64 protein-coding genes, 1 tRNA gene, 1 pseudogene and 1 other annotated feature (1 of these 67 running past the window's edge) are annotated in these 55,586 nt (G+C 52.2%); of the genes and pseudogenes, 55 read left to right on the forward strand and 11 right to left on the reverse strand.

Features of this window, described 5'->3' with window-relative positions:
* The 15 genes from lysA to ACE99V_RS02545 form a co-directional block, all read left to right on the forward strand.
* Positions 1–987: diaminopimelate decarboxylase (gene lysA, locus ACE99V_RS02475; protein ID WP_400489563.1), on the forward strand; the 987-nt coding region annotated here is incomplete at its 5' end.
* Positions 988–1,118: 131 nt separating this feature from the next.
* Positions 1,119–1,553: a peptidylprolyl isomerase gene (locus ACE99V_RS02480; protein WP_400489564.1), complete on the forward strand. Its 435-nt coding sequence runs from the start codon at positions 1,119–1,121 to the stop codon at positions 1,551–1,553.
* A 153-nt stretch (positions 1,554–1,706) separates the two neighbouring features.
* Entirely contained in the window at positions 1,707–2,375 is a 669-nt protein-coding gene (locus ACE99V_RS02485) for a site-2 protease family protein (RefSeq protein ID WP_400489565.1), read from the forward strand.
* A 21-nt stretch (positions 2,376–2,396) separates the two neighbouring features.
* Entirely contained in the window at positions 2,397–3,164 is a 768-nt protein-coding gene (locus ACE99V_RS02490; RefSeq protein ID WP_400489566.1) for a segregation/condensation protein A, read from the forward strand.
* Entirely contained in the window at positions 3,154–3,738 is a 585-nt protein-coding gene (gene scpB, locus ACE99V_RS02495) for an SMC-Scp complex subunit ScpB (protein ID WP_400489567.1), read from the forward strand. Before ACE99V_RS02490 ends, scpB begins: the two co-directional genes overlap by 11 nt.
* 90 nt (positions 3,739–3,828) lie before the next feature.
* Entirely contained in the window at positions 3,829–5,007 is a 1,179-nt protein-coding gene (locus ACE99V_RS02500; RefSeq protein WP_400489568.1) for a D-alanyl-D-alanine carboxypeptidase family protein, read from the forward strand.
* On the forward strand, positions 5,000–5,587 hold the full coding sequence (locus tag ACE99V_RS02505) for a nucleoside recognition domain-containing protein (RefSeq protein ID WP_400489569.1): 588 nt from the start codon (positions 5,000–5,002) through the stop codon (positions 5,585–5,587). Before ACE99V_RS02500 ends, ACE99V_RS02505 begins: the two co-directional genes overlap by 8 nt.
* Before the next feature lie 16 nt (positions 5,588–5,603).
* Positions 5,604–6,137, forward strand: coding sequence for a spore maturation protein (locus ACE99V_RS02510; RefSeq protein ID WP_400489570.1), 534 nt, complete (start codon positions 5,604–5,606; stop codon positions 6,135–6,137).
* An 89-nt stretch (positions 6,138–6,226) separates the two neighbouring features.
* Positions 6,227–6,976, forward strand: a complete 750-nt coding sequence (locus ACE99V_RS02515) for a pseudouridine synthase (RefSeq protein ID WP_400489571.1) — start codon at positions 6,227–6,229, stop codon at positions 6,974–6,976.
* 93 nt (positions 6,977–7,069) lie between these two features.
* Positions 7,070–7,597, forward strand: coding sequence for a thiol-disulfide oxidoreductase ResA (resA, locus tag ACE99V_RS02520; RefSeq protein ID WP_400489572.1), 528 nt, complete (start codon positions 7,070–7,072; stop codon positions 7,595–7,597).
* Positions 7,598–7,617: 20 nt separating this feature from the next.
* Positions 7,618–9,249, forward strand: a complete 1,632-nt coding sequence (gene resB / locus ACE99V_RS02525; RefSeq protein WP_400489673.1) for a cytochrome c biogenesis protein ResB — start codon at positions 7,618–7,620, stop codon at positions 9,247–9,249.
* A 21-nt stretch (positions 9,250–9,270) separates the two neighbouring features.
* Positions 9,271–10,497, forward strand: a complete 1,227-nt coding sequence (gene ccsB / locus ACE99V_RS02530; protein ID WP_400489573.1) for a c-type cytochrome biogenesis protein CcsB — start codon at positions 9,271–9,273, stop codon at positions 10,495–10,497.
* A gap of 89 nt (positions 10,498–10,586) precedes the next feature.
* The gene (locus tag ACE99V_RS02535) at positions 10,587–11,303 is read left to right on the forward strand and encodes a response regulator transcription factor (protein WP_400489574.1); all 717 of its coding nucleotides are present in this window, start codon (positions 10,587–10,589) and stop codon (positions 11,301–11,303) included.
* A gap of 1 nt (position 11,304) precedes the next feature.
* Positions 11,305–13,083 carry an ATP-binding protein gene (locus ACE99V_RS02540; protein ID WP_400489575.1) on the forward strand — a complete coding sequence of 593 codons (1,779 nt, stop codon included), beginning with the start codon at positions 11,305–11,307 and terminating at the stop codon, positions 13,081–13,083.
* An 18-nt stretch (positions 13,084–13,101) separates the two neighbouring features.
* On the forward strand, positions 13,102–14,238 hold the full coding sequence (locus ACE99V_RS02545) for an HAD family hydrolase (protein ID WP_400489576.1): 1,137 nt from the start codon (positions 13,102–13,104) through the stop codon (positions 14,236–14,238).
* 55 nt (positions 14,239–14,293) lie between these two features.
* On the opposite strand, the gene ACE99V_RS02550 is transcribed toward ACE99V_RS02545, so the two are convergent.
* The 7 genes from ACE99V_RS02550 to ACE99V_RS02580 form a co-directional block, all read right to left on the reverse strand.
* Complete coding sequence (locus ACE99V_RS02550; protein ID WP_400489577.1) at positions 14,294–14,569, reverse strand: hypothetical protein; 276 nt, start codon at positions 14,567–14,569, stop codon at positions 14,294–14,296.
* Positions 14,570–14,585: 16 nt separating this feature from the next.
* On the reverse strand, positions 14,586–15,866 hold the full coding sequence (locus ACE99V_RS02555; protein WP_400489578.1) for an ArsB/NhaD family transporter: 1,281 nt from the start codon (positions 15,864–15,866) through the stop codon (positions 14,586–14,588).
* A gap of 100 nt (positions 15,867–15,966) precedes the next feature.
* A complete protein-coding gene (gene serA / locus ACE99V_RS02560; RefSeq protein ID WP_400489579.1) occupies positions 15,967–17,550 on the reverse strand; it encodes a phosphoglycerate dehydrogenase in 1,584 nt (527 codons plus the stop codon).
* Positions 17,543–18,697, reverse strand: a complete 1,155-nt coding sequence (locus ACE99V_RS02565) for a pyridoxal-phosphate-dependent aminotransferase family protein (RefSeq protein WP_400489580.1) — start codon at positions 18,695–18,697, stop codon at positions 17,543–17,545. The genes serA and ACE99V_RS02565 overlap by 8 nt, the downstream gene beginning before the upstream one ends.
* 62 nt (positions 18,698–18,759) lie before the next feature.
* Positions 18,760–19,004 (reverse strand) — a binding site (T-box leader).
* A gap of 200 nt (positions 19,005–19,204) precedes the next feature.
* Positions 19,205–20,137, reverse strand: coding sequence for a manganese-dependent inorganic pyrophosphatase (locus ACE99V_RS02570; RefSeq protein WP_400489581.1), 933 nt, complete (start codon positions 20,135–20,137; stop codon positions 19,205–19,207).
* A gap of 115 nt (positions 20,138–20,252) precedes the next feature.
* Positions 20,253–20,462, reverse strand: coding sequence for a ferredoxin (locus ACE99V_RS02575; RefSeq protein WP_400489582.1), 210 nt, complete (start codon positions 20,460–20,462; stop codon positions 20,253–20,255).
* A gap of 101 nt (positions 20,463–20,563) precedes the next feature.
* The gene (locus ACE99V_RS02580) at positions 20,564–21,385 is read right to left on the reverse strand and encodes a hypothetical protein (protein ID WP_400489583.1); all 822 of its coding nucleotides are present in this window, start codon (positions 21,383–21,385) and stop codon (positions 20,564–20,566) included.
* A gap of 185 nt (positions 21,386–21,570) precedes the next feature.
* On the opposite strand from ACE99V_RS02580, the gene ACE99V_RS02585 reads away from it, so the two are divergent.
* The 6 genes from ACE99V_RS02585 to ACE99V_RS02610 all read left to right on the forward strand — a co-directional run bounded on the left by ACE99V_RS02585 (position 21,571) and on the right by ACE99V_RS02610 (position 26,926).
* Positions 21,571–22,692 (forward strand): YpbB family protein, encoded by a 1,122-nt coding sequence (locus ACE99V_RS02585; RefSeq protein WP_400489584.1) that lies wholly within the window; start codon positions 21,571–21,573, stop codon positions 22,690–22,692.
* Positions 22,682–24,244, forward strand: a complete 1,563-nt coding sequence (locus ACE99V_RS02590; protein WP_400489585.1) for a RecQ family ATP-dependent DNA helicase — start codon at positions 22,682–22,684, stop codon at positions 24,242–24,244. The genes ACE99V_RS02585 and ACE99V_RS02590 overlap by 11 nt, the downstream gene beginning before the upstream one ends.
* A 3-nt stretch (positions 24,245–24,247) precedes the next feature.
* Positions 24,248–24,820 (forward strand): CPBP family intramembrane glutamic endopeptidase, encoded by a 573-nt coding sequence (locus tag ACE99V_RS02595; protein ID WP_400489586.1) that lies wholly within the window; start codon positions 24,248–24,250, stop codon positions 24,818–24,820.
* Positions 24,821–24,824: 4 nt separating this feature from the next.
* On the forward strand, positions 24,825–25,421 hold the full coding sequence (locus ACE99V_RS02600; protein WP_400489587.1) for a LysM peptidoglycan-binding domain-containing protein: 597 nt from the start codon (positions 24,825–24,827) through the stop codon (positions 25,419–25,421).
* Positions 25,422–25,478: 57 nt separating this feature from the next.
* The gene (locus ACE99V_RS02605; RefSeq protein ID WP_400489588.1) at positions 25,479–26,387 is read left to right on the forward strand and encodes an NAD(P)/FAD-dependent oxidoreductase; all 909 of its coding nucleotides are present in this window, start codon (positions 25,479–25,481) and stop codon (positions 26,385–26,387) included.
* A gap of 107 nt (positions 26,388–26,494) precedes the next feature.
* Positions 26,495–26,926 carry a hypothetical protein gene (locus ACE99V_RS02610; protein ID WP_400489589.1) on the forward strand — a complete coding sequence of 144 codons (432 nt, stop codon included), beginning with the start codon at positions 26,495–26,497 and terminating at the stop codon, positions 26,924–26,926.
* Positions 26,927–26,934: 8 nt separating this feature from the next.
* Here ACE99V_RS02610 and ACE99V_RS02615 read toward each other — a convergent pair whose 3' ends face one another.
* The gene (locus tag ACE99V_RS02615) at positions 26,935–27,747 is read right to left on the reverse strand and encodes a polysaccharide deacetylase family protein (RefSeq protein ID WP_420998066.1); all 813 of its coding nucleotides are present in this window, start codon (positions 27,745–27,747) and stop codon (positions 26,935–26,937) included.
* Between the two features lie 366 nt (positions 27,748–28,113).
* Here ACE99V_RS02615 and ACE99V_RS02620 point away from each other — a divergent pair, with 366 nt between their 5' ends.
* Positions 28,114–28,710, forward strand: a complete 597-nt coding sequence (locus ACE99V_RS02620; protein ID WP_400489591.1) for a genetic competence negative regulator — start codon at positions 28,114–28,116, stop codon at positions 28,708–28,710.
* A gap of 23 nt (positions 28,711–28,733) precedes the next feature.
* On the opposite strand, the gene ACE99V_RS02625 is transcribed toward ACE99V_RS02620, so the two are convergent.
* On the reverse strand, positions 28,734–29,492 hold the full coding sequence (locus tag ACE99V_RS02625; protein ID WP_400489592.1) for a PIG-L deacetylase family protein: 759 nt from the start codon (positions 29,490–29,492) through the stop codon (positions 28,734–28,736).
* Between the two features lie 363 nt (positions 29,493–29,855).
* Here ACE99V_RS02625 and ACE99V_RS02630 point away from each other — a divergent pair, with 363 nt between their 5' ends.
* Positions 29,856–31,088 (forward strand): Glu/Leu/Phe/Val family dehydrogenase, encoded by a 1,233-nt coding sequence (locus tag ACE99V_RS02630; protein WP_400489674.1) that lies wholly within the window; start codon positions 29,856–29,858, stop codon positions 31,086–31,088.
* A 91-nt stretch (positions 31,089–31,179) separates the two neighbouring features.
* On the opposite strand, the gene ACE99V_RS02635 is transcribed toward ACE99V_RS02630, so the two are convergent.
* Complete coding sequence (locus ACE99V_RS02635) at positions 31,180–32,148, reverse strand: asparaginase (protein ID WP_400489593.1); 969 nt, start codon at positions 32,146–32,148, stop codon at positions 31,180–31,182.
* A gap of 87 nt (positions 32,149–32,235) precedes the next feature.
* On the opposite strand from ACE99V_RS02635, the gene prsW reads away from it, so the two are divergent.
* From prsW to ACE99V_RS02715, 16 genes and pseudogenes are all read left to right on the forward strand, one after another.
* Complete coding sequence (prsW, locus tag ACE99V_RS02640; protein ID WP_400489594.1) at positions 32,236–32,910, forward strand: glutamic-type intramembrane protease PrsW; 675 nt, start codon at positions 32,236–32,238, stop codon at positions 32,908–32,910.
* A gap of 351 nt (positions 32,911–33,261) precedes the next feature.
* Positions 33,262–33,330: pseudogene (locus tag ACE99V_RS02645) on the forward strand (cell wall hydrolase); the annotation flags it as partial.
* 42 nt (positions 33,331–33,372) lie between these two features.
* Complete coding sequence (ypeB, locus tag ACE99V_RS02650; protein ID WP_400489595.1) at positions 33,373–34,725, forward strand: germination protein YpeB; 1,353 nt, start codon at positions 33,373–33,375, stop codon at positions 34,723–34,725.
* Positions 34,726–34,848: 123 nt separating this feature from the next.
* On the forward strand, positions 34,849–35,532 hold the full coding sequence (locus ACE99V_RS02655; RefSeq protein WP_400489596.1) for a flagellar brake protein: 684 nt from the start codon (positions 34,849–34,851) through the stop codon (positions 35,530–35,532).
* 22 nt (positions 35,533–35,554) lie between these two features.
* Positions 35,555–35,743: a hypothetical protein gene (locus tag ACE99V_RS02660; RefSeq protein ID WP_400489597.1), complete on the forward strand. Its 189-nt coding sequence runs from the start codon at positions 35,555–35,557 to the stop codon at positions 35,741–35,743.
* 135 nt (positions 35,744–35,878) lie between these two features.
* On the forward strand, positions 35,879–36,538 hold the full coding sequence (gene cmk / locus ACE99V_RS02665; protein WP_400489598.1) for a (d)CMP kinase: 660 nt from the start codon (positions 35,879–35,881) through the stop codon (positions 36,536–36,538).
* A gap of 9 nt (positions 36,539–36,547) precedes the next feature.
* The gene (locus ACE99V_RS02670; protein ID WP_400489599.1) at positions 36,548–37,141 is read left to right on the forward strand and encodes a lysophospholipid acyltransferase family protein; all 594 of its coding nucleotides are present in this window, start codon (positions 36,548–36,550) and stop codon (positions 37,139–37,141) included.
* Positions 37,142–37,294: 153 nt separating this feature from the next.
* Positions 37,295–38,470 carry a 30S ribosomal protein S1 gene (gene rpsA, locus ACE99V_RS02675; protein ID WP_400489600.1) on the forward strand — a complete coding sequence of 392 codons (1,176 nt, stop codon included), beginning with the start codon at positions 37,295–37,297 and terminating at the stop codon, positions 38,468–38,470.
* A 173-nt stretch (positions 38,471–38,643) separates the two neighbouring features.
* Positions 38,644–39,699 carry a type 2 isopentenyl-diphosphate Delta-isomerase gene (gene fni, locus ACE99V_RS02680; RefSeq protein ID WP_400489601.1) on the forward strand — a complete coding sequence of 352 codons (1,056 nt, stop codon included), beginning with the start codon at positions 38,644–38,646 and terminating at the stop codon, positions 39,697–39,699.
* 74 nt (positions 39,700–39,773) lie between these two features.
* Positions 39,774–40,409, forward strand: a complete 636-nt coding sequence (locus tag ACE99V_RS02685) for a YphA family membrane protein (protein ID WP_400489602.1) — start codon at positions 39,774–39,776, stop codon at positions 40,407–40,409.
* 7 nt (positions 40,410–40,416) lie between these two features.
* The gene (locus ACE99V_RS02690) at positions 40,417–41,322 is read left to right on the forward strand and encodes a YIEGIA family protein (protein WP_400489603.1); all 906 of its coding nucleotides are present in this window, start codon (positions 40,417–40,419) and stop codon (positions 41,320–41,322) included.
* A gap of 3 nt (positions 41,323–41,325) precedes the next feature.
* Positions 41,326–41,505 carry a capping complex subunit for YIEGIA gene (locus ACE99V_RS02695; protein ID WP_400489604.1) on the forward strand — a complete coding sequence of 60 codons (180 nt, stop codon included), beginning with the start codon at positions 41,326–41,328 and terminating at the stop codon, positions 41,503–41,505.
* 55 nt (positions 41,506–41,560) lie between these two features.
* On the forward strand, positions 41,561–42,874 hold the full coding sequence (gene der, locus ACE99V_RS02700) for a ribosome biogenesis GTPase Der (RefSeq protein WP_400489675.1): 1,314 nt from the start codon (positions 41,561–41,563) through the stop codon (positions 42,872–42,874).
* A gap of 14 nt (positions 42,875–42,888) precedes the next feature.
* Positions 42,889–43,494 (forward strand): glycerol-3-phosphate 1-O-acyltransferase PlsY, encoded by a 606-nt coding sequence (plsY, locus tag ACE99V_RS02705; RefSeq protein ID WP_400489605.1) that lies wholly within the window; start codon positions 42,889–42,891, stop codon positions 43,492–43,494.
* Positions 43,495–43,504: 10 nt separating this feature from the next.
* Positions 43,505–44,575 carry an NAD(P)H-dependent glycerol-3-phosphate dehydrogenase gene (locus tag ACE99V_RS02710; protein ID WP_400489606.1) on the forward strand — a complete coding sequence of 357 codons (1,071 nt, stop codon included), beginning with the start codon at positions 43,505–43,507 and terminating at the stop codon, positions 44,573–44,575.
* 75 nt (positions 44,576–44,650) lie between these two features.
* Entirely contained in the window at positions 44,651–44,920 is a 270-nt protein-coding gene (locus tag ACE99V_RS02715) for a stage VI sporulation protein F (RefSeq protein ID WP_400489607.1), read from the forward strand.
* A 120-nt stretch (positions 44,921–45,040) separates the two neighbouring features.
* On the opposite strand, the gene ACE99V_RS02720 is transcribed toward ACE99V_RS02715, so the two are convergent.
* Positions 45,041–45,487: a hypothetical protein gene (locus tag ACE99V_RS02720; RefSeq protein ID WP_400489608.1), complete on the reverse strand. Its 447-nt coding sequence runs from the start codon at positions 45,485–45,487 to the stop codon at positions 45,041–45,043.
* A gap of 133 nt (positions 45,488–45,620) precedes the next feature.
* Here ACE99V_RS02720 and ACE99V_RS02725 point away from each other — a divergent pair, with 133 nt between their 5' ends.
* From ACE99V_RS02725 to ACE99V_RS02800, 16 genes are all read left to right on the forward strand, one after another.
* The gene (locus ACE99V_RS02725; RefSeq protein ID WP_400489609.1) at positions 45,621–45,809 is read left to right on the forward strand and encodes a DUF2768 family protein; all 189 of its coding nucleotides are present in this window, start codon (positions 45,621–45,623) and stop codon (positions 45,807–45,809) included.
* A gap of 16 nt (positions 45,810–45,825) precedes the next feature.
* The gene (locus tag ACE99V_RS02730) at positions 45,826–46,122 is read left to right on the forward strand and encodes a 2Fe-2S iron-sulfur cluster-binding protein (protein WP_400489610.1); all 297 of its coding nucleotides are present in this window, start codon (positions 45,826–45,828) and stop codon (positions 46,120–46,122) included.
* Positions 46,123–46,140: 18 nt separating this feature from the next.
* On the forward strand, positions 46,141–46,482 hold the full coding sequence (locus ACE99V_RS02735) for a 2Fe-2S iron-sulfur cluster-binding protein (RefSeq protein ID WP_400489611.1): 342 nt from the start codon (positions 46,141–46,143) through the stop codon (positions 46,480–46,482).
* A 22-nt stretch (positions 46,483–46,504) separates the two neighbouring features.
* Positions 46,505–47,233 (forward strand): YphF family lipoprotein, encoded by a 729-nt coding sequence (locus ACE99V_RS02740; protein WP_400489612.1) that lies wholly within the window; start codon positions 46,505–46,507, stop codon positions 47,231–47,233.
* A 187-nt stretch (positions 47,234–47,420) separates the two neighbouring features.
* Entirely contained in the window at positions 47,421–48,899 is a 1,479-nt protein-coding gene (gene spoIVA, locus ACE99V_RS02745; RefSeq protein ID WP_400489613.1) for a stage IV sporulation protein A, read from the forward strand.
* A 243-nt stretch (positions 48,900–49,142) separates the two neighbouring features.
* The gene (locus ACE99V_RS02750) at positions 49,143–49,415 is read left to right on the forward strand and encodes an HU family DNA-binding protein (protein ID WP_400489614.1); all 273 of its coding nucleotides are present in this window, start codon (positions 49,143–49,145) and stop codon (positions 49,413–49,415) included.
* 195 nt (positions 49,416–49,610) lie between these two features.
* Positions 49,611–50,174: a GTP cyclohydrolase I FolE gene (gene folE, locus ACE99V_RS02755; protein WP_400489615.1), complete on the forward strand. Its 564-nt coding sequence runs from the start codon at positions 49,611–49,613 to the stop codon at positions 50,172–50,174.
* 67 nt (positions 50,175–50,241) lie between these two features.
* Positions 50,242–50,318: transfer RNA gene (locus ACE99V_RS02760), tRNA-Pro, on the forward strand.
* A 121-nt stretch (positions 50,319–50,439) separates the two neighbouring features.
* Positions 50,440–51,087 carry a lytic transglycosylase domain-containing protein gene (locus ACE99V_RS02765; RefSeq protein WP_400489616.1) on the forward strand — a complete coding sequence of 216 codons (648 nt, stop codon included), beginning with the start codon at positions 50,440–50,442 and terminating at the stop codon, positions 51,085–51,087.
* Between the two features lie 77 nt (positions 51,088–51,164).
* Positions 51,165–51,377: a trp RNA-binding attenuation protein MtrB gene (gene mtrB / locus ACE99V_RS02770; protein ID WP_400489676.1), complete on the forward strand. Its 213-nt coding sequence runs from the start codon at positions 51,165–51,167 to the stop codon at positions 51,375–51,377.
* Between the two features lie 69 nt (positions 51,378–51,446).
* Positions 51,447–51,959, forward strand: a complete 513-nt coding sequence (locus ACE99V_RS02775) for a hypothetical protein (protein WP_400489617.1) — start codon at positions 51,447–51,449, stop codon at positions 51,957–51,959.
* Positions 51,960–52,073: 114 nt separating this feature from the next.
* The gene (locus tag ACE99V_RS02780; protein WP_400489618.1) at positions 52,074–52,907 is read left to right on the forward strand and encodes a heptaprenyl diphosphate synthase component 1; all 834 of its coding nucleotides are present in this window, start codon (positions 52,074–52,076) and stop codon (positions 52,905–52,907) included.
* A gap of 4 nt (positions 52,908–52,911) precedes the next feature.
* Positions 52,912–53,631 carry a demethylmenaquinone methyltransferase gene (locus ACE99V_RS02785; RefSeq protein ID WP_400489619.1) on the forward strand — a complete coding sequence of 240 codons (720 nt, stop codon included), beginning with the start codon at positions 52,912–52,914 and terminating at the stop codon, positions 53,629–53,631.
* Between the two features lie 41 nt (positions 53,632–53,672).
* Positions 53,673–54,542, forward strand: coding sequence for a UbiA-like polyprenyltransferase (locus ACE99V_RS02790; protein WP_400489620.1), 870 nt, complete (start codon positions 53,673–53,675; stop codon positions 54,540–54,542).
* Positions 54,539–55,135, forward strand: coding sequence for a UbiX family flavin prenyltransferase (locus tag ACE99V_RS02795; RefSeq protein WP_400489621.1), 597 nt, complete (start codon positions 54,539–54,541; stop codon positions 55,133–55,135). Before ACE99V_RS02790 ends, ACE99V_RS02795 begins: the two co-directional genes overlap by 4 nt.
* 3 nt (positions 55,136–55,138) lie before the next feature.
* Positions 55,139–55,586 carry the 5' portion of a menaquinone biosynthetic enzyme MqnA/MqnD family protein gene (locus ACE99V_RS02800; RefSeq protein WP_400489622.1) on the forward strand. Its footprint extends 419 nt past the window's final position, so 448 of the gene's 867 nt are visible here — the first part of the coding sequence; it begins with the start codon at positions 55,139–55,141; its stop codon lies off the right edge, out of view.

Here is a 55,586-nt window from a genome sequence, read left to right on the forward strand (position 1 = left end):
TCGGTGGAGGAAATCACCATGGCGTTGGATGCGCACATTGGCTGCTTCGTCGTCGACAACTTCTATGAACTTGCCCTGCTGGAGCAGTTGGGGGAAGAGCGGGGCCAGACCGTTGCAGTTCTGCTGCGTGTGACACCTGGAGTGGAAGCGCATACCCATGAATACATCTCAACAGGTCAACAGGACTCCAAGTTCGGATTTGATGTGATGAGCGGACAGGCGCTCCAGGCGATCACGCTTGCGCATAAAAGCAGCTCTCTTCACCTTCTTGGGGTGCACAGCCATATCGGATCGCAAATTTTTGAGACAGACGGCTTTTTGATTGCAGTCAAGCGGCTGGCTGAGCTGCTGGAAGAAGCGAAAAAAGAGACGGGTTTCGTCCCGGAGGTGCTAAACGTCGGCGGCGGTTTCGGCATTCGCTACGTGGAGGGCGATACTCCGTTGCCGCCTGAGGCGTATGTGCGGACGATCACGTCAGCCGTGCGGGATGAATGGACTGCCCGCAACCTCCCGCTGCCGGAACTGTGGATTGAACCGGGCCGAAGTATCGTGGGAGATGCAGGCACGACCTTGTATCGGGTTGGATCGACCAAGGAGATTCCCAACGTGCGCAAGTATCTGGCTGTGGACGGAGGCATGACGGACAATCTGCGTCCCGCTCTTTATCAAGCCCGGTATGAGGCCGCCATCGCCAACAAGATGAATGAACCTGCTGACGATGTGGTGTCAATCGCCGGCAAGTGCTGTGAGTCTGGAGACATGCTGATCTGGGATGTCGCGCTTCCGCAGACCAGCCCGGGTGATATTCTCGCCGTATCTTGCACAGGTGCCTACGGTTATGCGATGTCCAACAATTACAACCGAATTGCGCGCCCAGCTGTTGTTTTTGTAAAAAATGGGGAGGCAGAGCTGGTGGTCAAGCGGGAGAGTCTGGCTGATGTGATCAGACAGGATCTGCTGCCTGCACGGACTCAATCATTGCGGTAACTTCATCAGGCATCGGGAATCAGACATACATCTTTCAACCGGTTCTCTCGTATAGAAAGGTGTAATGGACGCACCCGTTTTGAAATGGTAAAATGGGAAGGTTCAATTGTAAAGGTATGGAGGTAACGAACATGAAAAAAGCACGCATTACCATGGAAAACGGGAATCAAATCGAGCTGGAACTGTTTGAAAACGAAGCTCCTGGAACCGTAGCCAACTTTGAAAAACTGGCGAATGAAGGCTTTTACAACGGCTTGACGTTCCACCGCGTGATTCCTGGCTTTGTGGCGCAGGGAGGCTGCCCGTACGGCACCGGCACTGGCGGTCCGGGCTACACGATCAAATGTGAAACAGCAGGCAACCCGCACAAGCATCTGCGCGGTTCCCTCTCCATGGCGCACGCAGGCAAGGACACAGGCGGCAGCCAGTTTTTCATTTGCTATGACGCGTTCCCTCATCTCGACGGCGTGCATACCGTGTTCGGCCGCGTAACACAAGGCATGGAGCACGTCGACGCCATCAAGCAAGGTGACAAAATGGCAAAAGTGGAAGTCGTGAACGAATAGACAAGCTGCAACCAAGCACTGGCGTCAACGCCGGTGTTTTTTCTTGCACAGATCCAACGAGGGTTTTAAGGCATTGGGCGTAGGCGAGTCTTGTAACCCCCTGCCTCTCTTGGTATGCTAATAGATAGCAATTTTTTCACTCAGGAGGACGGAATGGAGAACTTTTTTCACTTTGACTGGGCGACGGTGCCGTTTCGCGTCATTGCGTTCGTCATCGCCTTTTCCCTGCACGAATGGGCACACGCATACGCCGCGTGGAAGCTGGGGGACGACACGGCAAAACAGGAAGGACGCCTCACGATTAACCCAATTCCCCACATTGACCCGTTTGGATTGATCTTGATTTTGTTCGGGCCGTTTGGTTGGGCCAAACCGGTGCCGGTCAACCCGCTGCGCTTTCGCGGCAACAAACGACTTGGAATGGTCTACGTGTCTGCAGCGGGCCCTTTCGTGAATCTGATTTTGGCCATTGTTTTTGCCGTTATGTTCTACGCAGTCGCACATTCCGGGATTCTTGCCGGTATGAACGAAAAAGCGGCGGAAGCGATCATCCTGACTCTTCGCTTCAGCGTGCTGATCAACTGCGCTTTGTTCATTTTCAATCTGCTCCCCATTCATCCGTTGGACGGCTCAAAAATCTTTCGTTTCCTTTCGCCCCGACGGTGGGACGGTTTTTTCTACAAGCTTGAGATCTATGGCCCGTGGCTTTTGCTTCTGCTGATCTTTATCCCGGGAATCAGCGGGGTTTTGCTTGGTTTCCCGCTCGCACTGCTGCTGACAAGCATTCAAGAGTTGGCTCTGTTCATTCTATCGCTGTTTTAATAGGGAAACGAGGGAGAACTTGTGTCATACAGCATTAAACTGGATTCGTTTGAGGGCCCTCTTGACCTGTTGCTGCATTTGATTGACAAGGCGGAGGTGGACATCTACGACATCCCCGTGGCCGAAATTACCGAGCAGTATCTGGCTACCATCGACACCATGCAGCAGCTGCAGCTCGATGTGGCAAGCGAGTTCGTGGTGATGGCGGCAACGCTTCTGTCCATCAAAAGCAAGATGCTTCTGCCAAAAAAGGAAGAGCAGGTCTTTCAACCGCTGTTTGATATGGATGTGGAGGAAGTGGACCCGCGCGAAGAGCTGGTTCAGCGGCTGCTTGAGTACAAACGGTACAAGCTGCTTGCGGAACAACTGCGGGAGATGGAAGTCGGCCGCAACCAGGTGTTTACCCGGCCGGCTGAGGACCTGACCCCATACGTGCGTGAAGAGGAGCAAACGATCAAAGACGTCACCGTTTATGATCTCATTACGGCACTGGAAAAGCTGGTGACGCGGATCAAGGAGAAGGAGCCGCTGGCCAAGGTGTCCCGCGACGAAGTGTCCATCAAGGACAGGATGCAGGAAATCCGGCAGCTGCTGAAGGTAGGCGGCGGCATGATCCGCTTTTTTCAGCTGTTTTCCGCCAACGCGTCACGGACGGAGATCGTCACCACTTTTCTGGCGCTGCTGGAACTGATGAAGGCAAAACATATTACGTGCATCCAGAATCAGCTGTTTCAAGACATCATGATATGTGAAAACACGGCGAAAGGAGCTCATTCCGATGGACTATGACAAGCTGAAAGGCGTCATCGAGGGCTTGTTGTTCATCTCAGGCGATGAAGGAATCGATGCCAAGCAGATTGGCGAAATCATTGAGGTGCCCGAAGATACGGTCGTCGATTTGATCGAAGACATGAAAGCCGATTTCCGTCGCAGCGGCAGAGGGATTCAAATTGTCGAAGTAGCCAGGGCGTATCAGTTTACGACGCTTCCCGAGCACGTTCCGTATTTTGAAAAGCTGGCTTCTTCGCCCACTCAATCCACATTGTCGCAGGCTGCACTGGAGACGCTGGCAATCATCGCCTACAAACAGCCAATCACTCGCTCGGAGATTGAAGAAATCCGCGGAGTGAAGTGTGAAAAGGCGCTGAACACCCTGCTTTCCAAGCAGTTGATCCGCGAAGCGGGAAGAGCAGAGGGGGTCGGGCGTCCCATTCTATATGCCACGACAAAAGAGTTTTTGGAACATTTTGGGCTGAGACAATTGGATGATCTGCCCGAACCGCCCGTCAATCTGAACATCGAAGAGGCGAGGATGGAAGCATCCGTCCTGTTTGCCAAAACCACCGAACCTGCAAACGACTAGCCGCCGCCCTGCAGTTTGCGGTACTATCAAACGACTCGTCCCCATATACTTGTACAAACCACGGTGATCCTGAAGACTGGGGAGGACGTTATGAAGTATCGGAGCCAACTATCCGGCGTACTCGTCGTTTTTCTATTTTTCCAGGCGCTGTTTATTCCGTCTGGGGGCACAGCGGAAGCAGCTTCTGCACCTCCGGGTCTATCCGCGGAGGCGGCAGCCTTGATCGATGTCGCGAGCGGCCGGATTTTATACCAGAAGAACGGCGGCAAGAAAATGCGCATTGCCAGTCTGACGAAAACCATGACGGCGATTGTCGCCATCGAATCGGCTACCTTGAAGGACGTAGTGACGGTCCCCCCGGAAGCAGTGGGAGTGGAAGGATCGTCCATCTACCTGAAGCGAGGTGAAAAGCTCACACTCGAAGAACTGCTGTACGGCTTGATGCTCCGCTCCGGCAACGACGCCGCCGTGGCGATCGCGCACCATGTAGGCGGCTCTCTGCCCGGCTTTGTGTACATGATGAATGAAAAAGCAGACCTGATCGGCATGACTCATACCAACTTTACCAATCCGCACGGGCTCGATGAGAGCAACATGCATTATTCGACAGCGGAGGATATGGTCAAACTGTCCGCCTATGCGTTGAAAAATCCGGTGTTTCAGCAAATCGTTGCCACAAAGGTGAAAAACATTTCATGGGAAGGCGAGAACTGGGACCGGCGGCTGCAAAACAAGAACAAGATGCTCCATTTGTACAAGGGAGCAGACGGCGTGAAAACCGGCTACACAAAGCTGGCGAAACGATGCCTCGCTTCATCGGCTACACGGGACGGCCGACAGCTGGCGGCAATCACACTGAACGCACCTGACGATTGGAACGACTCCATGAGTTTGATGGATTGGGGTTTTCAGCAATTTAAGGTGACAATAGTTGTGGAAAAAGGGCAGACCGTGAATGCGTCAGCCGCCATTTCCACTGCGGCCGCCGATTTTCAGCTGATTGCGATGAATGACTTTTCCTATCCGCTTAAGGCGGGAGAGGAGAGCAAGCTTCGTACCAGTGTCCATCTGCTGAAACCTCAGGTAACAGAAGACATGATGGGGAAGCATGTTGGCTTCTTGCAAGTGTACCTCGAACGGCAACTGATTGGCAGCATACCGCTGACCGTACAGGCAGCCGTACCAGCGTCCAATCCGACGAAGAGGGGACTATACACCTTCTGGGATCTGCTGTGGCACATCATGGCGGGAGGAATGTGGCATGCTTAACGTCATCTGGCTCGCTCTGATTGTTATCAGTATCGTGGTTGCAGCAACCAATGGACGGTTGGAAGTCATCAATCAGGCTGCTTTTGAAGGGGCAAAGACAGGGGTAACGGTGTGCTTCGGCTTGTTGAGCGTCCTCGCTTTCTGGATGGGGCTGATGCGTGTTGCGGAAAAGGCAGGCCTTTTGGAGCTCTTGGCCCGAGCCCTGTCTCCCTTTATTCACCGGTTGTTTCCCGACGTGCCCAAAGGCCATCCAGCCCTCGGCTACATCATGTCGAACATGAGCGCCAATCTGCTGGGGCTGGGTAACGCCGCAACGCCGATGGGACTGAAAGCGATGGAAGAACTGCAGAAGCTGAATCCCGACAAACAGGTGGCCTCTCCTGCGATGTGCACCCTGCTGGCGATCAATACGGCCAGTATTACGCTCATCCCGACCACCATGATCGCCATCCGCATGCAGTACGGTTCCGCCAACCCCGTGGAAATCGTCGGCACGACGCTGATCGCTTCTTTTTCCGCGACGATTTTCGCCCTCCTGCTGGATCGTTGGTACCGATACCGACGTGGCAAGCGACGGTGAACAAGGAGGGATCGTCATGTATCAATGGGTGTCACTCATTTCGCTCTGGGCCATACCCGTCATCATATCCTTTATTCTGATCTATGGCTGGAGCAAACGGGTACCCGTGTACGAGACGTTTGTCGACGGAGCGAAAGGCGGTTTCGGCACGACCATCAGAATACTTCCTCACCTGATCGCGATGATGGTGGCGATAACCATGTTTCGCCAATCAGGCGCGCTTGACATGATGCTGCAGCTGTTCAGACCGCTGCTCACTCTTCTGCATGTACCGGAAGAGATTGTGCCGCTCGCTCTGCTGCGGCCTTTGACCGGTACAGGATCGCTTGCGATTGCGACAGACCTGATCGCCCAGTACGGTCCCGACTCCATGCTCGGCCGACTTGCCTCTACGATGCAGGGAAGCACGGATACTACCTTGTACGTTTTAACCGTCTATTTCGGTGCCGTCGGGATCCGCAACGGCTCCTACGCGTTAAAGGTTGGCTTGTGGTCGGATCTCGCCGGTGTGGTGGCCTCGCTGATAATCGTATATCTCGTGTTTGCGTAAGCAGAAAAACTTCCTCACGCGGGGAAGTTTTTTCCTTTTTCTTGTCCACACTGATAAGAATGGGTATGATGATGAAGAGGTGATCCATCATGGAACGATTGCAAAAGGTACTGGCTCACGCGGGTGTCGCCTCACGTCGTCATTGTGAAGAGTTGATCGTCGAGGGCAGAGTTCAGGTGAACGGCAAGGTGGTGAAGGAATTGGGCGTAAAGGTTGACCCCGCTATTGACCGTATCATGGTGGACGGCCGCCCCATCCGGCTGGAAGAGCATGTCTACATTCTGTTATATAAACCCACAGGTGTTATCACCAGCTTGCACGATCCGCAGGGGCGCCGCGTCGTTACCGATTTGCTCAAGGGAGTGAAAGAGCGGGTCTATCCGGTTGGACGGCTCGATTACGATACGTCCGGGCTCCTGCTGCTGACGAACGACGGTGAGCTGGCGAATCGACTTGCTCATCCATCCCATGAGATTGACAAGGTCTACCGCGCCTGGGTAAAAGGTGTCCCCGCCCCGGAAAAAGTAAGGAAGCTGGCAGCCGGCATCATGCTGGAGGACGGGATGACCGCGCCCGGGCAAGCGAAGTTGATAAAAACCGCTCCGAAAGGGAACAAGTCCCTATTGGAGCTGATCATCCACGAAGGGCGAAACCGCCAAGTGAGGCGAATGTGCGAAGCAATCGGTCACCCCGTACTCACCCTGGAGCGTGTCCGTCTGGGATTTTTGTCTCTCGAGGGTTTGAGGCCGGGTGAGTATCGCCCGCTTACCAGTGCGGAAGTGAAAAGATTGAAAAGCGCCGTGACGATTGACAGCAAAAGCGCCAGGAAGCGAGTGTAATTCGTTCAAAATCTGTTCATATCTTACGCGCTGGCGGAAAACGAGGAACGCTATAATAAAAAGGAAATAGAGCGAGTTAGGAGATATTGCTGGATGAACAAGTCAAATCGCACCTATATCCGAGTCGCGATCTTGGGCGTGCTCCTGGTCGCGTTGGTCTTTGCCGTATACTCCAGTCTGGAGAAAGATCCCAACGCGGTAAAAGTAGGGCGTGACGCGCCGAACTTTAGTCTGGAGCAGCTGAACGGGTCGCCTGTCACATTGTCCGACCTCAAGGGAAAAGGGGTCGTGCTCAACTTTTGGGGCACCTGGTGTGAACCGTGCAAGGCGGAAATGCCGGCCCTGCAGAAGCAGTACGAAGCATACAAAGACAAGGGACTGGTGGTAATCGGCGTCAATATCGGAGAATCGCCGATCACGGTCGAACCGTTTGTCAAACAGCTTGGTGTGAACTTCCCGATATTGATGGATCGACAATCTCAGATCACCAAACTGTATCGGATTGGCCCGATTCCCACGACCTTTTTCATAGACGGGGACGGAGAAGTGAAGGAGATCTTCATCGGTCAGATGAATGAAGCGATCATCGCTGACAAGATCGCCAATATTTTACCGAAGTGAGGAACAAAATGAAGTTCAATTTGGATCAACCAAAGTGTGAATGCGGACATTCAAATCCAGTCGGGACAGTACTGTGCGAGTCGTGCGGGAAACCCCTTCAACAGATAGAGGCGGCAGGCAGCGCTGAATTTCCCGATATGCGCTACGAAGGGATGGCCCGCCGGTCGCAGACGTACTCATCCACAGTGATTGATCGTGTGTGGAATTTCTTCTCGTCCGTCAAAGTGGCGGTTGGGATTATCGTGATTACGTTGATTGCATCAGCCGTCGGGACGGTCTTTCCACAGCAACAGTACATTCCTGTACCGGTTCCGACAGAGGCCGACGTCGCCCGTTTTTACAGCCAAACGTACGGCCGTCTGGGTGACATCTATTATACGCTGGGATTTCACAACCTTTACTCTTCCTGGTGGTTTGTGACCCTGCTTGTGATGCTTGGAACATCGCTCGTCATCTGCAGCCTGGACCGAGTGGTTCCGCTTTACAAGGCGTTAAACAAGCCGCGTCTGAACCAGCACCTATCCTTTCTCAAGGGACAGAAACTCTACGGGGAAGCCGAATTGTCGGATGAGGTGGACAAGGCATCCCTTCTGGCGCAAGCGGAAAATCAATTCAAGCGCAGAGGCTATCGGGTCTATCGTGAGGGAGATTCCCTTCTGGCGGAAAAGGCGCGCTTCAGTCGCTGGGGGCCCTATATCAACCACATCGGCTTGATCATTTTCCTGCTTGGTGTGTTGATGCGCAACATACCGGGTTTTTACCTGGACCAATTCGTGTGGGTGCGAGAGGGGCAAACGGTCTCTCTGCCGGATACGCCTTATTACATCAAAAACCTCGCCTACAAGACAGAGTACTGGTCCGAAGAAGAAATGCCACAGCAGCTTGACTTGAAAGGCGGCGCAATCCCGAAGAGCTTCCAGACGGACGCTGTTCTGTACCTGAATAAAAATGCCGATTTGCCCGGTGCGAAGCCCGATCTCGTCGAAGTGAAGCGGGGGCCGATCGTGGTGAACCATCCAATGGAATACGAAGATTTGATGATATTCCAATCGGGTGTCCAGGAGATGGAGTTGGGTGCGCTCAACTTCACGCTCATCGACAAGAAAGCCGGAAACAGGGAGATCGGTCCGATCAAACTGGATTTGTACGAACCCAATCAGGAACAGCAAATTGCCGAAGGAGTAAAAGTTCGCGTCCTTGATTACTTTCCGGATTTTTACCTGGATTCCAAAGGAAAGCCGGCTACCAAAACCAATCTTCCCAATAATCCGATGTTCGCGCTGGAAGTAACATCGCAACAGGACAATAAAAAGGAACGAATGGTGTACCTGAGCGGGTCCATCATACCGGAGAAGGCGGATTCCCGCTACACGCTGAAGATTAACATGCCTGATTTGATTGATATTTCCGGATTGATGGTGCGCAAGGACAAGGCGGTGCCGATCATTTACTTTGGCGCATTTGTGTTTATGATCGGTGTCGTGATGGGCTTCTTTTGGCAGCACCGCAGGATCTGGCTGCAGTTCAGCAATCACACCATCCACCTGGCTGGCCATACGAACAAGAACTGGTTTGGCCTTCGCCGTGAAGTGGAGGGGGTAGTGGAACAGCTGGGGCTGCCGATCTTATTGGAGGAAAACGCGAAGGCCTAGCTTCGAGGAGGGAAATGCGACTTGCTTATCCAAGTAAGTGACTGGTTGTTAAATATCGCCTTCATTCTCTATGTGTTGGCGTCGATTCTTTTCGTCGTCTCAGTGACGGGGAAAAACTGGTCTGGACGGGATCCAAAGGCCCACGAACACCGATTTGGGCGAATGGCTTATTGGATTGCCGTCGTCGGCTTTTTGGCACAGGCCGGATACGTCATCACCCGCTGGATCGGCGCCGGATTTAGCCCGACCAGCAACATGTTTGAGTTTATGGCGTTTTTGGACTTCTGTATCATCCTCGCTTATTTGATACTTTATCGGATTTACAGGCTGACGGTGATCGGTGCCTTCGTTCTTCCGCTCGGCGTGATCATGCTGGCGTATGCGTACGTCTTTCCGAAAGAAGTGACGCCTCTCATCCCGGCCCTGCAGAGTTACTGGCTGCATATCCACGTGACGACGGCGGCCTTGGGGGAAGGCATTTTGGCTGTCGGCTTTGCCGCCGGCTTGATGTACCTGATCCGTACTGTTCCGCAGGACCGCCGCACTCGCGGAACCGTCTGGCTGGAGATTGTCCTCAGCGTCGTTCTGATGCTTGTGGGATTCATCGCGATGGACTCCACATTCGCCCGACTGGATCAGAAAACGGTTTTTGAACTGAATGAGGAAAAGGTCAACAACATGGGGCAGATGGAAAAGCTAAAGGCGGAGTACACCCTGCCGGCCATAGTGGCGCCGGCCAACTCCACCATCATCAAAGCGGGACCAATGACACCGCTGTTTGAAGCTCCCGCCTGGATGGAAGGGAAAGATGCCGCCCGCAAGCTGAACACCTTGATTTGGTCGGTACTCACGGGAACCGTCCTGTACTGGGGGCTGCGCCTCCTGTTCCGCAAGCGGCTGGCCGCGGTCATGCAGCCTGCTTTAAACGGCGTTGATCCGGAGCTGCTTGACGAAATCAGCTATCGGGCCATTTCCATCGGCTATCCGGTATTCACACTTGGCGCTCTGATTTTCGCCATGATTTGGGCGGAAGAGGCATGGGGACGCTTTTGGGGATGGGATCCCAAGGAAGTTTGGGCGCTGATTGTGTGGCTGTTCTACAGCGCATACCTGCACCTGCGCCTCTCCCGCGGCTGGGTGGGTACCAAGTCGGCCTGGATGGCCGTCATCGGGTTTGTGATCATTCTGATTACGCTAGTGGTTGTCAACCTGGTAATCGCCGGTCTTCACTCCTACGCCGGAGTGTAAACCTGATTTTGTACGGCAGACCAAAAAGCTGGCTCACCCCCAGCTTTTTGGACTATAGAGATAACCCTACCAATACAGAGGTGGTTCGAATGGAAAAAGAAGCACGCATTTTGGTGGTAGATGACGAGGAACGAATCCGTCGTCTGCTGAAGATGTACCTGGAGCGGGAAAACTACGAAATCGACGAAGCGGAGCACGGCGAAGAGGCATTGGAAATGGCACTCAGCAAGGATTACGACATCATCCTGCTCGACCTGATGCTGCCTGGCATGGACGGGATCGAGGTTTGTCAAAAGATCCGCGAACACAAGGCCACCCCGATTATCATGCTGACGGCGAAGGGTGAGGAAACGAACCGCGTTCACGGTTTTGAGGCCGGCGTGGACGACTATGTCGTCAAGCCGTTCAGTCCCCGTGAGGTTGTTTACCGCGTAAAAGCGATCCTGCGCCGCTCGTCGGCAACCGCTTATTTGAAGACAGACTCTATCGCCAGTCATTCGATCCTGGTGTTTCCCGAGCTCACGATTGACCACGATGCCCACAAGGTGATTGCCAGTGGTCAGGAGGTTAGCCTGACACCGAAGGAGTATGAATTGCTCCACTATCTTGCGCTCTCGCCTGACAAGGTATTCACCCGCGAAGAACTGCTGAAGGATGTCTGGCATTACGAGTTCTTCGGTGATTTGCGAACGGTCGACACCCATATCAAACGGCTGCGGGAGAAATTAAACCGAGTCTCGCCGGAGGCCGCGCAAATGATCGCAACAGTATGGGGCGTCGGTTACAAACTAGAGGTGCCAAAGTAACGTGGACGTCATCTTTCGCAGTGTAGTAGGCAAGCTGTGGATGACCATCATCGCGCTCTTTGCTCTAGTTCTTACGCTGTTTAGCCTGTTGCTGGTGCAGTCCTTTGACAGCTATTTCTTTCAACGGCAAACGAATAATCTGCAGCAACTGGCAGACAACCTGTCAAAGACGCTGGCGGAGCAGTCGGACAAAACCTCCGCCCTGAAGATGGCCTCCACTTTCAGCAGTGTGCATCGTACCGGCTTGATCGTGGTGGATGAGAACGTGAAACCGCTCGGGAAAAACGTAGGGAATACCCTCCCGCAAATACCGTTGCAGGAACTGCTGCAGTCGCGCGAACTGCATCTTAGGGAAGCCATTGCAGGAGCGTATCCCGCTCCTGCGCGTGTGATCTTCGAGAGCAACCCTTCAGACCGCAACGGCCGAATACAGGTATTGGCTGTTGCAGTACCGTTGGAATTGACACCGACGGATCGCGGGGCGGTCATCTTGTATCAGGCGATTGAAGATTTCGACGATACCCTTACCGAAGTACGCAAATTGATCTTTGTCGTGGGGGTCATCGGATTTATTTCCACTACCGTCTTTGCCTTTTTCCTTTCCTCCCGCATCACATTCCCGCTACGCCAAATGAAGGAGACGGCACAGCGAATCGCCGAGGGTGACTTTCACGCGGAAATCCCCATCCGGACAACGGACGAGATCGGTGAACTGGCTGCCACCTTTAATACCATGGCAAGCAGGTTAAATGAGGTGGTGCACGCGTTGTCCAAGGAAAAGGAACAGTTGGCCAGTGTGCTGGGCAGCATGGTAGACGGGGTGGTCATGATTGATGAAAAAGGAAAGATTGCCGTAACCAACCCTCCGGCCGAACACTTTTTACGCGACTGGGAATATGAACAGCCGAGCCAACCGGCTCCCCTGTTTGAGTTATACCGGTCGGTCGTGAAAACGGGGCAGGAAGTGTCAGAAGATATTCCGGTCCAGGGACGGAACTGGTCGATCGTGATGGTGCCGCTGTATGACCGTGAACAGATTCGCGGGGCCGTCGCGGTGCTTCGCGACATGACAAAAGAGCGCAAGCTGGACAAGATGCGAAACGACTTCGTCGCCAACGTTTCGCATGAACTTCGCACTCCTTTGTCCATGCTTCAGGGTTATAGTGAAGCGATCGTCGATGACATTGCTGCTACACCGGAGGAACACAAGGAACTGGCCAAGATCATTTACGACGAGTCGGTACGCATGACCAAACTGGTGAATGAACTGCTGGATCTGGCCCGGATGGAAGCAGGGCACGCAGAGCTTAAGCTGGATACGATCGAACTTCGACCGTACCTGGAGCGAATTCAGCGCAAGTTCAGCAATCTGGCAAGGGAGCGCGGAATCGGACTCCAACTGGATATATCGACCAGACAAACCCATCTGTATATTGATCCTGACCGGATGGAACAGGTATTGACCAATTTAATTGACAATGCGATGCGTCATACACCGGTGCAGGGCATCGTAACACTTCGGGCCCGCGGCGAACAACCGCTTCTTTTGGAAGTGTCTGACACAGGCAGCGGCATTCCGCAGGAAGACTTGCCATTTGTGTTTGAGCGTTTCTACAAAGCAGACAAAGCGCGGACGAGAGGAAGAGCGGGCACAGGACTGGGTCTCGCCATCGCCAGGAATATCGTGGAGGCGCATGGCGGCGTGATCAGTGTGCAAAGCAAGCTGGGTGAAGGCACGACTTTTACCATCAGCTTGCCGGATAAACCGAGATACAAATAAAGAAATGGAGTGGAGAGAATGATCAAGACCATTTTGTTTGATGTTGACGGTGTCATGTTAAGTGAAGAACGGTATTTTGACGCATCCGCTTTAACGGTTTGGGAGCTGCTGCACAACCCGCTATATCTCGGTCTTCCCGGTGATGATTTTACCCCGGCCCCGGTTGAAGCGAAGATCAGAAGCGTGCGTGAAACCGTTTTTGCCAAAGACGAGGTGCTCAACTTTATCAAGTCGAGGGGAATCAACTCCAACTGGGACATGGTATTCCTTGCCTTTTCGTATCAGTTGATCCGCCTGTGTGAACATCTAAAATCGTCCCTTGGTGAAGAACCTGCATCGCTTCTTGCCGGGCAGATAAACCGTACGGAATTGAACCGCTTGGCGCAGTGGGCAAAAGAACATGCAGCTGATTTCCACATTGACTATGCAGCCTTTACAGCTGATTTTGCGAATGGAACGGCACAAAAATCAGGATTGCTGCTGGACCTCAATCGAATTGCCAAAGAACGCTGCGGTGTTGATACGGATATGTTTTCCCGCAGCAGCGAGTTGTGGCAGCTTTGTCAGGAGACCTTCCAGGAATGGTATCTGGGGGATGAACGGGTAGCTGCATCCATTGGCCGCTCCTCTTTTCAAAAGGGGAAAAAGGGCTTCCTCTCCGATGAGATCCCGATTGTGGATCCAGCGGAACTGCGCGAAATCCTGCTCACTTTGAAGACAAAAGGATATACACTGGGGATTGGTACAGGTCGTCCCACGATTGAAACACACGTCCCGCTTAGCGAATTGAACCTGTTGGACGTATTTGATCCCGAACGGGTGGTGACGGCCAGTCACGTACTGGAGGCGGAAGAAGAGTTCCCTGATCAAGCCCCGTTGGCCAAACCCCACCCCTATTGCTACGTAAAAGGACTTCTGGGTCTGTCCGCACCCAATCGTGAGGTGCTGAATTATTCCCTTCCCATTGCCAATGGAGAAGAGGTGCTGATCGTCGGCGATTCCCTGGCTGACCTGCTGGCGGCAAGAGCCATCGGCTGCAAATTTGCTGCCACCTTGACCGGCTTGTCCGGACAGGCGGCGCGGAGCAAGTTTGAGGAAGAAAAAGCAGAATTTATCCTTGACGATGTCCGCGGCATTCTCTCCATTCTGGAATAAGCTTGGTCTACAGAAAAACCGACTCTGCCATCAGAGTCGGTTTTCTGTGGTGCGCTTATTTCCAGTGGAGAGATTCCAGGCAGCGGAAGCGAAATGCCTGCAGCAGAAAGGGAAGTACCATGTCTTTGCGGACGATCACCTCAAATTGTCCGTCCTGATGCGAGTAGAAGAGGGCATCCGTGTAATCCTTGTTTTCGTCAAAGTAAGCGCGAACTTGTTTCATTCGGTTGCGCATTTCCTCCGACTTCACTTCAATCTGAAACGTGACGTCTTTGTCGTTTTGCGACTCCGTTATCTGAATGAGCTTTTCATCGAACGTATACGTTACCATGAACCTTCCTCCTTAATCAAACGAAATAGCGCAGGTAAATGTAGGCGTGGCTCAGGATGATCGACATGATCATCAGTGGAAAGGCAATTTTCAAGTAGCCCATAAAGCTGATGTGATGTCCTTCCTTTGCGGCAAGACCGGCGACGATCACGTTGGCACTGGCCCCGATCAGCGTGCCGTTCCCTCCCAGACAAGCCCCGAGAGCCAGACTCCACCAGAGCGGTTCCAGATTGTGAATTCCCAGCGCGCCCATTTCCTTGATCATCGGAATCATCGTGGCCACAAACGGTATGTTGTCAATAAAAGCGGAAGCAATGGCGCTCATCCACAAAATCAGCATGGATGTGCGCAGGGCGTCACCCCCGGTCAACGCAATGGCTTTTTCCGCAAGAAGCGCGATAACTCCGGTGTGCACAAGTCCGGAAACCAAAACAAACAGCCCGATGAAGAAGAAAATGGTGTTCCATTCTACTTTATTCATCGCGTCTTCCAGATAGTGCTCCCCGGTGAGCAGCAAAAGCAGGAACGCACCCGTCAAGGCAATGGTCGCCGACTCCAGATGAAAGACCCCGTGCAGCATGAAGCCGAGAATCGTAAGCCCCAGAACGAAAAGGGATTTTTTCAGCAAGGTGGTATCGGTAATCTCGTCCCGCTCGTTCAGGTTCATGATTTTGGCTTGCAGCTCCGGAGAGGATACCAGGTCTTTGCGATAAATCAACACCAGACAAATAATTGTGAAAATCATGACGAGAGCCGCAATCGGAGCCAGGTTGAGCAGGAACGCCATAAAGTCCAGTTCCGGAACAGAGCTGCCGATCATGATGTTGGGCGGATCGCCGATCAGGGTAGCCGTGCCCCCGACGTTCGAAGCGATGATCTCGCTCACCAGATAGGGAAGCGGGTTCACCTGCAGCTGCCGTGCGATGCTGAAGGTGACCGGAACCATCAAGAGAACGGTCGTTACGTTGTCCAGAAAAGCGGAGGCGATTGCCGTGATAGCGCTTAAATAAACGAGAATCCGCAGGGGATTCCCCTTGGCAGCCTTTGCGGCGCGAATCGCCATGTACTTAAAGACGCCGGTCTGGGCCGTGATGGTGACGAGAATCATCATACCGATCAACAGACCCAGGGTATTAAAGTCAATGTGTTCAATCGCCATTTCCTGGGTGACGATGCCAAACAGAACCATCAGGATACCGCCCGACATGGCGACAATGGTACGGTGGATCTTTTCGCTGATAATAAAGGCATAAGTAAGCAGAAAGATGCCGATTGCGAGTAGTGCCTGGTTTGCCATAACGTTCTCCTCTCTTCAATTAGCAAGTCTTGTTCTATTATACCGAGTTCTTCCAAGCGGGTAAAGAAAGGGCTCGGCCCAAACGGCCGAGCGGTTATGCTCAGAGTTCGATTTGCGTGACGCTTTTGATCTCCGACAGCTCTCCCAAGGTATCGAGCAGCTCGGCGGAAACCGGTTTATCAACAGAGAGCATCATGATGGCTTCGCCGCCGATATCCCGACGTCCCACCTGCATCGTGGCAATATTGACCTCGTTGCTGCCGAGGATGGTGCCGACGCGTCCGATTACGCCTGGACGGTCGTTGTGATGGACGTACAGCAGATACCCTTCCGGCGCGACGTCAATGGCGAAATCATCGATCTTGACGATTCGCGCACCGTATCCGTTTAAGCGAGTGCCTGCCACCGTCCGCGTCTGCAGGTTGGTTTTGATCGATACCGTCAGCAGATTCATGAATCCGCGGTTTTGCGAGGACTTTTGCTCCGTGACAGCAATCTCTCGCGCTTTTGCCAGAAGCGGTGCATTCACGTAGTTGACCTCTTCTCCCAGACGGAAGGAGAGAATTCCTTTTAAAACCGTACGGGTGAGTGGAGAGATGTCCACTTCAGTTAATTCGCCGCTGTAGGTGATGGCAATCTCCTGGATGGAGCCGACCGTGACCTGGGCCAGGAAGTTGCCCAACTGTTCGCCTAGGGTGAAATACGGCTGCAATCGTTCCAGGACATGTGCAGGGATGGACGGCAGGTTTACGGCGTTTTTGAAAGGCTGGCCGCGAAGCACTTTCAAGATCTCGTCGGAGACGTCGATCGCCACGTTTTCCTGGGCTTCAACGGTAGACGCACCCAGGTGAGGCGTAGTGACTACCTGCGGCAAACCGACCAGCGGGTTGTCAACCGGCGGTTCCTGTTCAAACACGTCAAGTGCGGCGCCTGCTACCTTTCCTGTCAAAATGGCTTCGTACAGGGCTTTTTCATCAATGATGCCGCCGCGGGCGCAGTTGATGATTCGCACACCGTCTTTCATTTTGGCAAACTCGCGCGAGCTGATCAGATGACGGGTCTCTTTTGTCAGCGGTGTATGCACGGTAATAAAGTCCGCTTGCATGCAGATGTCATCGACGGTAGCGTTGGTCACGCCCAGTTTTTGTGCCCGCTCTTCCGTCAGAAACGGATCATAGGCAAGCACGCTCATTCCGAATGCTTTTGCCCGTTTTGCCACCTCGGTTCCGATTCGGCCCAGACCAAGGATACCCAGTACCTTGTTGTTCAGTTCCACGCCCTGAAAGCTTTTTCGATCCCATATGCCGTCCGTCAATTTCTTGTGTGCCTGGGGAATGTTCCGGGCCACCGCCATCAACATCGCAAAGGAATGCTCTGCAGTCGAGATGGTGTTTCCGTCCGGAGCATTGATGACGACCACACCGGCTTTTGTGGCTGCGTCAATGTCGATGTTGTCTACGCCCACACCTGCACGACCCACGGCCTTCAGGCGTTTGCCTGCAGCCAGTACTTCTGCCGTCACTTGTGTTTGGCTGCGGACCAGAAGAGCGTCGTACTCACCGATGACGGCCAGCAGGTCGGACGGGGAGAGGTTGGTCTGACGCACGACTTCCACATCAGGTGCGTCCAGCAGTTTTTGGATACCAAATTCGCTGAGCGGATCGCTGATTAATACTTTATACATGAGAAACGAGCACCTCCTGTGCAGCTTTGACACCGGCGCCCAGTTCCACGCCGACGCCGATTTGGTGTAGCGCCATTTCAATGGCGGAAATAATTTGAATCACATCCAAAGGTTCGCAATAACCCATGTGGCCGATGCGGAAGATCTTGCCTTTCAAATGCTGTTGGCCCCCGGCAATGACGAGATTGAATTTGGTCCTAAGCACCTTGCGCAGTTCTTCGGCGTCAAATGCTCCTTTGGGATCGAGCGATGTGACGGTAGGGGAGGCGTAGGCATCTGCGGTCATCAACGGAATATTCAGTGCCCGCATCCCGGCGCGGGTCATGTCGCGCATCAGTTCGTGCCGCCTGATGATCTGCGGCAGCCCTTCTTCCTCCAGCATGTTGCACACTTCTTCCAATCCGAAGATGAGGGATACGGCCGGAGTGTAAGGGGTTGTCTTTTCGGCCAGGCTTTTGCGGTATGCTTTTAAGTCAAGATAAAACGCGAGCGGCTTCTGTTCCTCTATTACTTTCCAAGCGCGTTCGCTGGCGGCGATGAATGCGAGTCCCGTCGGAAGCATGAACGCTTTCTGCGAGCCGGTAACGAGGATGTCAATGCCCCAATCGTCCATTTCGCAGGCAACGGCACCGAGGCAGCTGACAGCATCTACGATGAAGAGCGCATCCGATGTTTCACGGACGACTTGAGCCAGCTCGCGAATCGGGTTCAAAACGCCGGTGGACGTTTCGCAGTACGTCGCAAAAACAGCTTTCACGCGCGGTTTTTCCCTGAGAAAATCAGTCAGTATATCGGGTGTGACGGCTTCTCCCCAGGGGACGTCCAGTCGGTGAACGACAATGCCGAAGCGTTCACAGATTTTCGCAAAACGCTCGCCGAAAGCACCGCTTACCAGTACGGCCGCCTCGTCGTTTGGCTGCAGCGTGTTGACCACGCTCATCTCCAGTGCGCTTGTACCGCTTCCGGCAAGGATGTATACATCCTGCTTGGTGCCGAAGTACGTCTTGAGACGCTCGGCGGTACGAGCAAACAGGCTGGAAAACTGACCGCTGCGATGGCCGATCATCGGCTGGTTCATCGCTTGCTGGACCCGCGGGGGAATTGGCGTCGGGCCGGGGATTCGTAAGATCATTTTGTCTGTAAACATGTTTCTCTCCTCCTCCTTGAAAATAAAAAAACCTCCCGTTCCCACACTACACGCTGGGTGCAGTGAGGGACGAGAGGTATGCTTCGCGGTACCACCCTCATTCGTTCTTCTTTTCGCAAAGAAGAACCTTGTCAGGTAACTAGACCTGAGAGATAACGGATCAACCGTACACGCCTACTGGGAGACACACGTCTGTTCGGCGCGGCAACTCAGAAGTGCTTATCTGCGCAGGGAACCGCCGATTCGCAGCGACCATCGGCTCTCTGAGGGTTTCCACCGTGCAGCATTTCTTCCTCATCGTTGTTAGACTATTCATCATATTGAGATTTGCTATTTACTTTATCACGGGCAAAAAAGAGCGTCAATAGAGTGTATGGAAAAAAACAGGAACATTCGAGATAAAATTTTATTTATTGTTCGGAAAGCAGACAGAAAAGAAAGAGCCCTGACTCCTTGATCTGTAAGGGAATCAGGGCATTTCACGGCTTTCAATGGGAAACAATCGGATTACATTTTGCTAAAAGTATCGGTCAGCACAGGTACAATTTGCTTTTTGCGGGACACGACGCCTTTCAGCACTGCTTTATTATCAACCAGCGCAACGTTGTATGCCTTCTCTACGGCATTTGCGGCGCGGCCCAGTGCGACACCAATCGAATCGTTGTTGAGAATATCCGTCACAACGAACAGGAACAGGTCTAACCCTTTTTCCTCAATAATGCTGGAAAGAGCCGCCTCCAGCTCAGCTTGACGGGCAAGAACATCGTTCACATCCACTGCATTTACCTGAGCGATTTCAACTTTGTAATTCCCCATTTGGAATTCTTTGGAGTCGAGAGAAATCAGTTGGCTGATGGTTTTGTCGCTTAAATTGGCCCCTGCCTTCAGCATCTCCAGTCCATAGCTTTCCAGGTTTACTCCGGCAATCTCCGCCAATTCGCGGGCTGCAGCCACATCTTGTTCCGTGCAGGTTGGGGACTTTAACAAGAGCGTATCGGAAATAATCGCGGACAGCATCAAACCGGCGATCTCTTTCGGAATTTCCACTCCGTGTTCCTTGTACAGTTTTTTCAAAATCGTCGTAGTACATCCAACAGGTTCCGCACGGTAATACAACGGATTGCTTGTTTCAAAATTGGCGATACGGTGATGATCGATGACTTCTACCACTTGGACCTTGTCAATGTCGGTTGCGCTTTGCTGGCGTTCATTGTGATCCACTAAAATGACGGTATTTACTTCGTTTGCGACGGTTTCAACCAGGCGGGGCGCATTTACTTTGAAATAGTCCAGTACAAATTGCGTTTCCCCGTTGATGTCACCCAAACGAACCGGCTCCACAGCAAACCCCAATTTGGTTTTTAAATCCGCATAAACAATGGCAGAACAAATGGAATCAGTGTCCGGATTTTTATGCCCAAAAATAAGCGTTTTTTCCATCTTATTACTCCTTACTGATTTTTTTTGCCATAAAATCATACCATAGATTTTATCTGATGGAAAATGAAAAAACCGCCCATGCGGTAAGCCATGAGTGGTTTTTGTGTGGTGAAAATTACTCTTCAACCTTGATGGAGTCGGTTGGGCAACCATCTGCCGCATCGCGCACATCGTCAAAGAGAACATCCGGGATTTCAGCGGTGTTGGTGTTGTCATCCAGTTTATTGAAAGCCAGGCCTTCATCATCGTAATCAAACACGTCTGGAGCGGTAGCACCGCAAGCACCGCATGCAATACAGGTTTCTTTGTCTACCCATGTAGTCATCGTGGTTTCACCTCCCATACCGATGGTACGTCCACTGCTCATAAATCATTTTATTCGTTGTCAGTTGAGATTTCAAGAATGAATCACATCTCATCATGAATCTATTCCCTGTACATCGGTATCTCCGGTGCTTTCAGTCCGGCGTACAGTTTTGGATGCAGCTGCTTGAAGTCGCCGCTTCGCACTGCGTCTGTCGCTTCCAGCAAGCGTATGGCAGAAGGTACGTCTTTGATCCCCAGCGTCGCCGCTTCCTGAGAGCGGAAAAGCAAGTCAAGACGGGCGGTCAAATCCTCAGGATTGAAAGAATCGTACACCTTCATTTGAGCCAAATACTCAGCCGCCACATAAGTACGGTAGTGGAACGGATAATCCTTCCAAAGAGCGACGCTCACCGTTTGCGGCAGTTCCTTGGGGAGCGCCTGCTTGTTGACGTAGACTGACTCCCACATGGCAATCGCCTTGTAAAGATAGCCCTGTGCCTTCAACCAGTTGTTCGTGAACAAATTCAACCTTGAGGCGAGACCATCAGGGTTCAGGGCATTACTATTCTGATCGGAAAGAGCTTCATCGATACCATCCAAATAAGACCGTAGGCTTTCTTCAAAGTGGGATTTTGCCTGTGCCAACAGCGGTGAACCGGCAAGTGCCAAATCTTTTTCCACAGCTTGCAGGATGGATTCCGTCTCCTCGGCCAACTGCTTCAAGGCAGCCTCGCGTTCCTCCATCTGCGCTTCAGTCAGCTTGGCCATGGTTTGAAAATGGGCTTGTTTCAGCTTCAGGAGCGGCGCGTACACACTGTAGTAAAAACGGATAAAATCCTGTTCGTTGTACAACTTCTGCTCACGCAGCAAGCGCTCTTTTTTTGCCTGTTCCTTTTGCGCTTCAAGGGCAGCAGCCTGCTCCGTTTCCACTTTTGCCTTCATGTAGCCTGCTCCCAAAAAAAATCCGCCAACGAAGCAAGCAAGTGTTAAGATTATCATATACACAAGGATGAATTCTGATTTTGTTAACCTCTTCGTCATACATTCCTCCACATATGCAGAATCTGGCAGCATCACTCGCTAGTATAGCGCATGGGCTGCCGGTTCGTATAGAAAAAGGAGTTCATATGGACAACCGTAACCTAACCCTGCTGGAAAAGGAGTTCCTATACGCTGTCACGCTGAACGGGTTGGCGCCATTGGCGGGAGAGCGAACCCTCCAGTCGTTGTACTACATCTTCCGCGGCAGAAAGGCAAATCAGACGCTGCAGGATGTTCATTTGTACAGCCTACACCCGTATTATCGGATGTTTCCCCGGATCTCAAGAGAGGCATGGGAAGAAAATATTGCTTTTTTGCTGTCTGACGGGCTGGTCAGGTTGACGAAAGGCACAGGCGGTTCACCGAAACCGTCGTTTGCGTTGACCGAACAAGGAGTGGCGGAACAGCAAGCCGGACGGGAGCGTTTCCGGCTGGATTACTGGTTTACCCCGTTTTCTTCGCCCACTCAACCGGAGCAGGTGAGCCTGTTCTGGCAGCGGCTTCACCTGATGATCCAAACGGTCTCCCAGCTTCTGGCGAATGACACAGGCTTTCAGCCGGTTGTGCAAAACAGGCAGGTACAGCAGTGGGTGAAAAGGACGCTGGCGTCAGTGGAACAACGCTTGCTTTGGCAGGATCATCTGTACAATGAGCTGTTTTCGCTTTTGTCCGCACTTCCTCTCAACGTGCAGGAGCTGATCGTCCGGCAGCTGTCAGGCGCATCTCAGGTCGGAAGCACGGTCACGCAGCTTGCCCTGTCAGCGGGGCAATCACCTTCGTTTATTCAACTTCAGGTTCGCTTCGGTCTTGCCGTCATCGTGCGGCGGCTTGAAAAGGAAAAGGACGCGTTTCCCTTACTTTCAACCCTGATCGAGCCAACCGGCGGCAAAGACCTTCGGTTGAGTGAAAGCGCCAGCCAGACGTACGAGCTGGTACGGCAGCATTGTACCCTTGATGAGATTGCCAGACGGCGAAACATCAAGTCCAGTACAGTGGAAGATCACCTGGTGGAGATTGCGCTGCACTGTCCGGAGTGGGATTGTGTCGAATACGTGTCGGAGAAGGAACAGGAGGAGATCATCCGCGTGAGCGAAAGGTTGGGGACAAGTCGACTGCGTCTGTTGAAAGATTCACTGGGTCCGCAGTACTCGTACCTGAAAATCAGGCTCGCGCTTGCGTTGCGAAAGGGGAGGGAACATGGTGCGTGAACGCTTGATAGAGGCTCTTCAGCGCTATTTTGGATATCCGTCTTTCCGCCCCGGCCAGCTTGAAATGATCGAACGGGTGATGGCCGGAAAAAATGTTCTCGGCCTGCTTGCCACCGGTGGAGGCAAGTCCATTACCTATCAGCTTCCGTCATTGCTGCTCCCCGGTCTGGTTGTGGTAGTGTCGCCGCTTATCTCGTTAATGATGGATCAAGTCCAGCAGCTGAGGTCACGAAGGCTTATTTCGGCAGCTTATCTGAACAGTTCGCTGGATCCTTCAGAGATGAAACAGCTGATGAGAGAGATCCGGCAGGGAAAATTCAAACTTGTTTACGTCTCACCGGAAAAACTGCAGCAGCCCGCCGTTTTACAAGTGTTGGGTGCGTGTGGGGTCTCTCTTCTTGCGGTTGACGAAGCCCACTGCATCTCACAATGGGGGCACGACTTTCGCACCGACTACCTGAGGCTGCCGGATGCGTTTGCAAAACTGGGGGACCCGCCGGTGTTGGCTGTAACGGCGACGGCTACGCAGGCTGTTCGTGAGGAAATCTGCCAGTTGTTTGGCATTCACCTTGATGATGTGGTCATGCGGCCATTGAATCGGCGCAACATTGCCCTAGACATTATACCCGTTTGCTCGGAAGCAAAGAGACGGGAGCGGGTGCTTGAAGCAATGGAGGATCTTCAAGGCCCCGGCATCGTGTATTGCGGGACGAGACAGGCCGTCGATGCTCTCGTTGGGCACTACCAGATGACCGGCAGAAAACGGGTACACGGATATCACGGCGGGATGAATGGGATGGAACGAGCGCTTATTCAACAGCAGTTTTTGCAAGACGAACTGGATATCATTGTGGCTACCAACGCGTTTGGGATGGGGATCGACAAACCTGACATTCGGTTTGTGTTGCATTACCATTTCCCCTCCAGTCTGGAAGCGTACGCTCAGGAAATCGGGCGAATCGGGCGGGATGGAAAGCCGGGTTATGCAGGCATGTATTACGCGCAAGAGGATGTACATATCCATACCCACTTGTTGGAAAAGGAGTATCCGACAATGGAACAGGCGGAGATCTTTCTCCATCGGGTGTGCCAGGGCAGGCTTTCCTACAGCGACCTGATGACGAACGCCAACATCGGCGAGGAGTTGGCGCAAATGCTGATGTTCTATTCGGAACAAGCCGGTTTGGTTTCGGAAGTGGCTGCCACTCGGGACGGGTTAGTATGCATTCCCGCACCGATCACGCAACATTCGGCCACGATTCAAGACCTTTGGGAAAGAACGGAACGGGCCAAAAAACGAAAACAGCAAAAATTGCGCGACATGCTCCAATGGGTTCATTCGCCAGACTGTTTGCGCGCGGGGCTTGTCCGCTATTACGGCGAAACAGGGGAGACCGCTTTTGAAAAGGCGTGCTGCTCCCGATGCGGGTTGGATCGAAGGCTGTACGAACAAAAGCGCAGCGCCCCGGTTGCTCAGGTGAAAAAAGATTGGGACCTGGAGCAGGCTTTGCGCAGTCTTTTGCCGAAGAAGATGGAAAGAGGAGGAAGGTGAAGCGTGTCAAACCCGCTAGATGAGCTGGATATCCGCACTCTGCGCCTCAACCTTTGTATAACGCAAGGGATCGTGTGGGCTTTGGCGGCTTCCGCCAGCTTCCTTATCCACGGCCGAGAAAAGACATACCTGATGTTCACCATTTCCGACCGGCTTGATTTTGCCTATGCGGGCGGGGTGGCGATGCTTGCAGTAGGCGCCAGCATCGCCATGGCACGGTATCTGCCGCGGACATGGCAGGATGACGGAAACATCAACGAGCGAATCTTTATCGGTCTTCCTTTTTGGCAGACCCTGGGACTTTGCATCACCGTAGGAGTTGGCGAAGAATGGCTATTCCGCGGTGTTCTGCAGCCATTGATTGGAAATGTGTGGACCAGTTTGGTGTTCATGCTGGTTCACGTTCGTTATTTGCGCAAACCCCTGCTGCTTGTCAGCGTATTTGGAACCAGCTACCTGCTGGGCTGCTTGTTTGAGCTACATGACAGCCTTCTTCCGCCGATTTTCGCCCACATCGTGATTGATTTATCGCTCGCTGTTTATCTGCAGAAGACCCATCGAGAAGGGAGGAACTAATTGAATGTGGAGACGTAAGCGAACCTCAAAACCGGATGAATCCCGTCCTCGAGAAGCTGTGCATGCCGAAGGACTGCCTTCTCGAAAGGTGCGCCACTCCAAAAGGAAAATCTCGTTCGCTGCTATGCTTGGACCAGGAATCGCCGTCTTCGGAGCCATTTTTTTCGGTCTCGTCGGGCTGGAACTGTACCAGGCAAAGCACAGTTCGGCTCCCGATGCGAACGTGCAGCCCCAACCTCTTGCAACAACGGAAACGCATCCTGTCCAATCAGGGCAAAAGGCCACGGAGGCATCATCGAAGCAATCGAACACCGGGGCAGCCGCTCCCTCCCCTGCTCAATCGAAGTCCAATGCTCAAAAAACCGAAGCGAACCCGATCGTGAAGCCCGCCGTCGTATCCGTACAACATCAGCCTGTAGGAACACCTGCCAGGCCAAAGGCAAAAAGGCACGTCGTAAAAAAGGGAGATACCTTGTTCAAACTGTCCCGCCTCTATTATGGCAATCATTCCGGTGTAGCCAGGATTGCCAGCTACAACGGTCTGCGTCCCGACCAGCAATTGATCGCCGGAACCGTGATCAAGATTCCCGTGAAGCAGTAATGAACGTGCGGTAAAACGGGCAGGATAACGGGAAATGGTCAGGGCGGAGGACAGCGGATGATCTATGATACGGTGGTGATCGGCGGGGGTATTGCCGGACTTCAGGCATCCATACAGTTGGCCCGTTCCTTGCGGGATGTGGTTGTGATCGACAATCATCGTGGGCGCTCCGTTGCGGCAAAGCGATACGGCAATCTGCTTGGTTTTCCCGACGGCATCAGCGGAGAAGGGTTGCGGCATACGGGTGTGGTGCAGGCAGAACGATTGGGTGTGGAGTTCATCAGGGAGGAAGCGATATCCCTGGGGCAGGACCCGTCCGGCACTTTCCGGGTCGGCTTGGATAGCGGACAAAGTGTAGAAGGCAGAACCATTTTGATGGCGACAGGCGTATCTGACGCGTTCCCCGCTCTTCCCGGTCTATCGGAATGTCTCGGGGTAAGTGTGTTCATTTGTCCGGATTGTGACGGTTACGAAATCATCGACCGGGAAACAGCCGTGATCGGAGAGGGACCCAACGCTTTGGCATTGGCCAAGGTTCTGACCCGTTTTTCCCGGAAATTGATGATTGTGAACCACACGGGCAAGCCGGTCAAGAATGAAGAACTGACCCGCTTGCAGTCGCATAACATCCCGGTGATGGATGCGCGGGTGGAACGAATGGAACAAAGCGGCGGTCAATTGCAGGCGCTTCAATTGTCTGCTGGAGATCGGCTGGAGGTCTCTTGCGCATTCCTTGCCTTTCCTGGAACCCGTCCCAATACCCGTCTGCTTCAGCCTTTTTCGGTTGCGTCCAACGAATGGGGATATGTAGAGGTTGATCCCAGAACCAAGGAGACCAGCTGCCGAAACATCTGGGCGGTGGGGGATATCTGTGCTCATTCCCAGATGGTATCGATTGCAATGGGAGACGGTTCGCAGGCAGCGGTCTGGATACACAAGCGGTTGATGGAAGAAAAACAGGAATAGACAAACGCCATTTTCCTGCCGGGATGGCGTTTCTTTTTTTTGGCACAACGAGCAAGCGGTGCAAATATATTTGGTAAGGAAGTTGTAACAGTAGGAGGCGTATGCACATGTTGCTGTTCGTACGCGAACTCATGCGCGGAATGCTGGCGTGGATGTGCGGAAATTGGGCTGTCAGCAGTGTACCGGTGTCACCGCTTCTCTCGCTTGCTCACTGGAGTGACATCGTTACGCTTTTCCTCTTTCGACCAGCCGGTTTTCTGGTCTCTGCCGTTGCCTTTGTGTCAGCATGCTGGTTGTTATACAAATTGCTTGTCACCCATGGAAAACGTCTGTTTCAACCGACAGCCCTTCACGGAGCAGACCGGTTTTTGCATGCGCTGGTCTGGTTGTTTTCCCTCTACGTTGCGTATATCCAACTGGTAAAGATTCCAATACCTACGCTGGTTGCAATCTGCCTGATGGCCGCAATCAAGTTCTCCTCCTTCATTCGTCGGCGAAACCTGCGCGAGGAATTCGACCAACCGGTTGGAAAAAAGTAAACCGAAGCTTACTTCGCCTCGGTTGGAAGGACAAACTGATAGCCGTCTTTCTCCAGTTGGGTCAAAATGGCATCCAGTTCGGTTGCGGTCCAGACGCGGTCGTGAAAGAGGATGTTGCCGCCGCTGTGAACGGTGCTGATCACTTGGCGAGTAATTCCGTTTGGTTTTTTGTACACGGCCGGCTCCCAGTCGAGCGATCCGACAGACCAGTTCATGGACACCATTCCCTGTTCCCGGCAAATGGTTTCCGACACTGGTGTGCCGGCACCAAAAGGAGGGCGAAAATACTTCGGTTTTTCTCCCAGCACATCGGCGATGAGCTGACTGGTACTGACGATTTCCTCACGCTGTTTCTCGGCAGGAAGCTTTCGCAGGTTTTCGTGCCACCACGTATGATTCCCGACAAGATGTCCGCGTTTGTGTATTTCCCGCAGAAGGGCGGCTTTTTCCGGAATGACTGCATACGTTCCATCCTGCTTTTTTTTCGCGACCTGATGACCGTTAATAAACCAAATCGATTTGACCTTATGCCGATCCAGAATGTCCAGCAGCTCCATCGTCGCTTCTCCCGCGGGACCATCGTCAAACGTCAGCAGCAACACTTTTTCATTTGGTTCGTCCGGGTTCTGAATGCGAAAGGTTTTCGGGTTCAATTCATAACGCAAAGGCTTTTCGGTCGTTGTACGCGGAGACGGCGCCTGTACGTCAGGAGGATCCGGCAGCGGCAAACCGGCAGGTGCAACGGGGTCAGGCTGTTGAATCACGGGTTTTGCATCAGGCTTATCATCAGGGACAGCGGCACTCGAGCATGACGTCAACAAAAGACAAAGCCACAAAGTCAAGCGTTTTACGTCAAACACCTCCAATCCTGTAGTACAATATATCACGCCTGTGTCTCATTTCATGCTGCCTGGATGTTTCCTGGGAAAGCGCAGAATGTGACACGCTCCAACAAGACGCGCCTGTCAGGGCAGTTTATCGACAGCGTTCGAGATGGCGCGCGGATCCGGAAGTGTCATCCCGCTATGTTCTTGTCCACAAATATGGTATGATAAAGCTAACTCCGGTATTTCCCTATCGTATAAAAATAGATGAATGTCGCATGTGTTTCCTCGGAAAATGCGGAGAACTCTTACAGGCTGTGATTCATAATTTGTAGTACGACTGGATGGCGAGGAGGGACAGTCATGCGTGTTGAACGCCTTGGTCAAGACAAGATACGAATCTTTTTAACGTTTGACGATCTTTCGGAGCGAGGTATTGAAAAAGAAGACATGTGGCGTGACATTCCAAAAGTACATGAACTGTTCAACGACATGATGGAACAGGCCTATCAAGAACTGGGTTTCGAAGTGTCAGGTCCTGTTGCCGTTGAAGTTTTCGCCTTGCCAGCACAGGGAATGGTCGTGATCGTAACTCGTGGCAAAACCGGCTCAAAGGTGGAAAAGGAAGAGGAGTACGACGAGGAAGTATACGAGTTGGAAGTGACTTTGGAAGAAAGCGACCTCATCCTCTATTCCTTCCGGGACTTTGAACATATGGTTGAAGCAGCGCATCGTATAAATGCATTTTTAACAAACGGAGGAGCTGCCTACTTCTACCAGGGAAAATACTACCTCGTCCTCGAGGAAGTGGACCTGGATCAGGAACGATACCAAAAGTTGATTGCGATCCTCTCTGAATATGGTGAAGCGACACCAACTACAGTCTACGTACTGGAGGAATACGGTAAAGTAATCATTGCTGACGATGCCGTAAAAGAGATCTGCAAACGATTCTCGTAAAACACAGCACCTAGTTGAAGTAACTAGGTGCTTTTACTGTCAATCCCGGCAAACAGGTCGCTTTCCTTCCCTTTCACCTCGTAACCGGGCAGTTTGTGCCAGGCTAGAATAAAGTGATTGACGGCTCTGACATGACGGTAGTCTCCTCCAATCACACCGGGGAAGACGCGGTTGATGGAAAGGTGCTGCGTTTTGTGAGCAAGCAGAGCTTGCGCAACCTGAGGGACGTATTGGGGAGCGGAAATTTCTGTCGTGACCGCTTCGTACGGATCGGTATACGGTGGGGAAATGACCCCGAAAGATTCAGCCGACGAATGCGTTACATAATACATTTTCTTTACCGGGCTTCCTGCAAGCGGCAGCTTCTCCATCGCGAGTCGGGTCGCTTTCGAGATGACAATATGATCCGGATGACCGGAAATTCCGTGCGGAGCAAAGGTAATGACGATTTGCGGCTGATGACGCTGAATGGCTGCATGAATCTGGGCGATTAGTTCGTCCATCGGCACTTCATTCAGGTGCTTGTCTTCGTAATCCAGAATGTCGACGTGGGCGATCCCCAGAATGCTGGCTGCTTCTCGCAGTTCGCGCTCACGGTAGACAGGCAATTCTCCAGGAAGACAAACCGGCGGATCTCCCGCTTTGCCTGCTTGCCCTCGTGTCGCGCAAAGCAAGGAGACGACGGCTCGCTCCTCATTGACATACTTGGCGATCGTCACTCCGGAGGTGAAGGTCTCATCGTCCGGATGGGCAAAGACGAACAATATGCGTTTCTCGTTCATGATTACCTCCTGTGTAAGGGAAACATTCCTCTCCTATTATGGCACATTACTGGCAAAAAGGCAGGGTAAGCAGTGTCACGAATGTACTTCGAGCGAGCCCAAGTTTCCTCAGAGGCTCATGAAACGTTGTCTATCTGGAAACCATAACAATATTGTTTCAGCATTTTTATTCACGAATCTGGAAATATAAAACGGGAAGCGTGCTTTCTCTTTAAAAATGGGAATTTTCTTCTTCTCATCCCTGATACAAGCGTGTATACTTAACGATGGATTTACCGACATACTATTCTGAGGTGGTAAGTAATGGGTAATCACGAAGTGGTAACCGGAAGTACCCAAGGGAATGAACCGAAGCAAGAAAGCATGAACTTGCTGACGTCTACCCAAACGGTCATCAGAGAAGCACTCGAGAAATTAGGTTACCAGGAGTCGATGTATGAACTGTTGAAGGAGCCGCTTCGCGTTCTCACAGTTCGCATCCCAGTTCGCATGGACAACGGGGAAGTAAAAGTATTTACCGGCTATCGCGCACAGCATAACGACGCGGTCGGACCGACCAAAGGAGGCATCCGCTTCCACCCCGAAGTTACAGAAGATGAAGTTAAAGCGCTTTCGATTTGGATGAGTTTGAAAGCAGGTATCGTCGATCTGCCGTACGGCGGCGGAAAAGGCGGAATTATTTGCGACCCGCGTGAGATGTCTTTCCGTGAATTGGAGCGTCTGAGCCGCGGTTATGTTCGCGCTGTCAGCCAAATCGTCGGCCCGACAAAAGATATTCCAGCTCCGGATGTCTTTACCAACTCGCAAATTATGGCGTGGATGATGGATGAGTACAGCCGCATTCGCGAGTTTGACTCCCCGGGCTTTATTACTGGTAAACCAATCGCACTCGGCGGTTCGCACGGGCGTGAAACCGCAACAGCAAAAGGAGTAACGATTTGCATACGGGAAGCGCTCAAGCGCCGCGGCATCCAATTGGAAGGCGCTCGCGTGGTCGTGCAAGGCTTTGGCAACGCGGGAAGCTACCTGTCCAAGTTCATGCATGACGCTGGGGCAAAAGTAGTAGGAATTTCTGACGCGTACGGTGCCCTTTACGATCCAAACGGATTGGACATCGATTACCTCTTGGATCGTCGCGATTCATTTGGTACAGTGACCAAACTGTTTACCAACACCATTTCCAACAAGGAATTGCTTGAACTGGATTGCGACATTCTCGTACCGGCAGCAATTGAAAACCAAATTACCGCAGCAAACGCGCATAACATTAAAGCGCAGATCGTCGTTGAGGCAGCGAACGGTCCGACGACACTGGAAGCGACCAAAATTCTCACCGAGCGCGGCATCCTGCTGGTTCCGGACGTTCTCGCAAGCGCGGGTGGCGTAACCGTTTCCTACTTCGAATGGGTGCAAAACAACCAGGGTTATTACTGGACTGAAGAAGAAGTGGAAGAAAAGCTGGAAAAAGTGATGGTAAAAGCGTTCGAAAACGTATATACCCTCTCCCAAACCCGACGTGTTGACATGCGTCTGGCTGCCTACATGGTGGGTGCGCGCAAGATGGCAGAAGCGTCCCGCTTCCGCGGTTGGGTGTAAGCGAAAACACATCGTTGGCCATAAGAAAAACCTCCTTTGAGAATTTACTCTCGAAGGAGGTTTTTCATTGTTGTCAACTGCATCGTCTGATTTACACGGCGAAAATGCCTTGCAGTTCATGGAAATCGCGAGTCTGCTGCAGAGCAACCATTAATTTCAGTCGAGCTTTTTGTCCGTTCAACCCATTGGAAAAGATCATGCCCATGTTCTTCAGCTGCTTGCCGCCGCCTTCATAATCGTAGACGTCTTGCACCTGTCCGTTGTAACAACGGGAGACAATGACAATGGGAGTGCCTTTGTCCAGCAGCTGCCGAAGGATAGGGAGCACCGCGGGTGGCAGGTTGCCAAGTCCGAACGCTTCCACCACCAGTCCGTCAATCGACTGTTCCAGCAAAAAGCGCAGCCAGTTCGGATCCATTCCCGCCACCGCCTTGATCAAAGGCACGTTGGCATTGGCATGCTGAATGGGATAGTACTCGCGATCCAGAGGGGCATGGTGGTAGTTCACGCTTTTTTTTGAGATCGTGCCAATCGGTCCGTACTGGGGTGACTGGAATGTTGCCACGTTACTCGTATGCGTTTTGGTTACGTGGCGGGCAGCGTGAATTTCGTCGTTGAAGACGACCAGTACCCCTTTGTTGCGGCTTTGTGGATCAATGGCCGTGCGAACGGAAGAGATCAGATTAACGGGACCGTCTGCTCCCAGCTCGTTGCTGCTCCGCATCGCTCCTGTCACAACAACCGGGACATGGAGCGGAAGGGTGAGATCGAGAAAGTAAGCCGTCTCCTCCAGGGTATCCGTCCCGTGTGTGATGACTACACCGTCATAATGGTTTTTCTCCAGTTCCTGTTGGATGGCAAGGCGAATCTGGTTCATCGTATGAGGCGTGACATGGGGACTGGGCAAATTCAAGTAGTTGACCATGGTTATATTTGCATAGCGTTCAAGAAACGGGGTAATTTTGCTAACGGCTTGATCGTCCAGCGGCTTGACTCCTTCGGAAGCGTCTACCGACATGGCAATGGTGCCGCCTGTGTTGAGGACAAGTACGTTTTTCATTTCACAGCCCTCTCTTGTTGCAGGTTTTCAAGGTCCAGTAATCATGGTACGATGAAACGTAGACTTGTGTAAAGGAGCAAACGTTCCATGATTGCTGTCATTGGTGCGGCGATCGCACCGGGGATCGCGATTCTCAGTTATTTTTACCTGCGTGACAATCTTCAGCCGGAGCCCATCTCCATGGTGATCCGTTCCTTTATATTCGGGGTGCTGCTCGTCGTTCCGGTCATGGTCCTGCAGTACATCATACAGACGGAGTGGGAGTGGAAGGACGGAATCGCCGCCGCCGTATTTGTGTCAGCTGTGGTCGAGGAGTTTTTCAAATGGATGGTAGTGTACTTCACAGCCTACAAGCATGTGGAGTTTGACGAACCGTACGACGGCATCGTCTACGCGGTTGCAGTTTCGCTGGGGTTCGCCACCTTGGAAAACCTCTTTTATCTGATCATCAATGGGGTAAACGTAGCGTTCTGGCGGGCGTTTCTTCCCGTCTCCAGCCATGCCCTGTTCGGGGTCTGGCTGGGGTACTATTTGGGGAAGGCGAAGTTTTCCGATCGCTCTCAAGATGAGTATCGCAGGTTGTGGGTCTCCGTGGGTCTGCCCATCGGCTTGCACGCCCTCTACAATGCGATTTTTCTTGCCACTCAACACTGGATCTGGGTAATTGTTCCATACATGCTTGCCCTGTGGTGGCAGGCCCTAAAAAAAGTACAGAGAGCCCACGACTTCGGTTCTAAAACTTTTCGATCTCGTCCACACTAAACGTGAGGAGGAGAATGATTTGTGCCAAAAAAACCACGAACAAAAGTGACCATTCGATGCAATGTTTGCGGTGAAAAGTTTACGCTCAGAGGACGTCGCGATCCCGAAGGCGGGGTTGATACCGGCTTTAAACAGTGCCTGTGCGACAATGATCGTTATTTCAGTATTACAGAGGAGACTTAAATGGATGAACCGGCTGCGGCCGGTTCTTTTTTTGGCTGGAAAAGGCCTCCTTGGTGGGAAAATGCATAATCACCCATTTCTCCACTAACACTATGCAAAGATTTCATTTCGTTCCAAGGAGGACTTACGATGTGCGAAAGATTCGTCTGTTCATGCTGGGAATCCTGCTATTTCAACCCGGCTACCGCTACTTCGAATTGGATTTGGAGCCGACCTCAGGTGAAAAGAATCGGATAGCACATCATTTGCCGGTAACGGAAGAAGGGAGGACAATCATTTATGGTGTATGGTGCAACAGCACGAATTCTGTTTCCTGTCGCGGTGATAGCGTTAATCGGAGCGGGTATGTGGGGGTACCAGGAACACAATGAGAAAAACTCCGTGCTGATCAAGGCGGAAAACCAGTATCAACGGGCTTTTCACGATTTGAACTACAGCGTTGAGAAACTCCACGATGAATTGGGAAAATCGCTGGTCGTCAACTCGCGCAAACAAATGACCCCATGTCTGACCAATGTCTGGCGTCTGGCGTACGCGGCACAGTCTGACGTGGGGCAGCTTCCACTGACGCTCATGCCGTTTAACAACACCGAGGAGTTCCTGGCAAAAGTGGCGGACTTCTCTTATGGTGTGGCGGTTCGCGATCTAAACAAGCAGCCCTTGAGCGAGCAAGAGTACAAGACGTTAAAAAGCTTGTACGACCGCTCCAAAGACATTCAAAAACAGCTCCGGCATGTGCAGACCAAAGTCATTGACAAGCGTTTGCGATGGATGGATGTGGAAACGGCACTTGCCTCTGATGACAAAAAGACGGACAACACCATTATTGACGGGTTTCGTACCATAGATAAACAGGTACAGGAATTCCCTGAAATTGACTGGGGTACAAACATCCAAAGTCTGGACAAGAAAAAGCAGCAGCGAATCAAGGGGATAGACGGTAACCGCATTTCCAAAGAGGAAGCGAAACGGATCGCTCTTCAATTTGTGGGCATAAACGAAGCCGACAGCGAGGTGAACGTCGACGAAAATGGCAAGGCAGAAGAATACTCCGCATACAGCGTGGAAATCTCCAGCAAAGAATTGAAGACGCCCATCAACCTTGACGTGACGAAACGAGGCGGAAAAGTCGTGTGGCTCCTCAATGAACGAGATATCGGAGAAGAGCGTCTGACGATGGAGCAGGCGAAACGAAGCGCTGATAGGTTCCTGCGTGCCCATGGCTACCAAAACATGGTGGCAGCGGAAAGCGACAGTTACGAAGGTCTGGCGGTATTCACGTTTGTCCCAGAACAAAATGGAGTACGCATTTATCCGGATGCCGTTACGGTTGAAGTGGCATTGGACAACGGCTCCGTCAACGGTTTTAACTCCACCGAATACCAGTTTAATCACAAGCAGCGGAAGATCCCCAACCCGCGAATCACCAAGGAGCAGGCGCGGCAAAATGTGAATCCGAGCGTGAAGGTGACAAAACAGCGCTTGGCGATCATCGAGGGGAAAGCGGACGGCAAAGAGGTGCTGTGCTACGAGATGACCGGAAATTTTGAAGGAAAAGCGTACCTGATCTATATCAACGCGCTGAATGGCGAGGAAGAAGAAATCGTCAAAATGGATGGCGAGAGTGGATGAAGGCTAGGAAGTTTCCAAGTGAAAAAGGGAAAGTCCTGTGGAAGGGACTTTCCCCATTTGCCGTTTGAAAAAGAAACAGTATATAATGGAAACGTGTCAGATACAAAGGGGGAACGTTCGTATATGATGCTTCCGCGAATCGGTCAAACACTTCGCATGAGCCCTGTCAGTTTGTCGGGCGAGATCAGCTCGCACTCGTACAAATCGAGAATTGCCGATCTTCAGGGAGAGGTAGCGGCAATTGAGCTGCCCATCAGTGAAAAAACGGGCAGAACCGACCGATTTGAACAGGGGACGGAATGCGATGTGTGGTACATAGGCGACGACGGTTCCCGATACGACTTTCGAACAGAGGTCGTCGGCAGGCGTAACGACAACATTCCCATGCTGTTGATCAAACTGCCGAAAAAGGAAAATGTTTCACGCTCCCAGCGGCGTAACTACCTGCGGATCGACACCAGTGTGGAAATCGCCGTAAAGACGGAGGATCATGTTCGGAACTACCATTTTCTCGCCCGAACAGTCGACCTCAGCGGTGGCGGCCTCTCGTTTACCTGTTCAGACTCCTACCGATTGAAAGCAAAGGACAGGCTGCGGGTGTGGATTTCTTTACCCAGCAGATCGGGCAGTGTAGCCCACGCCAATGCCGTTCTGGAAATCATTCGCTGCAAACTTCCCCAGGAGAAGGGACAGCACCAGTTGGTTTCCGGCAAATTTGTTCAGATCAACGAGGGGGACCAGGCCAAGATCGTTCGGGCATGTTACGAGCGTCAGCTGGAACTCCGAAAGAAAGGTATCGCAGAATAGGATAGAAGGAGAGAGCCTTCCGATGGCACGATCAGGCGATTACAACGAACGCTATGCCCGCTTTTCCAAACGCATAGAAAAGGGCTTGATCGTACTTGTCATGGGATTGATTTTGGTCATGCTTACTGGCGAATTGATCTATCAGTTCGAGCCTGTTCGAAAGTTTTTGATCGAAACGGAACGGCTGGAAGGCGTTTCGGCCATGCCATAAGGGTTTGCGCAGCCTTCCAATGTATGGTACTATTAAGGATAACGAGGGTTTGAACCGATTTTTGAGAGGGCTTCGGACAGAAGCTTTCTTTATTTGATGCTTCTTGGACTTTCATACATAGCAGGTGAGGACAGAATGAACATTGCAATTGATGGACCAGCGGGAGCCGGCAAAAGCACCGTGGCGCAAAAGGTCGCAGGTAGACTCGAGTTTGTTTATATTGATACGGGCTCGATGTACCGCGCGCTTGCCTGGGCCGTACTCCACAACGGCGTACCAGTCGATGATGAACAAGCTGTCTCTGACCTGTTGCAGAACAATACCATTGAACTGCAGCGCGTGAACAGTGTTCAACGGGTCTTGTGGAACGGCCGTGATATTACAGAGGAAATCCGCACGCCGGAAGTGAGCCAGTACGCCTCGATCGTAGCCAGCTACGGATCCGTTCGTCGGCAGATGCTGGTGCTTCAACGAAAGATGGCCGAGCAGGGCAACGTCGTCATGGACGGCAGAGACATTGGCACCCACGTTCTCCCAGATGCGGAAGTAAAAATCTTCCTGACAGCATCCATTCGGGAGCGTGCGGAACGCCGATTAAAGGAACTGCTTGCCAAAGGGCATGTAACAGATTTGGAAACGCTGGAAGCAGAGATCGCAGAACGTGACAAGCGGGACATGGAACGGGATGTAGCTCCTCTGCGGCAGGCGGAAGACGCCGTGCTGGTGGATACGACAGGTCTTTCCATTGACCAGGTTGTTGACCGAATCTTACAAATCTGCGAATTGAATGGGTGAAGAAGTACCGTGAGTTATTATCGCGTCTTTCGAGGCATCTTTCGAATGTTTTTTTCTGCGCTTTATCGATGGCAAGTGATCGGTGCCGAACATATACCTAAGGAAGGTCCAGTCATTCTCTGCGCGAACCATATCTCTCTCTTAGACCCTCCCTTGCTCGGTTCGGGGATTGAGCGGCAAGTGCACTTTATGGCCAAGGAAGAGCTGTTCCGCATACCGGTAATTTCGTTTCTGATCAAAAAGTTTGGCGCTTTTCCTGTGAAGCGGGGGGCAAGTGACCGGACGGCCATACGAACGGCGTTGAAGATCCTGGAAGAGGGGAAAATTTTCGGAATCTTCCCTGAGGGAACGCGCAGCAAGACAGGTGAGTTGGGACCCGGATTGCCGGGTGTGGGGATGTTCGCATTGAAGTCGGAAGCCGTCGTGATTCCCGTCGCGATCATAGGACCGTACAAATTGTTTCGACCCGTGAAAATCGTGTACGGCGAACCCATTGACCTGTCCACGCAGCGCTTTGGCAAAGCAGGTTCGGACGCATTGAAAGAGACGACCGATCTGATCATGCTGCACATCAAGAAATTGCTTGATCAACATCGCTCGTGAACAGACGGTATAGAAACCGCGAATAGAAGAATACTATTTCTGCGAAATCATGGATTCATCATCTAACTGCCTGCCAACAGGCGGTGGTTAAAAATATACTTGCTCCCGCTTCTTACTGGTTGGGACTGGATGGTATTGAAGGAGGTTTTGTTCATGATGGAAGAAACGAGCAACATTAGCTTGTCCGATGCAACAACCATTTCGGTAGGAGATGTAGTGAAAGCTACCGTTACCAAAGTGGAAGAAAAGCAGGCGTTGGTAGACGTAGGCTACAAATACGACGGGTTAATTCCGATCAGCGAGCTTTCTCCTCTCCATGTAGAGAAGGTCTCCGATGTTGTCTCCGTCGGCGATACATTTGATGTAAAGGTAATCAAGCTCAATGACGAAAAAGAAGAGCTGGTTGTATCCAAAAAGGCAGTGGCCATGGAGTCCGCCTGGTCTGAACTGGAACAAAAAATGCAGTCGGGCGAAATCATCGAGGCAACCGTGAAGGAAGTCGTCAAAGGCGGTCTCGTGGTAGATGTAGGTCTGCGCGGCTTCATCCCCGCTTCCATGGTAGAGCGTCACTTCGTAGAAGACTTCTCCGATTACAAAGGGAAAACGCTGCGCCTGAAAGTAATAGAGATGGACAAAGAGAAAAACAAAGTAATCCTCTCCCACAAAGCAGTGCTGGAAGAGGAAGCCAAACAGCAGAAAAAATCGGTGCTGGATAAGCTGCAACCGGGTCAGGTGCTGGAAGGTACCGTACAGCGTATGACTGACTTCGGCGTATTCGTCGACATTGGCGGCGTTGACGGTCTGGTTCATGTGTCCGAATTGGCCTGGAACCGCGTTGAAAAACCGTCCGACGTAGTGAAAGAGGGCGACAAGGTTCAAGTAAAAGTACTGAAGGTAGACAAGGAAAACGAGCGCATCAGCCTGAGCATGAAGGAAGCACAGCCGGGTCCGTGGCAAAAAGTGTCGGAACAATTCAAGGCGGGCGACGTTGTTTCCGGTACAGTGAAGCGTCTGGTCTCCTTCGGTGCCTTCGTGGAAATTGCACCCGGGATCGAAGGTCTTGTGCACATCTCGCAAATCGCCAACCGTCGAGTGGCTACACCGGGAGAAGTGCTGAAGGAAGGTCAAGAGGTGCAGGTGAAGGTGCTGGATGTTGTGCCCGAGGAGCAGCGCGTAAGCCTGAGCATCCGCGCCATTGAAGAAGAACGTGCGGAGCAGGTGGAACGTGCAAGCAAACGCGAGCACCAGCAGTATACGCAGGAGAACAACCAGTCACTGGGCGTGACTCTGGGGGATCTGTTCGGCGATCTGAAAGACAAATTGAAGTAGAGATTCGAGGGGATACGCATCGGGCGTATCCCTTTTTTAGAGAGAAATGATCAGATTAAACATCCTAAACCGTTACTTGGAAAGGGTTCGGGGCCCCGCCCGGCGCAGCGAATGCAATTGTCGGGTGGGTGGAGCCTTGCTATAGCCGGGTGGGTTATTTTGAGTAGGTGATGATGATGAGCCGTTCACAGCGAAAAGTGGAACATATCCGGCATGCGTTGCAAGCAGGACAGTCGGGACGGAACGGACTGGATGATGTATCGTTTATCCCAAATAGTTTACCTAATATATCTTATGGTAACACAAGGATTGAAACGGAACTGCTGCACTTCCGCCTTCATTCTCCCATCGTGATCAATGCGATGACGGGAGGGGCGGCAGCCACCAAGGAAATCAATCAGCGTCTGGCCATTGTGGCACGGGAGAAGCGGCTTGTGATGGCAGTCGGTTCGCAGATGGCAGCGCTGCGTGATCCCTCTGTCAGAGACAGCTACAGCATCGTCAGACGGGAAAATCCAGACGGGATCATCTTCGCCAATCTCGGCGCGGAAGCTACGACAGAGCAAGCGCGGGAAGCGGTGGAGATGATTGAGGCAGATGCCTTGCAAATCCATGTAAATGTGATGCAGGAGTTGATGATGCCGGAGGGAGATCGCGACTTTACCGGGTATTTGGAGCGAATTGGGGAAATCGTAGAAAAGATCGATGTACCCGTCATTGTAAAGGAAGTAGGGTTTGGCATGTCTCGTGAAAGCATCCGCCGACTGATAGATGCCGGCGTAAAGGCGATTGATTTGGGGGGATCGGGAGGAACCAACTTTGCCCGAGTGGAGAACCTTCGCAGCAGTGAGCCGCTCTCCATGTTTGAAGACTGGGGATTGACAACGGCTCAAAGCCTTTTGGAAGCAGGCGAATATCAGATGAAGGGAGTATCGATGATCGCCACCGGCGGAATCCGGCACGGACTGGACGTATGCAAAGCGCTGGCGATGGGAGCGGCTGCGGTCGGAATGGCGGGAAGCTTTTTGCGATTGGTAACGGACTCTGTAGACTCGTGTCTGACTGCAGTGGACGCCTGGCATCATCAACTGCGTGTAGCGATGACGGCGTTGGGGGTATCGACGGTAGACGAGCTTCGTCAGGTTCCTGTTACTGTAGGCGGAGAAACAGCGCAGTGGGCAATGCAGCGCGGGATCGACTTAAAACGGTATGCGATGAGGGGATTGTAGAGAAGGCATCGTTATGAAAGCTCTTGGTTTGAGGCATACTTTGGGAAGACCATGACAACTTGAGGAGATAGGAAATGAACGAGGGAACGTTATCCCTGATCATTCAGTGGTGCTTGTTGTGCCTCATCTGGATGGGTAGCCTCGACCGGCCGCTGACCAAAGTGGGTCTGACCAGAGCTTCCCTGCTTGCCGCACTAACGCTTTCTCTTGTTTCTTCCTTCGTCAGCTGGAAGCTTTATTTTCTCCCCGTGCAGGTAAGCATGAGCGGCGCCATTTTGCCAATCCTGTCGGCCGGTTGGCTGTACGTCCGATTTCCCCGCGAACGACGAAGGCTATTGCTGCTGGCAGCTCTGTTGACCGCCGTACTGCTGACGCTTTTCCGTATGGTGCTCTTTAAAGATCCGGTACTGCTCGTGCTGGACGAAACCACTTTGATTGCCATTGTCACACTTGTCGCCTTGTTTGCGTTGACTCGCGACATGAGGCAGCAGCTCTTTTTGCTGTTTCTCGTACTCCCGCTGACTGATGGACTGTATATGCTTCAATTCCTTCCTCAGATGGAAAGAAGCGAGATAGGCAGTGAGTACGCTCAAGACATGCTATGGAGCACGTTTTTTCTCTGGGGTTTGGCCCTGGTGGCATGGAGTGTGGTCAAAAAAGGATGGGGAGTTTATCGGGCGGTTCGATCAAAATCAGATTCTCACAGGTGATGCTCCTTTGTGGAAAGAACTGCTAGCGAACGAGTTTGTCATTCCATTGTTTCTTGGGATTAGCTTCGGCGTTGCATGCAGGCTGTACCTCCTTCAGACCGATTACCGGCAGTACCCGACGTATCCTCACGGGAAAATCATTCACATTTCGCTGGGTGTGATCGCGGCAGCATTGGGATCGGTAGCCGTTCCCGCCATGATCAAGGAAAACTACACGGCAATCACCTTTCTGGCGCTCGCTGCCCAGCAGTTTCGTGACGTGCGCAACATGGAACGGACCACGCTAACTGAGATAGACAAGCGGGAGCTGGTCCCCCGCGGGGGGCCTTATATCGAGGGAATCGCCATGGTGTTTGAAGGCAGGAACTATCTGGTGATCTTCACTGCACTGCTCACTACGTTCGCTACCGTTTTGTTTAACGGGTGGGGCGGGTGCATTGCTGGGGTACTATGTCTCGTCGTATCCCGTATCCTGAAGTCCGGTAAAACGCTCTCCCATATTGTCGACATACACATGGCCGAAGTGCGCGTGGACGGAAAAGACTTGTACGTGGACGACATCTACATCATGAACGTCGGCTTGGAAGAAGCCCAGCAGCAGATTCGCGAGCGTGGACTGGGATTTGTGCTTGTCCCGCACAACGAAAACGTCGTCGTCTCCATTGCACATCCGGGTCAGCGTCAGGCTATCCTGCACGATGTTGCGACACAGCTTGGCGTCTATACCGATGAGGGAGAGCCATCGCTGACGCCTCTGATCAAGCGGGATTTGAAAACGGGGAAGCTTGGTGTCTTTTTGCTCCCACAGCTGAAAAGTCCGGAGAAAGCGCGGGCGGTGATCGGCAATGTGCCGATACTGGAGAACGTGCTGCGGATGCCCAAAGAATCTTCTGCACACCAACGAGGAGGGTAACCAGTGGAGAGTAAAATTCTTGCCGTCATAACTACCCAAAAGGATCGTATAGCCGGAGGGGCCCCTATTTTTGTCGTCGAAAACCAGGAACAATTGCAGCAAACCGCCTTCACTTTGGAAAAGGTGTTGGACGCCATGGTTCATGAAGTGAATGAACAAACCCTCGTCGTTGTTCGGCATTAGGTAGTATGGTATGATTAGCTAGTCAAAACGTAAATGAGAGAGAGTGTTGTTGAACATGGGATTGCCTGTCGTTGCAATCGTGGGTAGGCCGAATGTGGGCAAATCCACCATCTTTAACCGACTTGTCGGGGAACGGATCGCCATCGTGGAGGATAAGCCGGGCGTAACACGGGATCGCCTGTACGGCAAGGGTGAATGGCTGAACCGTTACTTTCACGTGATCGATACAGGCGGTATTGAATTCGGCGAGACGGACCAAATCCTGACGCAAATGCGCTATCAAGCAGAGCTGGCCATAGACGAAGCCGACGTCATCATCATGGTGACGGATCTGCGCTCCGGCGTGACCGATGCCGATTTGGAATTGGCACGCATGTTGAATCGTACGAAAAAGCCTATTGTGCTGGCTGTCAATAAAGTGGACAACCCTGAAATGCGGAACGAGATTTACGACTTTTATGCGCTCGGCGTGGGAGAGCCGTTTCCCGTTTCAGGCAGTCATGGATTGGGTTTGGGTGACATGCTGGAAGAAGTGGTGAAACATTTTCCGCCAGAGAGTGAAGAAGACCGTCCCGAAGACGTCATTCGTGTCTCGATTATTGGCCGTCCCAATGTGGGCAAATCTTCGCTCACCAATGCGATCCTCGGCGAGGAGCGAGTCATTGTAAGCGAAGTCGCGGGAACTACCCGGGATGCGATAGATACCCCGTTTGAGCGCGACGGTCAGCAGTATGTTCTTGTCGATACCGCGGGTATGCGCAAGAAGGGGAAAGTGTACGAGTCCACGGAAAAATACAGTGTCATGCGTGCCCTGAAAGCAATTGAAGACTCCGACGTGGTCCTGGTTGTCCTCAATGGGGAGGAGGGCATCATCGAGCAGGACAAAAAAATTGCCGGATATGCGCATGAAGCAGGACGCGCCATCATTATCATAGTAAATAAGTGGGATGCGGTGGAGAAGGACGACAAGACGATGCAACGCTTCACCGAGTTGATACGCGAGGAGTTCAAATACCTCGACTACGCTCCGATCCTGTACGTTTCGGCCAAGACGAAACAGCGGATCCAGACGATTCTGCCGAAGGTAAACGAAGTGGCCGAAGCTCATGCGATGCGCGTACCGACCGCGACGCTGAACGATCTGGTCACAGATGCCACGATTATGGCACCGCCGCCGACCGACAAAGGAAAGCGCTTGAAAATCAACTATGCGACGCAAGCGGCTGTCAAACCGCCGACCTTTATCCTGTTCGTGAACGATCCTGAATTAATGCATTTCTCCTATGAACGCTACATCGAGAACAAAATACGGGAAGCTTTTGTCTTTGAAGGTACGCCGATTCGGATCCTGACGCGTAAAAAAACATAGGGAGAGGAAATGAAATGGCGTTTATATCCTTGGTAATCAGTTATTTAATAGGATCCATCAGCTTCAGTTATCTTATTGCCAAGAAAATCGCCGGAATTGACATCCGTTTACACGGCAGCGGGAACGCCGGGGCTACCAATACCCTGCGCGTCCTCGGCAAAGGGCCGGCTATCCTCGTTTTGCTTTTGGACGCTTCCAAGGGCCTGGTCGCCATGGGGATTGGCTACCTGATTACGGGGGGAAATTTGACGGTATACGCTCTTGCAGGCGCTTGTGCCATCATCGGGCACAACTGGCCCGCCTTCTTCGGTTTTCGCGGGGGAAAAGGCATTGCTACCACCGTTGGTGTCGCAATCGGTTTCTCTCCCGTCTCCTTTCTCGTCGCGGGTGTCATCACCTTAGTCGTCATTGCCGTCACACGGTACGTTTCCTTGGGATCGCTCGTATTTGTGACCCTGTTGCCGATTTGTTTGTTTCTTTTTGAAGATGCGATTATTTTTGCAGAGGTAAGCTTGCTTCTGGCCGTGTTTGCCTATGCGCGCCATTATACCAATATCCTAAATCTTTTATCAGGCAAGGAGCGAAAGCTGGGAGAGCCTGTTCATCGCAATTTGCGATAGATCCGTTGTGATGGCAGGCTTCCATTATTTTGCACAAGTGGAGGGAGAGCTTTTGAGTACAGATGTTGCCATCATAGGCGCAGGAAGCTGGGGAACGGCCCTCGCTTCAGTATGCGCCGACAATCAACATCGCGTCAGCGTGTGGGTGCGGGATCCATTGCTCGCTGAAGAGATAAACACGCATCATACAAACGAAAAGTACCTTCCTTCAGTCCGGCTCTCTGAGTCCATCGTCGCCCATACCGATGTGAGGGAGGCAATTGCCGGCAAGAAAGTGATCGTGCTGGCCGTTCCGTCACATGCCATGCGTGAAGTTGTCCGAAGCATGTCGCCGTTTCTGGAGCCGGATGTGCTGCTGATCCACGCCACGAAAGGTTTTGAACTGGAAAGCCTCAAAAGGATGTCGGAAGTGATCGCCGAAGAAGTTCCGTCAGCCATTGGAAGCCGGCTTGCTGTCTTGACTGGCCCAAGCCATGCGGAGGAAGTAATCCGCCGCTCTCCCACCACCGTCGTCGTGTCGTCCGCAGAGGAAGAGAGCATGATACGTGCCCAGGATTTGCTGATGAATACCTATTTCCGCGTCTACACGAATCCCGATATGATCGGAGCGGAGATTGCAGGCGCCCTGAAGAACATCATCGCGTTGGGCGCCGGGATGTCGGATGGTCTCGGCTTCGGTGACAACGCAAAAGCTGCGCTGCTGACTCGCGGATTGGCGGAAATTACTCGATTTGGCGTAAAGCAGGGTGCCAATCCACTTACATTTGCCGGCCTGGCGGGCGTGGGAGATATGATCGTTACTTGCACCAGCCAGCACAGCCGTAACTGGCGGGCAGGGTATTTGCTCGGTCAGGGAAAAGGGCTGGAAGAAGTGCTGAAGCAGATGGGCATGGTCGTGGAAGGCGTTCGCACCACGAATGCAGCTTACTCCCTGTCTCAAAGGGAAGAAGTGGACATGCCGATCACGCGTGTCTTGTACGGCATTCTGTTCGAAGGCAAATCACCGCGGCAGGGCGTGGAAGATCTCATGGGCAGGGGTCGTACATATGAAATGGAATACCTCGGGGAATACCGCGCCTGAAACCTTCTGCTCACCAATTTAGGCTCCTCTTCATACGATAGGGTGTAACCTATTGGGCTAGAGGAGGGGCATTGAATGAACAACAATGTATCGCGCCGTTTTTTGGAGAGTCTGCAGAACAAGGTTGGAAAATCAGTCGATGAAAACCAGCTGCGGTCGCTGGCCGATCAGGTGAAGCGATCAGATTTTGAAGACGAAACGAAACTGAGGCAAATTATCCGCTCTCTTTCTGCGCTGAGCGGCAAGTCGCTGACGACGGAGCGGGAGGATCAAATCATCCAAATGTTTCGCAACAAGGAAATCAGCCTCAACGACCTGCAGTCGCTGACAAAGCTCTTGAAATAACGTAGAAATGGGCGGTTATGCCCGTTCCCTGCCAACGAAAAATTCATACAGTAAGACTAGGAACAATCATGGCTCTACAGGGACATGGCTGACCTACAGAAACAAGAAAAAAGAGGGAGATCATCCCTCTTTTTTTCGTTTTGTGCCACCGTTGCTGCCAGTTTGATTCAGCAGGTTTTGCACCAGGGGGGATTGCAGCAGATTCAAGATCTGACCGATGTCAAGATTGCCAAGAGGATTATTCGATGCATCTGCTGATTCATCCACTGCCTCTCGTGTTTCAGCCGCACCCCGCTTTGGTGTGGGATTGCCGGCCGTAGAGGTTTTCTTTCCCAGCGTATCGATCATCTCCATGGCGCCATACAGCGTATCCATCGTCTGTTCCACCTGACGGATCGTGCTGCTGATCCCTTTGATATTGGTGCGCATCCGAGATACGGAGGTGCGCAGGTCTGTTGCTGGAACGATATTGCGTGGTGTCACGGCAAGAGTGACATCGGCAGGCTTTTCACTCAGCTTCTTGCTGGGTATCGGTGCATACGGATTTCTCCATTTCCGACTGTTCATCTTCCTTCCCTCCATAAGGTGAATCGTCATGATAGTCTATGCGAACGTTCGGTTCCTGGTTCGTAGCCTATAAAGCGAAGCAGCGAGTGTGGTATAATGGTACAAAAATAGAGAAAAGGATGCTGTCGTTGAAATGCCTATGGATCCCATGACCAAAATGAATATATCGCTGTTGGCGATCTTTTTGATGTTTGTTTGTAATTTTATGATGATTTTCGCGCGCAAGACGCAAAACGGATTGCTGCGCTTTTTGTTGAAGTCCGTTGCGTTTTTCATGTTGCTGGCGATCTTTGTGATGATCGTGATCGTCGTGTTTGGATAATAAAGGAGGATCTGGGATGGAACAACTAACACTCATCTCCCGCTTCGGAACCCATCACCTTCCCCTTGAGACGGATACGACCATCGTCAACCTGGCGAAAAAACACCAGGTGCGGTGGGGTTATGCCTGCGAACGGGGAAACTGCGCCCAATGCCGGACGAAGGTATTGGAAGGAGCGGAATGCTTGAACGAAACAACCGAAGCAGAAAAACGGCGTCTTCGGAAAACGGAGCGCGCGGAAGGTTACCGGTTGGGCTGCCAAATCAAAATCGTGAAGCAGGGTCGCGTTGAGCTCGCTCACCGCCCGTATTGACGGGAGGTCGTGCATACGATGGGGAAACTGACGTTTTTGCCAAGCGGAAAAGCCATAAAGGTACGGCCCGGGCAGTCCGTCGTAGGTGCGGCACGTTCTGCCAGGGTGGTCATTCCACAGCGCTGCGGCGGGCATGCTTCTTGCCTCATGTGCCGTGTCGTGGTAGAAGCAGGGGAGCTCACCCCGCCTACTGCGCTGGAACGGCGCAAAATGCCGGAAAAAGACTTGAACATCGGCATTCGCTTGGCCTGTCAGGCAAAAACGACGAATCGTGACTGCATCGTCCGCCTGCCTGAAAACAAGTTGAAAAACGTAGTGCAGGCCGCGTTGGAGCGGCAGCGCATGGAAGAAGAAGACTGATCGCAAGAGGTGCTTGATTCACATGTGGGTTTGGAATGGAAAAACAATGCGGTTTGCGCTGATGCTGACGGGATTGGCTGTTATGCTCGGCGGTTGTCTTTATCCCGACGAGCGAAGAATGGAAAATCAAGTCCCCAGCTCGTTTTACCTGGAGGCAACGCAAAAGGCGGTGGAACAGTACCAGAAAGACACCGGGGTACTGCCGATTGTGACCAAGGAACTGGATACGCCCATCTTTGAAAAATACGAAATCGATTTTCGCCTGATGATGCCGAAATACCTGCCGGACGCTCCCGGAAACTCATTTGAAAAAGGCGGGCTGTACAAGTACGTTCTCATTGACGTGGAAACCAAGCCAACGGTGAAACTGATTCACCTGGGGGTGGTCAGCAAGGTGGCGGATGTACAGCAGGCCGTTGACCGCTATCGGCAATACCGCGGAAAGCTGCCGGTCGAAAAGGAATTGGGCAACGGGTATTACTCCATCGCATTCGGCAAAATCGGCTTGAAGGAGACGCAGGTTCCCAGCATGATCAGCAATCAACTCCTTCCGCTGGTCATGAATGAAAAGGGGGAAGTAGCCGTCGACTATGCGGCCGACATCGCAACGGTCTTGCGCAACAGCAAGGTAAAGGTACCAAACGATACGGATCCCCGCTATGTAATGGCGCGGGAATCGATGTTTGTGCCCGCCAAGTCCTTTCCCTACGAAATGGTAAACGGCGAACCCAAATTGTTAAAACTGCAGTAAAGCGGCTCTCTCATGAGCCGCTTTTTTGTTTTTGTCCTCTTTTTTGTTCTAGTTAATCGGAAAACACATATATTGATACTGTCCAAGATACTAGTACGAGGTTCTCTCCGCAAATACTGACGGTGAGGGATAATTCGGAAAAAAAGTCATAGTGTAACAATAGACAAATAGGAGGAGGTCATCGAAGGTGGAACGAGTCGACATCTTTAAAGACATTGCAGAGCGGACGGGCGGGGACATCTACTTGGGAGTGGTAGGACCTGTCCGTACGGGAAAATCAACCTTTATTAAACGGTTTATGGAACAGGTCGTGATTCCCAACATTCATTCCGAGGCGGAGCGCATCCGTGCCACAGATGAACTGCCGCAAAGCGCATCCGGCCGGACGATCATGACGACGGAACCGAAATTTGTTCCCAACCAGGCCGTGCAACTTCACGTAACAGAGGGACTCAGCATCAACGTCCGCCTCGTTGACTGCGTCGGCTACACGGTTCAGGGTGCAAAAGGCTTCGAGGACGATAACGGACCGCGGATGGTGAACACCCCTTGGTACGAAGAACCGGTTCCGTTCGAGGAAGCGGCGGAAGTAGGAACGCGTAAGGTCATTCAAGAGCACTCCACCATCGGGATCGTCGTGACCACCGACGGAAGCATCGCGGAAATTCCGCGTCAAGGCTACATTGAAGCGGAAGAACGCGTTGTGGCTGAGCTGAAGGAAGTGGGCAAACCATTCATCATGGTGGTCAACTCTACTCGTCCGCGCTCCGAAGAGGTGCAGCATCTGCGCACGGAACTGCAGGAAAAGTATGACGTGCCCGTTGTGGCTCTCTCCGTTGATCATATGTCGGAGCAGGAAATCCTGCTTCTGATGCGGGAAGTGCTGTTCGAATTCCCTGTACACGAAGTAAATGTGAATCTCCCCAGCTGGGTAATGGTACTGGAAAATGGACACTGGCTTCGCCAAAACTACGAAGAAGCTGTGCGGGACACAGTGAAGGATATTCGTCGCCTGCGAGATGTGGACCGCGTCGTCGGCTTTTTTAACGAATATGATTTTATCGAGCGGGCAGCTTTGGCCGGTATGCATATGGGTCAAGGGGTGGCGGAAATCGACCTGTACGCGCCGGATGAGCTCTACGATCAGATTCTGATGGAGATCGTCGGCGTGGAGATTCAGGGCAAGGATCACCTGCTGAAAATCATGCAGGAATTTGCCCATGCCAAGCGGGAGTTTGATCAAGTGGCGGAAGCGCTCCATATGGTTCGCTCTACCGGTTACGGGATTGCTGCACCGTCGCTGCACGAGATGACGCTGGACGAACCGGAACTGATTCGCCAAGGTCCTCGCTTCGGTGTACGGTTGAAAGCGTCGGCACCCTCTATCCACATGATCCGCGTAGACGTAGAATCGGAGTTTGCCCCGATCATCGGCACGGAAAAGCAGAGCGAAGAGCTGGTGCGCTATCTGATGCAGGATTTCGACAAAGATCCGCTCTCCATATGGAATTCCGACATTTTTGGACGATCTCTCCATTCCATTGTACGAGAAGGCATTCAGGCAAAAATCACGATGATGCCGGACAATGCAAGATACAAACTGCAGGAGACACTGGGCCGAATTATCAATGAAGGTTCGGGCGGACTGATTGCGATCATACTGTAATCTAGGCGAAAAGTCCTGGTTGGACCATGGCGAAAAAGGGCTTCCATAGTGACAGGAAGCCTTTTTTCGTGTTTTTCGTTCCATTTCGACAGGAGGGGGCTTGAATTTACAGGGACGGTGTATTACTATAAGCTTGTCAGAGCGGTAAAAACAACCAAAAAAGTGTATAAAACTGCTTCTTTCCGTTAAGAAAAGTAATACCATTAACCTTATCCGAACTCTTTGAGGGGAGGTGAAGAACAAATGAATAAAACAGAACTCGTTGCGAAAGTGGCTGAAACCACCGAACTCACCAAGAAGGACGCGACAAAAGCAGTTGATGCAGTTCTCGATGCAATTGCGGAAGCGCTGAAAAACGGCGAAAAGGTTCAACTGATCGGTTTCGGTAACTTCGAAGTTCGTGAGCGTGCGGCTCGTAAAGGTCGTAACCCGCAAACAGGCGAAGAAATCGAAATCGCTTCCAGCAAAATTCCAGCTTTCAAACCTGGAAAGCAGCTCAAGGACTCCATCAAGTAATAGCTACTCCGTTTACGGAACACTTACATAAAAATCCACATTCATGCAATGTGGATTTTTTTCGTCATGATTTTGCTTTTTTTCGGGACATTATGGTAAGATGGGCTTGTCTTGCCAAAGGAAACGAGTACCTGAATGGGTTAGGCATGCAGTTTAGTCGTGGCAGATTCCTTGGTACAAAAAGGAGGTACGAAAATGGAGATCGATTACAAAAAAATTGAACAAGCCGTCCGTATGATTTTGGAAGCGGTTGGTGAAAATCCGGATCGCGAAGGACTCCTGGATACGCCAAAGCGCGTTGCGAAGATGTACGCGGAAGCCTTTGAGGGACTGTTCGTAAACGAAGAAAAATACTTTGAAACGGTATTCAGTGAAGACCACGAAGAAATGGTGCTGGTCAAGGACATTCCGTTTTACTCCATGTGCGAACACCACCTGGTGCCGTTTTTCGGCAAAGCCCATGTCGCATACATCCCACGCGGCGGACGTGTGGTGGGCCTGAGTAAATTGGCGCGCGCCGTGGAGACGGTTGCCCGACGCCCGCAGCTGCAGGAAAGAATCACGGCGACGGTTGCCGATGCCATCGTGCGCAAGCTTGATCCACACGGGGTCGTCGTAGTGGTGGAAGCGGAGCACATGTGCATGACCATGCGCGGAGTGAAAAAGCCTGGCAGCAAAACGGTTACCTCTGCCGTGCGGGGAATTTTTGCCAATGATGCCGCCGCTCGTGCGGAAGTATTCAGCTTGATTCGCTCGTAATAACGATTCAAAATCAAGTAAACTCTTGACACGATATGAAATGTATAGTATATTACAAACGTACAGTCGGGATGTGGCGCAGCCCGGTAGCGCGCACCCTTGGGGTGGGTGAGGTCCAGGGTTCGAATCCCTGCATTCCGACCATCTCCATACATATGGAAGGGGAGTCTCCAGCGAGGCTCTCTTTTTGCTTTTTCTATGTATTGGCTTGTCCACATTTTTCCACTATAATGAAAAAGAGAACCCAACGGAGAGGTTGAAAGACATGAGAGTCTCCCCTCAGTTTCAGCAGCGTATCCATACCTATCATTCCCCGGAATCTGCCGCGTTGGACCAACTTCCGATGAACGGACTGTTTCAGGAACTGCTGGAAGCGGAAGCGGCGGAATGGCAGCGGGTAATCAGCGCGGAAGAGGTGCTGGCTGATCTGGATGGCACGCCATCCTCACAGTCCCATGAAAACACCACTTCGTCCAGACTGGTGCCGTTCCAAAGACACGCCATTTTGGAGAAAATTGACCGCATCGCCAAAGCTTACAACGTCGACAGCGAACTGGTGCGCGAAGTGGTGCGAGCCGAATCAAACTTTAACCCGAATGCCGTATCCCGTGCCGGTGCCAAAGGCTTGATGCAATTGATGGACGGAACAGCCCGTATGCTGCGTGTGCGTGACGCCTACGATCCGGACGAAAACCTGGCGGGCGGAACCAAATACCTCCGCGACCTGCTCAGTCGCTATGACGGCCATGTAAAGGTGGCGCTTGCTGCGTACAACGCAGGGCCTGGACGCCTGCAGCGCCTGGGAATCAGCACGGATGAAGAGCTGGAAGCAAAGTATGAGCAGCTTCCGCTGGAGACCCAGCGGTATGTGGCGAAAATCTCCCAGAGGCTCGGACAATCGCAAGGGATTTGACAGGCGGCTTGGGCTCATTCATAGTGAAAGAGAAAACTGCCTGATAAGGGGGAACTTGATTGACACAGCCAGTACATATGCAGCAGGATTACTGCATCGTGAAAGCGAAAGAAAACGGCGTTCACGTGATCGGATTGACGCGCGGCTCCGACACCCGTTTTCACCATACGGAGAAGCTGGATAAAGGAGAAGTCATGATTTTCCAGTTTACGGAGCATACCTCGGCGATCAAGGTGCGTGGAAAAGCAGTCATTTATACGCAGCATGGCGTCATCGATACAACAGAGTAAAGCGATCGGAGGAAAAGCAGGCATAGCCTGCTTTTTTGCTTTGTACAATGGTGAAGAGGAGGGATGTTGATGCCCCGCAATCTTTTGGCGGCCATCGTCGCAGCTTCGATGCTTGCCCTATTGCTGTCGCTTGTTCCCACTGTCACCTGGAAGGGAGAGGACGTCCCGACCTTCCAGGCGTCAAGGCCAGTTGAACTGACTGAGCAAAATGTGGTCGATTTATTTACTTTAGTGCCAACTCATTATAATATTAAGCGTGTAAAATGGGAAAATCAGTCCGTTTTTGTCGATTTTGTCGTTCGACCAGCGCAACAGGTGGATTTGCCTTTGGTCTACCGCGATTTTTACACGCTGACTTACGACCTTTTTCACTTTACAGGCAATACAAAACAGATCTACTTCCGTTTGTTGGAGGAAGAGAAACCGTCTACGGCGAAATTGCTGGTCGCCATTGAAGCCAAGCGAACGCAAACAGCTGCCCACGCGGCGTCACCCGCAGACATCCAGGATGTGCGTACTCATGTGGAACAAAGGTTTCCGGTGAGGATTGACCCGTATTTTCACGAGAGAGTTAGTCCCTAGGAACGAAGTGTGGTATGATGATGTGGACAGCTTTCCGCGTGAGGCACCGCGTGAACTGCGCAATGAACGGAACAGGCAGCAACTTGATTGTGTTTCGCTTGTGGAGGAGGACGCATGAGCAAAGATCAAACCCCATACGTAGACGAGGTTCGAGCGATCATCGAACAGATCTACAAGAAGATTGAACACCCCTATGTGGAAAAATACGTAGACCCCCCGCTGCTGGCGGAAAACCGCCTGGCTCTTTTGTATTTGTACCTGCATGACCAGGGATTGGCCAGCGAACGGGTTCGGACTCTCTGCATGACAGTCGCTCTTGTCCAGTTGGGCCTCGACATGCACGAGGGGGTAAAGGTAGTCTACGAGGAAACCCAGACGGCTGAGCGAAATCGCCAGCTGACTGTTCTCGCAGGAGATTATTACAGCAGCACTTACTACCACCTGTTGGCCGAAGCAGGGGAGATCGAAGCGATCCAGGTGCTGGCTCGGGCGATTGAACGGGTCAATGAGGCAAAGATGAAGCTTTACCTGGCTGAACAGGAGAGTAAACTAACGTGGGACGAGTATATGTCTTTACGGAAAACCATTGATACGTCTCTCTACGTCGCAATGGTGAACAAGTACGCCGCCCACGAGCAGAGCCGCCGTTTCTGGAGCGCGTTGTTTGAAGAAACGTCGGCGGTGGAATGCATGATCGGGGAATGGGAGCAGTTGAAGTGGCAGCAGCAGGCGCCATTCGGCTTTTCCCGCTATCTGATGCAAAAGCCGGGCACCACGATTGCGCAGGTAGCGGCGAGTGTGGAAGCAAAGGCGATGGAGTTGATCTCGATTTGCGAACAGCTTATCCGCAGTCTGCATCCGGCGGAAAGAAGGAACACGCTTACGTGGATTACGTCGCGGTACTCCCATCGCGTCAACCGTTTGAAACGTGTCGTTGAGGAGATGTAGTCAGGTGAACGAGAACCAGATGAAGCAAAAAGCGCAGTACGTGCACTCCGTGTTTGAGAGCATCGCGGAGGAGTACGACAAAATGAACAACGTCATCAGCTTTGGCAGTCATATCGCCTGGCGCAACTACACGATGAAACAAATGAACATCCGACCGGGACAGTCAGCGATCGACGTAGCGTGCGGCACTTGCGACTGGACAATCAGCCTGGCACATGCGGTAGGGAAAGAGGGACGCGTCGTCGGCCTCGATTTCAGCCAAAACATGCTGGATGTGGGCGCCTATAAAGTGGCGAAGGAAGGTGTGGGCCAAACGGTCCAGCTTGTAAACGGCGACGCGATGAAGCTGCCGTACGAGGACAACACCTTCGACTACGCGACCATAGGATTTGCGCTACGCAATGTGCCTGATATTCAGACCGTGTTGAACGAGATGTGCCGCGTGGTGAAACCAGGAGGAAAAGTCGTATCCTTGGAGGTTTCAAAACCGCCGTTTCTCCCGTACCGCAAGCTATTTTATCTGTACTTTTACAAGCTGTTGCCGATCATTGCCAAACTGGTCGTCAATAAATATGAAGAGTACGCCTGGCTGCCCCAATCGTTGACGAACTTCCCGGACAGCAAGGAGCTTGCCCGGATGTTTCAGCAGGCGGGCCTTGATCCCGTGCAGGTCAAGCTGTTCATGGGCGGTGTGGCCGCGCTGCACATCGGTACAAAAAAGTAACCTCAGCAAGGTAATCGTACTGTAGATTGGAAGTGTTCCCCGTGGGTCTTCATAAATTGAAAATTATTTTGGAAATGATCAAGTTTGAACACACCGTTTTTGCGCTGCCGTTCGCTTTCATGGGAGCGGTATTGGGCAATATTGTCGTTGAGAACGCGTGGCCAAGCTGGGCTGAAATCTTCTGGGTAACCTTGGCGATGGTCGGAGCCCGCAGTGCGGCGATGTCTCTTAACCGTCTGATTGACCGGTTTATTGATGCGAAAAACCCGCGGACTGCCACGCGCGCCATTCCCGCGGGATTGATCTCCGTCACCGAAGTTCTGCTGTTTATCGTCATCTCCTTCGCAGTGTTGTTCTACGCTGCATTCCAGTTGAACGATCTCGCGGTAAAGCTGCTCCCGCTTGCGGTATTTGTTCTTATCTTGTATTCCTATACCAAACGCTTTACCTGGTTGTGCCATTTTATTTTGGGAGTCGCCATCGGATTCGGGCCTTTGGGCGGCTGGGTGGCTACCACCGGACAAATTGACGGAACGGCCATGCTGTTGTTCCTCACTGTCCTGTTCTGGACGGCCGGCTTTGACATTATTTATGCTTGCCAGGACGCGGAGTTCGACAAGAGAGAAGGGCTGTACTCGCTCCCGAGCCGCTTTGGAATTGCCAATGCGCTTCTGATCGCCCGGGGCTGTCACATGCTGACGTTTATCGGGTTGGTTTTGCTTTACGTAAGCGCGTCGCTGTCCATTTGGTTCCTGATCGGAGTGCTGATCTCCGGGGCCATTCTTATTTACGAGCACAGTTTGGTCAAGCCTACGGATTTGTCCAAGCTCGATGTAGCTTTCTTTACGATGAACGGGATATTGAGCGTGGTTGTGTTCACCTTTACGATGATTGATCTGGTGATCGTATGATGAAAAAGCAGTTGGCAGTCGGCATTACCGGGGCAAGCGGAGCCATTTACGGCGTTCGACTCGTACAGGAACTGCTGCGAGGCGGTCACACCGTTCACTTGATGATTACGGAGGCTGGCTGGCAGGTCTTTTCGGACGAGCTTGACTGGAATACGGAAGATCGGGAGCGGCTTGTGCAGGAAAAACTGCGTCAGGACTTTCCCGGCGAGTTGTACTACTGGGGGCTGCGGGATTTTTCCTGCCCGGCCGCCAGCGGATCACATCGCGGTGACGGCATGATCGTCATCCCCTGCTCAATGGGTACCTTGTCCGGTATCGCACACGGCGCTTCCGGCAATCTCATGGAACGGGTCGCTGACGTGATGCTGAAGGAAGGACGCAAGCTGGTGCTGGTTCCCCGAGAGACGCCGCTCAATGCCATTCACCTGGAAAACATGCTCACGTTGAGCCGGATGGGGGCAAAAATTTTACCTGCCATGCCGGGATATTACCACAAGCCGAACACCATGGATGACCTGATCAACTTCGTTGTGGGCAAAGCGTTGGATGCGCTGGACGTTCCGCATTCACTGTTTCGGCGCTGGGGGGAATAAGAGATGACGGAAAAATCCTTGCGAATCGGACAAATCATTTACACCAACACACTCCCTGTCTATTTTTACTTTGATCAAAAACGTTTTCAGGATCGGATTGACTTCATTCAACAAGTTCCCGCCCAGCTGAATGCAGCGATGGCCAGGGGAGAGATTGATGTCGGACCGATCTCTTCGTTCAGCTATGCTGAACACGCTTCCCAATATCTGGTTTTGCCAAATCTGTCGGTAAGCGCCAAGGGGAAAGTAGGCTCCATCTTTCTGTTCAGCAAACGTCCAATAGAAGAGCTGGCCGGCGCGCGGATCGCCTTGACCAATACGTCGGCAACCTCGGTGAACCTGTTAAAGATCATTTTGCAAAAATTTTTCGGTCTGCACGTTTCCTATAAGACGCAATCGCCTGTCCTGGAAGAAATGATGAAAGAGGCAGACGCCGCTCTGTTGATCGGGG

The organism is Brevibacillus soli (assembly GCF_044759095.2).
Taxonomy (GTDB): domain Bacteria; phylum Bacillota; class Bacilli; order Brevibacillales; family Brevibacillaceae; genus JBIYSM02.

What these genes read in the sequence shown, in the direction of transcription:
- prsW (WP_400489594.1), top strand. Translation starts at nt 32,236, where the DNA reads ATGATTGCTGTCATTGGTGCGGCGATCGCACCGGGGATCGCGATTCTC.
- ACE99V_RS02750 (WP_400489614.1), top strand. Translation starts at nt 49,143, where the DNA reads ATGAATAAAACAGAACTCGTTGCGAAAGTGGCTGAAACCACCGAACTC.
- ACE99V_RS02625 (WP_400489592.1), bottom strand. Translation starts at nt 29,492, where the DNA reads ATGAACGAGAAACGCATATTGTTCGTCTTTGCCCATCCGGACGATGAG.
- cmk (WP_400489598.1), top strand. Translation starts at nt 35,879, where the DNA reads ATGAACATTGCAATTGATGGACCAGCGGGAGCCGGCAAAAGCACCGTG.
- fni (WP_400489601.1), top strand. Translation starts at nt 38,644, where the DNA reads ATGATGAGCCGTTCACAGCGAAAAGTGGAACATATCCGGCATGCGTTG.
- ACE99V_RS02735 (WP_400489611.1), top strand. Translation starts at nt 46,141, where the DNA reads ATGGGGAAACTGACGTTTTTGCCAAGCGGAAAAGCCATAAAGGTACGG.
- ACE99V_RS02605 (WP_400489588.1), top strand. Translation starts at nt 25,479, where the DNA reads ATGATCTATGATACGGTGGTGATCGGCGGGGGTATTGCCGGACTTCAG.
- der (WP_400489675.1), top strand. Translation starts at nt 41,561, where the DNA reads ATGGGATTGCCTGTCGTTGCAATCGTGGGTAGGCCGAATGTGGGCAAA.
- ACE99V_RS02730 (WP_400489610.1), top strand. Translation starts at nt 45,826, where the DNA reads ATGGAACAACTAACACTCATCTCCCGCTTCGGAACCCATCACCTTCCC.
- serA (WP_400489579.1), bottom strand. Translation starts at nt 17,550, where the DNA reads ATGTATAAAGTATTAATCAGCGATCCGCTCAGCGAATTTGGTATCCAA.
- ACE99V_RS02535 (WP_400489574.1), top strand. Translation starts at nt 10,587, where the DNA reads ATGGAAAAAGAAGCACGCATTTTGGTGGTAGATGACGAGGAACGAATC.
- ACE99V_RS02565 (WP_400489580.1), bottom strand. Translation starts at nt 18,697, where the DNA reads ATGTTTACAGACAAAATGATCTTACGAATCCCCGGCCCGACGCCAATT.
- ACE99V_RS02620 (WP_400489591.1), top strand. Translation starts at nt 28,114, where the DNA reads ATGCGTGTTGAACGCCTTGGTCAAGACAAGATACGAATCTTTTTAACG.
- ACE99V_RS02505 (WP_400489569.1), top strand. Translation starts at nt 5,000, where the DNA reads ATGCTTAACGTCATCTGGCTCGCTCTGATTGTTATCAGTATCGTGGTT.
- ACE99V_RS02545 (WP_400489576.1), top strand. Translation starts at nt 13,102, where the DNA reads ATGATCAAGACCATTTTGTTTGATGTTGACGGTGTCATGTTAAGTGAA.
- ACE99V_RS02685 (WP_400489602.1), top strand. Translation starts at nt 39,774, where the DNA reads ATGAACGAGGGAACGTTATCCCTGATCATTCAGTGGTGCTTGTTGTGC.
- ACE99V_RS02630 (WP_400489674.1), top strand. Translation starts at nt 29,856, where the DNA reads ATGAACTTGCTGACGTCTACCCAAACGGTCATCAGAGAAGCACTCGAG.
- ACE99V_RS02550 (WP_400489577.1), bottom strand. Translation starts at nt 14,569, where the DNA reads ATGGTAACGTATACGTTCGATGAAAAGCTCATTCAGATAACGGAGTCG.
- ACE99V_RS02555 (WP_400489578.1), bottom strand. Translation starts at nt 15,866, where the DNA reads ATGGCAAACCAGGCACTACTCGCAATCGGCATCTTTCTGCTTACTTAT.
- ACE99V_RS02720 (WP_400489608.1), bottom strand. Translation starts at nt 45,487, where the DNA reads ATGAACAGTCGGAAATGGAGAAATCCGTATGCACCGATACCCAGCAAG.
- ACE99V_RS02585 (WP_400489584.1), top strand. Translation starts at nt 21,571, where the DNA reads ATGGACAACCGTAACCTAACCCTGCTGGAAAAGGAGTTCCTATACGCT.
- ACE99V_RS02575 (WP_400489582.1), bottom strand. Translation starts at nt 20,462, where the DNA reads ATGACTACATGGGTAGACAAAGAAACCTGTATTGCATGCGGTGCTTGC.
- ACE99V_RS02610 (WP_400489589.1), top strand. Translation starts at nt 26,495, where the DNA reads ATGTTGCTGTTCGTACGCGAACTCATGCGCGGAATGCTGGCGTGGATG.
- ACE99V_RS02485 (WP_400489565.1), top strand. Translation starts at nt 1,707, where the DNA reads ATGGAGAACTTTTTTCACTTTGACTGGGCGACGGTGCCGTTTCGCGTC.
- ACE99V_RS02740 (WP_400489612.1), top strand. Translation starts at nt 46,505, where the DNA reads ATGTGGGTTTGGAATGGAAAAACAATGCGGTTTGCGCTGATGCTGACG.
- mtrB (WP_400489676.1), top strand. Translation starts at nt 51,165, where the DNA reads ATGCAGCAGGATTACTGCATCGTGAAAGCGAAAGAAAACGGCGTTCAC.
- plsY (WP_400489605.1), top strand. Translation starts at nt 42,889, where the DNA reads ATGGCGTTTATATCCTTGGTAATCAGTTATTTAATAGGATCCATCAGC.
- ACE99V_RS02510 (WP_400489570.1), top strand. Translation starts at nt 5,604, where the DNA reads ATGTATCAATGGGTGTCACTCATTTCGCTCTGGGCCATACCCGTCATC.
- ACE99V_RS02725 (WP_400489609.1), top strand. Translation starts at nt 45,621, where the DNA reads ATGCCTATGGATCCCATGACCAAAATGAATATATCGCTGTTGGCGATC.
- ACE99V_RS02480 (WP_400489564.1), top strand. Translation starts at nt 1,119, where the DNA reads ATGAAAAAAGCACGCATTACCATGGAAAACGGGAATCAAATCGAGCTG.
- ACE99V_RS02635 (WP_400489593.1), bottom strand. Translation starts at nt 32,148, where the DNA reads ATGAAAAACGTACTTGTCCTCAACACAGGCGGCACCATTGCCATGTCG.
- ACE99V_RS02600 (WP_400489587.1), top strand. Translation starts at nt 24,825, where the DNA reads ATGTGGAGACGTAAGCGAACCTCAAAACCGGATGAATCCCGTCCTCGA.
- ypeB (WP_400489595.1), top strand. Translation starts at nt 33,373, where the DNA reads ATGGTGTATGGTGCAACAGCACGAATTCTGTTTCCTGTCGCGGTGATA.
- ACE99V_RS02765 (WP_400489616.1), top strand. Translation starts at nt 50,440, where the DNA reads ATGAGAGTCTCCCCTCAGTTTCAGCAGCGTATCCATACCTATCATTCC.
- ACE99V_RS02780 (WP_400489618.1), top strand. Translation starts at nt 52,074, where the DNA reads ATGAGCAAAGATCAAACCCCATACGTAGACGAGGTTCGAGCGATCATC.
- ACE99V_RS02590 (WP_400489585.1), top strand. Translation starts at nt 22,682, where the DNA reads ATGGTGCGTGAACGCTTGATAGAGGCTCTTCAGCGCTATTTTGGATAT.
- ACE99V_RS02775 (WP_400489617.1), top strand. Translation starts at nt 51,447, where the DNA reads ATGCCCCGCAATCTTTTGGCGGCCATCGTCGCAGCTTCGATGCTTGCC.
- ACE99V_RS02580 (WP_400489583.1), bottom strand. Translation starts at nt 21,385, where the DNA reads ATGAAGGCAAAAGTGGAAACGGAGCAGGCTGCTGCCCTTGAAGCGCAA.
- rpsA (WP_400489600.1), top strand. Translation starts at nt 37,295, where the DNA reads ATGATGGAAGAAACGAGCAACATTAGCTTGTCCGATGCAACAACCATT.
- ACE99V_RS02570 (WP_400489581.1), bottom strand. Translation starts at nt 20,137, where the DNA reads ATGGAAAAAACGCTTATTTTTGGGCATAAAAATCCGGACACTGATTCC.
- ACE99V_RS02500 (WP_400489568.1), top strand. Translation starts at nt 3,829, where the DNA reads ATGAAGTATCGGAGCCAACTATCCGGCGTACTCGTCGTTTTTCTATTT.
- ACE99V_RS02795 (WP_400489621.1), top strand. Translation starts at nt 54,539, where the DNA reads ATGATGAAAAAGCAGTTGGCAGTCGGCATTACCGGGGCAAGCGGAGCC.
- scpB (WP_400489567.1), top strand. Translation starts at nt 3,154, where the DNA reads ATGGACTATGACAAGCTGAAAGGCGTCATCGAGGGCTTGTTGTTCATC.
- ACE99V_RS02515 (WP_400489571.1), top strand. Translation starts at nt 6,227, where the DNA reads ATGGAACGATTGCAAAAGGTACTGGCTCACGCGGGTGTCGCCTCACGT.
- ACE99V_RS02655 (WP_400489596.1), top strand. Translation starts at nt 34,849, where the DNA reads ATGATGCTTCCGCGAATCGGTCAAACACTTCGCATGAGCCCTGTCAGT.
- resA (WP_400489572.1), top strand. Translation starts at nt 7,070, where the DNA reads ATGAACAAGTCAAATCGCACCTATATCCGAGTCGCGATCTTGGGCGTG.
- ACE99V_RS02660 (WP_400489597.1), top strand. Translation starts at nt 35,555, where the DNA reads ATGGCACGATCAGGCGATTACAACGAACGCTATGCCCGCTTTTCCAAA.
- ACE99V_RS02710 (WP_400489606.1), top strand. Translation starts at nt 43,505, where the DNA reads ATGGCAGGCTTCCATTATTTTGCACAAGTGGAGGGAGAGCTTTTGAGT.
- ACE99V_RS02715 (WP_400489607.1), top strand. Translation starts at nt 44,651, where the DNA reads ATGAACAACAATGTATCGCGCCGTTTTTTGGAGAGTCTGCAGAACAAG.
- folE (WP_400489615.1), top strand. Translation starts at nt 49,611, where the DNA reads ATGGAGATCGATTACAAAAAAATTGAACAAGCCGTCCGTATGATTTTG.